50 protein-coding genes (2 of these 50 running past the window's edge) are annotated in these 57,671 nt (G+C 35.7%); 20 read left to right on the top strand and 30 right to left on the bottom strand.

Annotated elements, in window-relative coordinates; all coding sequences use genetic code 11:
* Both hemC and hemA read right to left on the bottom strand, forming a co-directional pair.
* Positions 1-341 carry the 5' portion of a hydroxymethylbilane synthase gene (gene hemC / locus FNJ88_RS06670; RefSeq protein ID WP_143852439.1) on the bottom strand. It extends 583 nt beyond the left edge of the window, so only the first 341 of its 924 coding nucleotides appear in the window; its start codon is at positions 339-341; the stop codon falls past the left edge of the window.
* Positions 319-1,593, bottom strand: coding sequence for a glutamyl-tRNA reductase (gene hemA / locus FNJ88_RS06675; protein ID WP_143852440.1), 1,275 nt, complete (start codon positions 1,591-1,593; stop codon positions 319-321). The genes hemC and hemA overlap by 23 nt, the downstream gene beginning before the upstream one ends.
* Positions 1,594-1,843: 250 nt before the next feature.
* Here hemA and FNJ88_RS06680 point away from each other — a divergent pair, with 250 nt between their 5' ends.
* From FNJ88_RS06680 to rodA, 5 genes are read left to right on the top strand one after another with little or no spacing between them, the layout of a single operon-like run.
* Entirely contained in the window at positions 1,844-2,869 is a 1,026-nt protein-coding gene (locus tag FNJ88_RS06680) for a rod shape-determining protein (RefSeq protein WP_143852441.1), read from the top strand.
* Between the two features lie 24 nt (positions 2,870-2,893).
* Positions 2,894-3,745 carry a rod shape-determining protein MreC gene (mreC, locus tag FNJ88_RS06685; RefSeq protein WP_143852442.1) on the top strand — a complete coding sequence of 284 codons (852 nt, stop codon included), beginning with the start codon at positions 2,894-2,896 and terminating at the stop codon, positions 3,743-3,745.
* Complete coding sequence (locus tag FNJ88_RS06690; protein WP_143852443.1) at positions 3,742-4,248, top strand: rod shape-determining protein MreD; 507 nt, start codon at positions 3,742-3,744, stop codon at positions 4,246-4,248. Before mreC ends, FNJ88_RS06690 begins: the two co-directional genes overlap by 4 nt.
* Positions 4,245-6,260 (top strand): penicillin-binding transpeptidase domain-containing protein, encoded by a 2,016-nt coding sequence (locus FNJ88_RS06695; protein WP_143852444.1) that lies wholly within the window; start codon positions 4,245-4,247, stop codon positions 6,258-6,260. Before FNJ88_RS06690 ends, FNJ88_RS06695 begins: the two co-directional genes overlap by 4 nt.
* A complete protein-coding gene (rodA, locus tag FNJ88_RS06700) occupies positions 6,257-7,486 on the top strand; it encodes a rod shape-determining protein RodA (RefSeq protein WP_143852445.1) in 1,230 nt (409 codons plus the stop codon). Before FNJ88_RS06695 ends, rodA begins: the two co-directional genes overlap by 4 nt.
* Before the next feature lie 610 nt (positions 7,487-8,096).
* Here rodA and FNJ88_RS06705 read toward each other — a convergent pair.
* The 3 genes from FNJ88_RS06705 to FNJ88_RS06715 all read right to left on the bottom strand — a co-directional run bounded on the left by FNJ88_RS06705 (position 8,097) and on the right by FNJ88_RS06715 (position 13,028).
* Complete coding sequence (locus tag FNJ88_RS06705; RefSeq protein ID WP_143852446.1) at positions 8,097-8,783, bottom strand: C40 family peptidase; 687 nt, start codon at positions 8,781-8,783, stop codon at positions 8,097-8,099.
* 386 nt (positions 8,784-9,169) lie between these two features.
* Positions 9,170-10,708, bottom strand: a complete 1,539-nt coding sequence (locus FNJ88_RS06710; RefSeq protein WP_143852447.1) for an IS1182 family transposase — start codon at positions 10,706-10,708, stop codon at positions 9,170-9,172.
* Between the two features lie 121 nt (positions 10,709-10,829).
* The gene (locus FNJ88_RS06715) at positions 10,830-13,028 is read right to left on the bottom strand and encodes a glutamine synthetase III (protein WP_143852448.1); all 2,199 of its coding nucleotides are present in this window, start codon (positions 13,026-13,028) and stop codon (positions 10,830-10,832) included.
* A gap of 304 nt (positions 13,029-13,332) precedes the next feature.
* Between FNJ88_RS06715 and FNJ88_RS14440 the strand changes: the two genes are divergently transcribed.
* The 3 genes from FNJ88_RS14440 to FNJ88_RS06730 all read left to right on the top strand — a co-directional run bounded on the left by FNJ88_RS14440 (position 13,333) and on the right by FNJ88_RS06730 (position 17,795).
* The gene (locus FNJ88_RS14440) at positions 13,333-15,015 is read left to right on the top strand and encodes a DUF6909 family protein (RefSeq protein WP_228414580.1); all 1,683 of its coding nucleotides are present in this window, start codon (positions 13,333-13,335) and stop codon (positions 15,013-15,015) included.
* A gap of 125 nt (positions 15,016-15,140) precedes the next feature.
* Positions 15,141-16,985: a M1 family metallopeptidase gene (locus FNJ88_RS06725; protein ID WP_143852449.1), complete on the top strand. Its 1,845-nt coding sequence runs from the start codon at positions 15,141-15,143 to the stop codon at positions 16,983-16,985.
* Between the two features lie 48 nt (positions 16,986-17,033).
* Complete coding sequence (locus FNJ88_RS06730) at positions 17,034-17,795, top strand: type III pantothenate kinase (protein WP_143852450.1); 762 nt, start codon at positions 17,034-17,036, stop codon at positions 17,793-17,795.
* An 80-nt stretch (positions 17,796-17,875) separates the two neighbouring features.
* Here FNJ88_RS06730 and FNJ88_RS06735 read toward each other — a convergent pair whose 3' ends face one another.
* The 6 genes from FNJ88_RS06735 to FNJ88_RS06760 form a co-directional block, all read right to left on the bottom strand.
* A complete protein-coding gene (locus tag FNJ88_RS06735) occupies positions 17,876-18,307 on the bottom strand; it encodes a nucleoside deaminase (protein WP_143852451.1) in 432 nt (143 codons plus the stop codon).
* A 63-nt stretch (positions 18,308-18,370) separates the two neighbouring features.
* Positions 18,371-19,000: a hypothetical protein gene (locus FNJ88_RS06740; RefSeq protein WP_228414581.1), complete on the bottom strand. Its 630-nt coding sequence runs from the start codon at positions 18,998-19,000 to the stop codon at positions 18,371-18,373.
* A gap of 98 nt (positions 19,001-19,098) precedes the next feature.
* Positions 19,099-19,743 (bottom strand): 50S ribosomal protein L25/general stress protein Ctc, encoded by a 645-nt coding sequence (locus FNJ88_RS06745; protein ID WP_143852452.1) that lies wholly within the window; start codon positions 19,741-19,743, stop codon positions 19,099-19,101.
* 47 nt (positions 19,744-19,790) lie between these two features.
* The gene (locus FNJ88_RS06750; RefSeq protein WP_143852453.1) at positions 19,791-20,729 is read right to left on the bottom strand and encodes a ribose-phosphate pyrophosphokinase; all 939 of its coding nucleotides are present in this window, start codon (positions 20,727-20,729) and stop codon (positions 19,791-19,793) included.
* An 89-nt stretch (positions 20,730-20,818) separates the two neighbouring features.
* Positions 20,819-22,291, bottom strand: a complete 1,473-nt coding sequence (locus tag FNJ88_RS06755) for a G-D-S-L family lipolytic protein (RefSeq protein ID WP_143852454.1) — start codon at positions 22,289-22,291, stop codon at positions 20,819-20,821.
* Between the two features lie 13 nt (positions 22,292-22,304).
* A complete protein-coding gene (locus FNJ88_RS06760; RefSeq protein WP_143852455.1) occupies positions 22,305-23,543 on the bottom strand; it encodes an OmpP1/FadL family transporter in 1,239 nt (412 codons plus the stop codon).
* A 389-nt stretch (positions 23,544-23,932) separates the two neighbouring features.
* Between FNJ88_RS06760 and FNJ88_RS06765 the strand changes: the two genes are divergently transcribed.
* The 5 genes from FNJ88_RS06765 (at position 23,933) to FNJ88_RS06785 (ending at position 30,984) form a co-directional block, all read left to right on the top strand.
* Positions 23,933-25,216 carry a stage 0 sporulation family protein gene (locus tag FNJ88_RS06765; RefSeq protein ID WP_143852456.1) on the top strand — a complete coding sequence of 428 codons (1,284 nt, stop codon included), beginning with the start codon at positions 23,933-23,935 and terminating at the stop codon, positions 25,214-25,216.
* Positions 25,209-25,673 (top strand): gliding motility lipoprotein GldH, encoded by a 465-nt coding sequence (locus FNJ88_RS06770; RefSeq protein WP_143852457.1) that lies wholly within the window; start codon positions 25,209-25,211, stop codon positions 25,671-25,673. The genes FNJ88_RS06765 and FNJ88_RS06770 overlap by 8 nt, the downstream gene beginning before the upstream one ends.
* Positions 25,674-25,681: 8 nt before the next feature.
* Positions 25,682-28,063, top strand: a complete 2,382-nt coding sequence (locus FNJ88_RS06775) for a penicillin-binding protein 1A (RefSeq protein WP_143852458.1) — start codon at positions 25,682-25,684, stop codon at positions 28,061-28,063.
* 71 nt (positions 28,064-28,134) lie between these two features.
* Complete coding sequence (locus tag FNJ88_RS06780) at positions 28,135-29,679, top strand: protein adenylyltransferase SelO (protein WP_143852459.1); 1,545 nt, start codon at positions 28,135-28,137, stop codon at positions 29,677-29,679.
* Between the two features lie 12 nt (positions 29,680-29,691).
* Complete coding sequence (locus tag FNJ88_RS06785) at positions 29,692-30,984, top strand: DUF6080 domain-containing protein (protein WP_228414582.1); 1,293 nt, start codon at positions 29,692-29,694, stop codon at positions 30,982-30,984.
* A 164-nt stretch (positions 30,985-31,148) separates the two neighbouring features.
* On the opposite strand, the gene FNJ88_RS06790 is transcribed toward FNJ88_RS06785, so the two are convergent.
* The 7 genes from FNJ88_RS06790 to FNJ88_RS06820 form a co-directional block, all read right to left on the bottom strand.
* A complete protein-coding gene (locus FNJ88_RS06790) occupies positions 31,149-32,519 on the bottom strand; it encodes a tetratricopeptide repeat protein (RefSeq protein ID WP_143852460.1) in 1,371 nt (456 codons plus the stop codon).
* A 98-nt stretch (positions 32,520-32,617) separates the two neighbouring features.
* Positions 32,618-34,000 (bottom strand): phosphoglucosamine mutase, encoded by a 1,383-nt coding sequence (gene glmM / locus FNJ88_RS06795; RefSeq protein WP_143852461.1) that lies wholly within the window; start codon positions 33,998-34,000, stop codon positions 32,618-32,620.
* A 125-nt stretch (positions 34,001-34,125) separates the two neighbouring features.
* Positions 34,126-35,199: a DUF6688 family protein gene (locus FNJ88_RS06800; RefSeq protein WP_143852462.1), complete on the bottom strand. Its 1,074-nt coding sequence runs from the start codon at positions 35,197-35,199 to the stop codon at positions 34,126-34,128.
* Between the two features lie 55 nt (positions 35,200-35,254).
* Complete coding sequence (locus FNJ88_RS06805) at positions 35,255-35,686, bottom strand: hypothetical protein (RefSeq protein WP_143852463.1); 432 nt, start codon at positions 35,684-35,686, stop codon at positions 35,255-35,257.
* Positions 35,687-35,952: 266 nt separating this feature from the next.
* Positions 35,953-37,986: a ferrous iron transport protein B gene (feoB, locus tag FNJ88_RS06810; RefSeq protein WP_143852464.1), complete on the bottom strand. Its 2,034-nt coding sequence runs from the start codon at positions 37,984-37,986 to the stop codon at positions 35,953-35,955.
* 46 nt (positions 37,987-38,032) lie between these two features.
* Complete coding sequence (locus FNJ88_RS06815; RefSeq protein ID WP_185145870.1) at positions 38,033-38,287, bottom strand: ferrous iron transport protein A; 255 nt, start codon at positions 38,285-38,287, stop codon at positions 38,033-38,035.
* A gap of 140 nt (positions 38,288-38,427) precedes the next feature.
* Positions 38,428-39,324: a GLPGLI family protein gene (locus tag FNJ88_RS06820; protein ID WP_228414583.1), complete on the bottom strand. Its 897-nt coding sequence runs from the start codon at positions 39,322-39,324 to the stop codon at positions 38,428-38,430.
* Positions 39,325-39,439: 115 nt separating this feature from the next.
* Between FNJ88_RS06820 and FNJ88_RS06825 the strand changes: the two genes are divergently transcribed.
* Positions 39,440-39,937, top strand: a complete 498-nt coding sequence (locus tag FNJ88_RS06825; RefSeq protein ID WP_143852466.1) for a DinB family protein — start codon at positions 39,440-39,442, stop codon at positions 39,935-39,937.
* Positions 39,938-40,009: 72 nt separating this feature from the next.
* Here the strand turns inward: FNJ88_RS06825 and FNJ88_RS06830 are convergent, their stop codons facing one another.
* Positions 40,010-42,709, bottom strand: a complete 2,700-nt coding sequence (locus FNJ88_RS06830) for a TonB-dependent receptor (protein WP_143852467.1) — start codon at positions 42,707-42,709, stop codon at positions 40,010-40,012.
* A 167-nt stretch (positions 42,710-42,876) separates the two neighbouring features.
* Between FNJ88_RS06830 and FNJ88_RS06835 the strand changes: the two genes are divergently transcribed.
* Positions 42,877-43,758 (top strand): cupin-like domain-containing protein, encoded by an 882-nt coding sequence (locus FNJ88_RS06835; RefSeq protein ID WP_143852468.1) that lies wholly within the window; start codon positions 42,877-42,879, stop codon positions 43,756-43,758.
* Positions 43,759-43,801: 43 nt separating this feature from the next.
* Here FNJ88_RS06835 and FNJ88_RS06840 read toward each other — a convergent pair whose 3' ends face one another.
* Positions 43,802-44,194: a DoxX family membrane protein gene (locus FNJ88_RS06840; RefSeq protein ID WP_143852469.1), complete on the bottom strand. Its 393-nt coding sequence runs from the start codon at positions 44,192-44,194 to the stop codon at positions 43,802-43,804.
* A 138-nt stretch (positions 44,195-44,332) separates the two neighbouring features.
* On the opposite strand from FNJ88_RS06840, the gene FNJ88_RS06845 reads away from it, so the two are divergent.
* On the top strand, positions 44,333-44,761 hold the full coding sequence (locus FNJ88_RS06845) for a DUF3060 domain-containing protein (RefSeq protein ID WP_143852470.1): 429 nt from the start codon (positions 44,333-44,335) through the stop codon (positions 44,759-44,761).
* Between the two features lie 79 nt (positions 44,762-44,840).
* Here FNJ88_RS06845 and FNJ88_RS06850 read toward each other — a convergent pair whose 3' ends face one another.
* The 5 genes from FNJ88_RS06850 to FNJ88_RS06870 form a co-directional block, all read right to left on the bottom strand.
* The gene (locus FNJ88_RS06850) at positions 44,841-46,538 is read right to left on the bottom strand and encodes a M14 family zinc carboxypeptidase (RefSeq protein ID WP_143852471.1); all 1,698 of its coding nucleotides are present in this window, start codon (positions 46,536-46,538) and stop codon (positions 44,841-44,843) included.
* A gap of 202 nt (positions 46,539-46,740) precedes the next feature.
* Positions 46,741-48,537 (bottom strand): translation elongation factor 4, encoded by a 1,797-nt coding sequence (gene lepA, locus FNJ88_RS06855; protein ID WP_143852472.1) that lies wholly within the window; start codon positions 48,535-48,537, stop codon positions 46,741-46,743.
* A gap of 290 nt (positions 48,538-48,827) precedes the next feature.
* Positions 48,828-49,340 (bottom strand): hypothetical protein, encoded by a 513-nt coding sequence (locus FNJ88_RS06860; protein ID WP_143852473.1) that lies wholly within the window; start codon positions 49,338-49,340, stop codon positions 48,828-48,830.
* 10 nt (positions 49,341-49,350) lie between these two features.
* Positions 49,351-49,896, bottom strand: a complete 546-nt coding sequence (locus FNJ88_RS06865; protein ID WP_143852474.1) for a hypothetical protein — start codon at positions 49,894-49,896, stop codon at positions 49,351-49,353.
* A gap of 11 nt (positions 49,897-49,907) precedes the next feature.
* Entirely contained in the window at positions 49,908-50,459 is a 552-nt protein-coding gene (locus FNJ88_RS06870) for an RNA polymerase sigma factor (protein ID WP_143852475.1), read from the bottom strand.
* Between the two features lie 103 nt (positions 50,460-50,562).
* On the opposite strand from FNJ88_RS06870, the gene FNJ88_RS06875 reads away from it, so the two are divergent.
* From FNJ88_RS06875 to FNJ88_RS06890, 4 genes are all read left to right on the top strand, one after another.
* A complete protein-coding gene (locus FNJ88_RS06875; protein WP_143852476.1) occupies positions 50,563-51,315 on the top strand; it encodes a Rossmann-like and DUF2520 domain-containing protein in 753 nt (250 codons plus the stop codon).
* A complete protein-coding gene (locus FNJ88_RS06880) occupies positions 51,305-51,823 on the top strand; it encodes a KdsC family phosphatase (protein WP_143852477.1) in 519 nt (172 codons plus the stop codon). Before FNJ88_RS06875 ends, FNJ88_RS06880 begins: the two co-directional genes overlap by 11 nt.
* Before the next feature lie 15 nt (positions 51,824-51,838).
* Positions 51,839-52,420 carry a Maf family nucleotide pyrophosphatase gene (locus FNJ88_RS06885; protein WP_143852478.1) on the top strand — a complete coding sequence of 194 codons (582 nt, stop codon included), beginning with the start codon at positions 51,839-51,841 and terminating at the stop codon, positions 52,418-52,420.
* A gap of 66 nt (positions 52,421-52,486) precedes the next feature.
* Complete coding sequence (locus FNJ88_RS06890) at positions 52,487-55,006, top strand: tetratricopeptide repeat protein (protein ID WP_143852479.1); 2,520 nt, start codon at positions 52,487-52,489, stop codon at positions 55,004-55,006.
* Between the two features lie 26 nt (positions 55,007-55,032).
* Here the strand turns inward: FNJ88_RS06890 and tsaB are convergent, their stop codons facing one another.
* The 5 genes in view from tsaB to FNJ88_RS06915 are tightly spaced (at most 40 nt apart) and all read right to left on the bottom strand, a layout consistent with a single transcriptional unit that may run on beyond the window.
* Positions 55,033-55,701 carry a tRNA (adenosine(37)-N6)-threonylcarbamoyltransferase complex dimerization subunit type 1 TsaB gene (gene tsaB, locus FNJ88_RS06895; RefSeq protein WP_143852480.1) on the bottom strand — a complete coding sequence of 223 codons (669 nt, stop codon included), beginning with the start codon at positions 55,699-55,701 and terminating at the stop codon, positions 55,033-55,035.
* Positions 55,702-55,741: 40 nt separating this feature from the next.
* Positions 55,742-56,491 (bottom strand): SDR family NAD(P)-dependent oxidoreductase, encoded by a 750-nt coding sequence (locus FNJ88_RS06900; protein ID WP_143852481.1) that lies wholly within the window; start codon positions 56,489-56,491, stop codon positions 55,742-55,744.
* Between the two features lie 19 nt (positions 56,492-56,510).
* Entirely contained in the window at positions 56,511-56,882 is a 372-nt protein-coding gene (locus FNJ88_RS06905) for a YraN family protein (protein WP_143852482.1), read from the bottom strand.
* Positions 56,882-57,259 (bottom strand): MauE/DoxX family redox-associated membrane protein, encoded by a 378-nt coding sequence (locus FNJ88_RS06910; RefSeq protein ID WP_143852483.1) that lies wholly within the window; start codon positions 57,257-57,259, stop codon positions 56,882-56,884. Before FNJ88_RS06910 ends, FNJ88_RS06905 begins: the two co-directional genes overlap by 1 nt.
* Positions 57,241-57,671, bottom strand: partial view of an LD-carboxypeptidase gene (locus FNJ88_RS06915; protein WP_143852484.1) — the end only. The gene runs 499 nt beyond the window's last position; the window shows 431 of its 930 coding nt (coding positions 500-930); its start codon lies beyond the right edge, outside the window; it ends in the stop codon at positions 57,241-57,243. Before FNJ88_RS06915 ends, FNJ88_RS06910 begins: the two co-directional genes overlap by 19 nt.

A 57,671-nucleotide genomic window follows, 5' to 3' on the forward strand; every position in this document is an offset into this window, starting at 1 on the left:
CGAGATTTGCTATTTCTAACCAAGACATCCTGCGGATAATCTCTTTTTAAAACGGCAATTATTTCTATATTGGCAGGAAGCTGCGTGGGAATATCTTTCAGCGAATGAACCGCAATATCTACTTGGTTATTAAGTAATGCAATATCTAAATCTTTGGTGAAAATCCCAGTAACCCCCATCGCGTATAGTGGTTCTGTAAGATTTTTGTCTCCAGAAGAAACAATTGGGGTAATATCTGTCTTATGATTATTATTTTGCAGATTCCTCGCAACCTCTCTTGCTTGCCACAATGCGAGCGGCGAGTTTCGGGTTCCTATTTTAATGCTTCTCATTAAACTCATTATTTGGTTGTTCTACTAAAATCTCGTGCATCAACTTACTGATCTCATCTGCCTTCCAGGGGTTATCAATAATAAATTTTGCAAACCTATTGGTAAGCTTCTGAATCATTTTATCAGAAAGCTTCATGTCGTTCACATCTACATATTTATGTTTTTTGTGAATATTATGCATTTCATTTCGCTCCATATTTTTCAGCACTGCTTTGAAGTGATGAATATTTGGGGCTAGTTTTCTTTTCTTTTCCCATTCCAAGAAGTCCTTTGTCATCTCTTTGATGATTTCCTCGGCTTTTGGAATTTCTTTTTGGCGCTGCACCATGGTTTCACTAATGTGACGAGACAACTGGTCAACATCTACCAAACTTACATTTGTATTTTCAGTAATGTTTTTCTCTACATTGTTTGGAATAGAAAGGTCTATAACCAATGTTTCTTTTCCATTAGGGAAATGCGTTTTGTTAATGATAGGGTGTTGCGCACCAGTGGCCACGATTAAAATATCTGTTTTCCCCAACTCATTTTGAAAATCATCAAACTCTATATATGGAATTTGGTATTTCTCCGCTATTTTCTCCGCTTTGTCTGCAGATCGATTCGCTATTTTTACTCTCGGCTTATAAACATGTTTAACGAGATTTTCAACTGTATTTTGACCGATTTCACCAACACCTAAAAGTAAAATATTCTTATCAGAAACTGGTATTTGATTTTTTAAAATATAGTGAACCGCTGCGTAAGAAACCGAAGCTGCTCCATTAGAAATACCTGTCTCGTTTTTAATTCTTTTAGAAATCTGTATCGCAGAATTGATCGCACGCTCTAAAAAGGGATTAGAAGTTCTCTTTTCTTTTCTGAACCGATGATAAGCATTTTTAATTTGCCCTATAATTTCAAAATCGCCTAGAATTTGGCTCTCTAAGCCGGCAGCAACTCTAAAAAGATGATTTAACGCTTCCTCGTGTTTGCGAATATGAACATATTGCATAAAGTCAGTAAGGCTTACGCCAACTATTTTACAATAAAGTTCTGCAACAAGAAGATAATTATGCGTAGTGGTGTAAATCTCGGTTCTATTGCAAGTTGAGACCACAAAAGCATCACCTAAATTCAGCTCATGAATTTGGTTTACAAAATTTTTGACATTGTCATCAAAGAAGGCAAATTTGCCCCGTATTGCAGCATCGGCTTTTTCAAAACTGACACTGAGCACGGCAAAATTTGATGTTTTGTGAATGTTAGTATCCTTAATCATAGACCAGTCGCAAATTTAAGGTTTTAAATTCAATTGATGCCATTTAAACAATATGAAGATTATCACCAACGCCATTTTTATTTTGTTAAATTTAGATATATTAAAAATTAAATGAAATATTTTGGCAATTAAAAAGTTAAGACTAAATATTGATGAAATTTAATAAAATTTTAACCAAAAATAGTGGCAATCTAATTTTTAGAACGGTTCTAAATTTATATCTTTGTACACTTAAAAAAATTAGCATAAAATGGGGTTATTTGATATGTTCACGCAGGATATTGCGATCGATTTAGGAACAGCGAACACACTTATCATACACAATAATAAAATCGTCATTGATCAACCATCAATAGTTGCGATAGAGCGGTCTTCTGGAAAACCGATTGCTGTAGGTGAAAAAGCGAAACACATGCAGGGGAAAACCCATGAAGATATCAAAACAATTAGACCTTTGAAAGACGGAGTAATTGCTGATTTTCACGCTTCCGAACACATGATCAAAGAGTTTATCAAACAAATTCCAGGCATCAAAGGGAAACTTTTCCAACCAACTTTAAAGATAGTAATTTGTATCCCATCTGGTATTACCGAGGTGGAAAAAAGAGCCGTACGAGATTCTGCGCAAAAAGTAAATGCAAAAGAAGTTCGTTTAATTTATGAACCAATGGCTGCAGCAATCGGAGTAGGTATTGATGTTCAAAAGCCGGAAGGGAACATGATTATCGACATAGGTGGTGGTACAACGGAAATTGCAGTTGTTGCTTTAGGTGGAATTGTTTGTGATAAGTCTGTAAAAATCGCAGGTGATGTTTTTACAAATGATATCGCTTACTACCTCAGAACGCATCATAACTTATATATCGGTGAAAGAACTGCGGAGAGAGTAAAAATCGAAGTTGGTTCTGCTGTTGAAGATCTTGATGTTGATATTGAAGATATTCCAGTTCAAGGACGTGATTTAATTACAGGGAAACCAAAAGAAATTATGGTGAACTATAAAGAAATTGCACGCGCTTTGGATAAATCAATTGTCCGTATTGAGGATGCTGTTATGGAGACCCTTTCTTTAACTCCACCAGAATTAGCGGCTGATATCTACAAAACAGGAATTTATCTTGCAGGAGGTGGAGCATTGTTAAGAGGATTAGCAGATCGTCTTCACAAGAAGACTGGACTTCCGGTTTTTGTCGCTGAAGACCCGTTAAGAGCTGTCGTTCGTGGAACAGGTATCGCTTTAAAAAACATGGATAAATTTAATTTCCTGATTAAATAATTATAACTTTTACGAAATTAACGGATGGGATTTTTGCTGAGATTATTTTCGAAGAACGGTTTATTCGTCTTCTTTATTTTCCTGCAACTCATAGCTTTAGTATTGATTTTCAGTAGAAACTCAATGCAACAGTCGTGGGTTGCTGGACAATCTGCAGCATTTAACTCATGGGTTTCGGGATATATTGATGAAGGTACTTCTTACCTAAAACTTAAACAAACCAACGAACAACTTGTTGCTCAAAACAAAAGTTTGATGGCAGAGCTTTATGGTAAAGACGATATTAAAAGTCCCGTTTTCCGAAAAGTACACGATACCATTGGAGGCGGACAGATCTATACTTTTGTAGATGGTGATATCGTATATAACAGCATTAATAGAAAAGACAACTATTTTACCATTAATCGCGGAAAACGAGATGGCGTACTTCCTAAAATGGGAGTAATGGCACCGGCGGGAATTGCGGGAATTGTTATCAATACAACCGATTCTTATTCACTGGTGCAATCCGTGTTAAGTGTAAATAAAATTAAAATTAATGCTGCCCTAAAGAAATCCGGTTATTTTGGAACTTTAACTTGGCGAGGTGATGATTCAAGATTGATGCATCTAGCTGACGTTCCAAAATATGTTTCGATCAAAGTGGGAGACACCGTTATTACCGATGGGAAATCTGCAATTTTTCCTCAGGGAGTGATGATCGGAAGAGTAGCTGGTTATGAAGTTGATCTTAAGACCGGTTTTTGGGATATTGCTGTGGAACTAAGTGAGAAAATGGGGAATCTTAGCAAGATATATGTGGTGAAAAATCTTAAAAAAGCTGAGGTAGCAAAAATATCTGATACGTTGCAAACGACCATAAAAAGAGAAAAATGATAAGCCGAACACTTTTTACAGATATCGTGATGATTGTTTTGCTAATTGCATTACAAATCTTTGTACTGAATAGGATCACTCTCTTTGGTAAATACACTCCGGTAATTTACCCTGTTTTTGTGATGTTCTATCCTTTCTTTAGAAATAAATACCAATTTCTTGCCTTAAGTTTTCTCCTGGGTTTGAGCATCGATGCATTCCTATATACATGGGGGATAAATGCGTTCGCAACCACGGTGACTGCGTATTTTAGAACTTTAATATTCAGAACTTCTACAGATACTTCTACAGACTTTTTCTCCTTCCATACCTTACAGTGGACGCAGTTTTTGCTTTTTATTATTTTAAGTATTTTTATTCATCAACTGCTCGTTCAATATATTGAAATCTTTAAATTCACTCGCTTTTTCGATATCTTCCTTAATGTCTTGGCGACCAGTGCAATTTCTTTTATCTTTATCATTATCTACGCATTAGCGTTTAAAATCAAACAAAAAGTCTGAAACCACAATTTTTAAAAATCTCCATTTTCTTAATTCTAATTGCTTTAATTTTTATTGCAAGGCTTTCCTATTTGCAGTTATTCACAGATCGATATGCTTTAAATGCCGCAAATACTTCCATTAAAACCGAATATATCATTCCTCAAAGAGGTGTTATTTTTGATCGTAATGGAAAAATTATGGTAGGTAATCAGCCATCCTATGAGATTTCTTTTACTGAAGCATTAATGAAATCTGATTTTGACACCCTGGACTTTTGCAACTTGGTTAAAATTAGCAAAACCGATTTTATAAAAACAATCAAATCCATTAAAAAGGAAAAGTATTTCTCCAAACTAACTCCAATGACTTTTATGAAAAACCTTAGTCGGGAGGACATTGCGAGAATACAGGAAATCATTTTTAAATATCCGGCATTTAGTATTGTGTCAAGACCTCAACGCCAATATGAAGTTTCTACTTCTGGAAATCTTTTAGGATACACGAATGAAGTCAACGAAAGAGAAATTAAGAAAGATTCTCTTTACTACCTACCAGGCGATTTTATTGGTAAAACAGGTATCGAAAAATCATATGAAAAGGATCTTCGAGGAGAGAAAGGCATACAGTACGTACAAAAAGATATTAGATTAAGAAACATTGGCTCCTATAAAAATGGTGCACTAGATAAAGATGTCATTACCGGTAAAGATGTAACTCTTACAATTGATTATGATCTACAGCGCATGGCGGAAGAAATGATGGTTGGAAAACAGGGAGCAATTGTTGCCATTGACCCCAGCAATGGAGAAATTCTTGTTTTAGCCACTGGACCAGATATTGATCCAAATCTATTCGCCGGTCCTGAAAAAACCCGAAATCTATATAAATTACAGATGGATACGATTTATAATAATCGTCCTACTTTTGACCGCTCACTTCAAGCGGCTTATCCTCCTGGTTCTACATTTAAATTGTTAACAGCAGCTGCTGCGATGCAAATGGGCGTAATGGATGAAAAAACAATATTCCCGTGTGGTGGTGGATTTAATTACAGAGGATTACGTATTAAAGGCCATGGAGGAGCAGATCCCTTGGTTCCCGCCATTCAGGTCTCAAGTAACTGCTATTTTTCCTATGCATATATCGCAATCATGAACAAATATCCTGGCGACCCAACCAGAGGCGTGAACGAGTGGAAAAAAATAATGAGCAGTTTTGGTGTTGGCGAATTTCTAAATAATGATTTAGCAGTGGGTTCAAAAGGTAGGATTCCAACAGGCGAATTCTACGAAAAAAGAAGCGGTGGCAAAAAAGACTGGACTTCTGCCTATACCATGAATGGTTCAATTTTTAATGGAATGGGCCAAGGAGATGTTTTATTAACTCCTCTGCAAATGGCAAATTCCATAGCAGCAATTGTAAACAAGGGATGGTATTACACCCCACATATTGTAAAAGCGATTGATGGCAAACCCAATCCTGACCCCAGATTTAAAGTTAAACATAAAACCTTAGTTGCGGCAAAGCATTTCGATCCAATTATTAAAGGAATGGAAGCGGTGGTTTTAAATGGAACTGCCAGGGGATTAAAATCTAATGATTTTACCATGCTCGCAAAAACAGGGACTGCGCAGGTTCCACAGGGAAAAGATAACTCTATTTTTGTTTTGGCCGCACCTGCCGATAATCCAAAAATTGTGATTGCCGCAGTTATGGAGCATGCAGGTTTTGGTGCCACTTGGGCTGGACCAGCCGCAACCGTTATCGCAGAAAAATATTTAACTGGTGATCTAAAAAGAGAACACCTTTATAAGAAGATGATCAATGCGAGCTTCATGCCTGAATACAAAAGGCAGTGGGACGTAGAATTAAAAAGAAAAGGACTGTATAAAGAGCCAAGCAAAGATTCTTTGTCTCTGGCTACTATAGAGCAGCGCTTGAGAACAGCAAAAGATGACAGTCAAAAAAAGGAATTGTTATTAAAAAAAGATTCTATCTTACTTAAAATAAAAAATGCAGCGAAGAAATGAAGTGGGCGGAAGGAATAGATAAGTTAGGACTATCACTTTATTTTTTATTGTGTGCATTTGCAGTTGCAAATATTTACAGCGTAGAGCCCGCGAGTGGAATGAGACAAGCGGTATGGCTCGGAGTTTCTGTTTTTATTGGAATGATTATTTTCATGACTAGAACAAAATTTTTCGAGAATATGGCCGGTATTATTTATATCGCAGGGTTACTTCTACTAATCGGACTTTTTCCATTTGGAACAGAGATTTTGGGACAGAAGAACTGGTATAAGTTTGGGCCCGTAAGTTTACAGCCTGTTGAATTCGCCAAAATTGGAACTGCTTTGATGTTGGCAAATTACGTTTCTGGACCAGATTTTAACCTAAAAAATAAAAAATCACTTTGGACTTCATTAGCAATAATATGTGTTCCCGGTTTCGTGGTGCTGCTTATTCCTGATGTGGGATCCTTGCTCGTATTTATTGCGTTTTTTATTGCATTATTCCGTGAGGGATTGTCGGGTTGGTTTTTTGGGGTTGGTTTTATTTTCGCCGGTGTATTTTTGGTCGCTCTTGCAGTTGATCCAATGTACGTTGTAATTGCTATTATTATAATAACAGTATTGCTATTATTTTTAAACTCTCACAAAATTCATTGGAACATCTTATCTACTTCTGCAATTATTGTAATTGTAGGTGTTCTTTGCGGCCTTGCCTATGGGGCGCCAAATATTTTAGAAAAATTACCCAAACACCAAAGAGAAAGAATTGAGGTCTTATATAAAGGAGAAAAAGCTTTTCGTGATACGTCCGGTTATAATTTACTATACTCAAAAACAGCAATTGGATCCGGTGGTTTTTTTGGAAAAGGTTATCGAGAAGGTTCTGTGACCCAAGGAAAATTTGTTCCAGAGCAAAGCACAGATTATATTTTCTGTACCGTAGGTGAGGAATGGGGATTTTTGGGGAGCAGTTTGTTAGTGATTTGCTATTCAATCTTTATAGGAAGGATATATTACCTTTCAGAAAAGCAGAAATCTGCTTTTAATAGGGTCTTTGGATATAGTTTTGCTTCGATCTTGCTAATTCATTTCGGAATCAATCTGGGCATGGTCATGGGGTTATTTCCTACCGTAGGAATTCCGCTCCCTTTCTTTAGTTACGGTGGAAGTTCATTATTGGCCTTTTCTACAATGACTTTTATTTTCTTTAAACTGAATTACGCAGACCGTAACAGTTTAGTGTAGTTTATAAGTAATTATTTAAATTAGTCTTCACGAAAAAGCTAACAAAATTTCAATTTACAAACGTAGTATTTCTCGCCTGTTTTAAAGTTCACAAGATCGTTCCAGTTAGGAAAGCCCGAAAAGGGTTTAGAATTAAATGCATGTCCTTTTTCAATTATTTTGCAAATTTAAACGCTAAGTCCACAAAGATTTAATTAAAAAATGCTGTTTTACACGCTATATTGAATTTCGCAAAGGCATTTCATTTAGCAAAGTTCGCAGAGAAAATATAATAATAACGATTAGCGGATATACATTTAGAATTATTAATAATTGCGGATCTACAAATAATTAATCATAACAATCTATCTCCCATACTTCGAATTAGTAGTTCAAATCATCCTATCTTTTTGGGTCCTTATTCAAGTAGAAATAAGTTATGGTGAACCTAAAGAAACATCATAAAATTTAGTAATTAAGAGTTAATTTCCTGCTGCAATCACTAAAAAAGCAACTGCAACCAGCTTACTATTTTTGTACTTACTCATCCTATCACAAACAGTCAAAAAGGATCCTACATACAAAAAAGCCATCTGTAAAAGATGGCTTTTTTAAAATCAATTATCTATTATTAATTATTAGCAAAGTTACTGTTAAATGCTTCTTGAGATAATACTCGCTTTGCGAATCTAAATTTAGGACCCCAATAAGAATCAGCCAGTGAAGAGATCATTACCCCTCTGGATGTTGCGGCGTGAATAAATTTAATATCTCCGTCTGCACTTATACTTTCCACAATCCCTACGTGAGAAATACGACCTCTACCATGTGAAAAGAAAACTAAATCACCTTTTTGTAATTCAGATTTTTCAATTTTTTCTCCTTCTTGTGCTTGAGAAGCTGCTACTCTTGGTAAATTAAGACCTGCACTTGCTCCAAAAACTGATAGTACAAAAGCAGAACAATCGATTCCTTTTCTAGTAGTCCCACCATATCTGTAAGGTGTTCCTAAATAAGATTCTGCTTCTGTTAAAATTTCATCTATTTTACTCGAAAATCTTACTGCTTTTGCAATTTCTTCATTTTTAACAATATTCTCTAAAGTTTTAGTAGCTACTGTTTGCTCATCTTTAAAACTGTTAATTAATTGCTTTTTAGCTACTTCTAATTTTTTATTATCAATTGATGCAAGTTTGGCATTCGAATTGTATTCATTGACATAAGTTGCTGGACTTGAAACTACGTAGTTACTAACGCAAGATTGTAGTGAAAATGAAGCAACTACCGCGGTGATATAAAACAGAGCTCTTATCTTCATATATATTGATTATCTGTGTTAAATGTAATATTTGTTTTAAAATGCAAGACAAAAATAGGTATAACAGGAAACGTAGGGGTTAAATGACCCTCATTCAATCGCTATTTTAACACATTTTAACGTTATTTTTTGTAATGTTAATGAAAGTCAGATCGCAATCCCTTTATATAGGTGGTTGCGATTTTCTTTTTGTTAAGATATATTAACATTTATAAGATTTGTCTATTGACCCTATTATCGTTTTCTATTATGTAATACCTATCAACCAAAAATAAACGAAGCCGTCTCAAAATAAAATTTGAGACGGCTTCGTTTATTTCTTTTGTAAAGCGTTAAATCTTGATTATTTGTGATTTTTGCACATTAGGATAAAAAGGTGCTCTTGCTTAAGCACTCTTTTTTCTTAGATTGTGTGCTAAAGCGTGTAATCCGAACTCTAATTCGGCTTTTTGTATTCCTTTGTGCGTAAATCGCTTGAAGTTGCGGTTGGATTTTATATGTGCGAAGACCGGTTCCACGTCCGCCGTGCGTTGTCTGCGTTTTATTTTACCGATTTCACTTAAAAGGTTTTCCCGAACTTTGTCCTTATGCCGTTCTAAATTTTGGTTGCGTTCTACTATTCTGTTTCCCTGAGCTTTGTGGCAAGTCCCTCGCAGCGGACAACCATTGCAATTTTGAGCCTGGTACAGTGAACTTGTCTGAGCATAACCGCTTTTTGTTTTTCGGTTTTTAGAAGATATTTTGTTCATTGGTTGTCCCATCGGACAGATGTATTGATCTTTCTCTTCATTATAGTAAAGTTTATCGCGGTGAAAGTCTTCGTTGATTTTCTTTCTTTTCGATTTTAAAATACCCTGTTCCTTATCGAAGGTGTTGTATTTTACGAAGGTTTCTATATTTTTCTCTTCCAGAAAATCATAATTTTCTTCACTGCCATAACCAGCATCAGCAGTAAGTTCTTCGGGTAAAAACTCATAAAGTTCTTCAAAAGTATTGAGGTGAGGTTTAAGCGTATTTAAATCATTGGTGGTTTGGTGTAAAGTATAATGAATAACGAACTGGGACTCGGAACTTACCTGCACGTTGTAGGCGGGTTTTAGTTGCCCATTCTGCATATGATCATCTTTCATGCGCATAAATGTGGCATCGGGATCGGTCTTACTATAACTGCCACGTCCTGCCAAAACCTTTTCCTGCTCCTGGTACTTATCCAGGTTCTGAGAAAAATTCTTTTGAATGTATCTTAATTTTGCCTTTGCTTTGGTGGATGCCTTCGGGTTTTTGCTGATGATCTCTTCTATTTTCTTGGCGGTCTTCTCTATTTTATCTTTATCGATGGTTTTAAACTCCGGTGGTGTAGGATCGCTGTCTTCTTCTTCAGCAATGCTTTGGGCATAGTTCCACATTTGCTCAAGTTGTTCTGCCATCTTCTCTTTTCTGGTTTTGATGGCATTGCTCCAAACGAAGGTATATCTCCCGGCAATAGACTCTATCTTAGTTCCATCGGTAAAAACTTCTTTCAAGCTAACGAGTCCTTCCTCTGATAATAACAGGACGACCTGTTTGAAAATATCTTTGAAAATAGTCTTGAGTTTCTTGCTCCGAAAACGTGCGATGGTGTTATGGTCTGCGACCTGTTGAGCGGACAACCACATAAAATTAATATTCTCACGCATCGCTTTTTCGATCTTCCTGCTGGAATACGTATTATCCATATAAGCGTAAACCATCACTTTAAGCATCATCTTGGGATGAAAACTGGGTTTGCCATCTTTGCTATACTCTTCAATGAGAAATCGTAAATCCAGTTGCTCAATAATTCCATTAACGATTCGAACCGGATGGCTTTCTGGAATCAATTCCTCGATTGATGGTGGGAATAACCAATTTTGTTGCTGGTTATAATCTTTAAATTTAATACTCATATCATTGACTATCAGTACTTAAAAATACAAAAACATCCCGATTCACACAATACTTCTTCAAAAATAATCACAAAAAAACCGCCTCAGTATTGAGACGGCTTCCCTTACTATTTAAGTGTTATTATCTTGTAAATAACAATTCTCTATATTTTGTTAATGGCCATAATTCATCATCCACCATCATCTCTAATTGATCGGAAGAGTTTCTGATGACTTCGAAGAACGGAATAACATCATTACAGAATGATACTGCCATTTCTCTAGACGCCCCTTTAGCTTTTGCATCTTCAATTGCTTGCAGTAAATTTTCAACTTCAATTTTTATGATACTTACATGCTTAGAAATTGAACGGATCAAACTCATCTGCTCTTTCCCTAAAACTTGATATTCTTCTTCACCGAAAATTTCTTTTAACCCTTTTACATTTTCAATCAGCCTGTTTTGATAGTTTAAAGCGCAAGGAATGATGTGGTTTCTTGCAATGTCTGCTAAAACTCTTGCTTCAATAGCAATGGTTGTTGAATACTTCTCTAGTTTGATTTCATTTCGGGCCTCCATTTCACGATGGGTGTAGATTCCCAACTCTTCATAGAGCTCAACGAATTTAGGATCCAATTCTCTCACTAATGCATCCGGGGTTGTTTTCAAATTGTTAAGACCACGCTTTTCAGCTTCTATGGCCCAATCTTCAGAATACCCATCCCCTTCGAACATGATGTTTTTACAAGCTTTAATATATTCTCTTAAAATATTGAATATTGCTTCATCTTTTTTTAATCCTTTGTCTACTAAGGCATCCACTTCTTTCTTGAAAGTTTTGAATTGTTTAGCAGCGATTGCATTCATCACCGTCATTACCTCTGCGCAATTTGCAGAAGAACCAACAGCACGAATTTCAAACTTATTACCGGTGAAGGCAAAAGGTGAAGTTCTATTTCTGTCCGTATTATCTAACAGAATATTTGGAATTTTCCCAACAACATTTAATTTCAGATCTGTTTTTTCTTCTGGAGACAACTTGCCATCTTTTACTTTCTCCAATTCTTCTAAAACCGAAAAAAGCTGAGACCCAATAAAAGCTGAAATAATAGCAGGCGGAGCTTCATTAGCTCCTAATCGATGGTCATTCCCTGCAGAAGCAATGCTTACTCTTAATAAGTCGGCATAATCATGAACTGCTTTTAAAGTATTTACAAAGAATGTTAAAAACTGCAGATTTTTCTTTGGGTTTTTCCCAGGACTCAATAAATTCTCACCTGTGTCGGTCGCTAAACTCCAGTTATTATGTTTACCACTTCCATTCACCCCAGCAAAAGGTTTTTCGTGGAATAAAATATGGAAGTGATGCTTATGTGCAACTCTCGCCATTAAATCCATTAATAATGAATTATGATCTACAGCAACATTTACTTCCTCAAACATTGGGGCTAACTCAAACTGATTGGGAGCAACTTCGTTATGACGGGTAGTAACCGGAATTCCTAACTGAATAGATTTAATTTCTAATTCCTTCATGAAATTCATTACCCGAGTAGGAATAGAGCCAAAATAATGATCATCCAACTGTTGGCCTTTCGCCGGAGAATGACCTAAAAGCGTTTTCCCGGTAATTACCAGATCAGGTCTGGATTGATATAGTGCTGAATCGACTAAAAAATATTCCTGTTCCCAGCCAAGAGTTGGCGTTACTTTTGTTACGTTTTTATCAAAATAAGACCGGCAAATATCTGTTGCTGCGTCATCCACAGCAAGTAACGCTCTAAGCAAAGGCGCTTTGTAATCCAGAGTCTCCCCAGTATAAGAAATGAAAATTGAAGGAATACATAAAGTAGTCCCCATGATAAATGCAGGCGAAGTTGGATCCCATGCAGTATAGCCACGTGCTTCAAATGTATTTCTAATCCCTCCATTTGGAAAAGATGAAGCATCTGGTTCTTGTTGAATCAACATACCTCCTGCAAATCTTTCAATCGCCCGGTCACTTTCAAACGGCGTAAAGAAGGAATCATGCTTCTCTGCAGTAGAGCCTGTTAGTGGTTGAAACCAGTGTGTATAATGGGTTACCCCCTTGCTTAAAGACCAGTCTTTCATCGCTACTGCAATTTGATCTGCAACATCACGCTGAATTTTAGTTCCCGACTTGATCGCATCTTGAATAGAAGTGAAAGCTTCTTTCGTTAAATACTCACGCATTGTTTCTTCTGAGAAAACATTTTCACAAAATAATGCGGATAATTTCGCAGGTACTTCCACTGCGTTATCTTTTCTGAAATCCTTTTGAGAAAGCAATTCAAGTGCTTTGAACCTTAAATTTGACATTTGATGTTGTTTTTTTGGTAGAGCAAAAATACAACAATTTTGAAAAATACAACGCTATACCCTATTTTTTATAGGGGTCATATTAAAAATAAATGATTTTCTAAACAAAACATCATTTAAATCACTAGTTTAATTGAGAAATATCTATAATTGAACATATAGATTATGGACACTCATACAAAACCAAAGGCTATAAAGGAAATTACGCTCTTCCCTCATTAAATAAATGTTAACTTTTCAATGTCGATAAAGCATTCAATAAATATAATTACAAAATTCTTATATTTGTATGAATTCTTATATTATGATAAATTCACGAGCTAGAGAAACCACTGAAGCAATCGAAAGACTTTATGTTTCTATGCGTCACTTATTCTATCGTGGCTTTTTCAAGCCAGCCGGAATCTCCGGAGAAAGCCTTCGGTCATTGCTGATGACCATCAACCCAGAAATTTATGGAACCATGGGTGTTCCTAACAAAATAGAACTCGACGGTCTTCTTTATGTTTTAGACCGCCTTCCAGAAGGAATCGAAGAATGTTCTTTTATTCATCTAACTTCTGATGAAGGATTTGAAAAGGGAAGTTTTGAAGTGATTGTTCCTAAAAAAAGACGACGTAACTGTTACCGAATTGATGAACACCAAATGAACATCGAAGTTTTGTTGGGTCGTTCTGAGATTTATGATATTCTGACTCACCTTACCTTCTTATATATAGAAGCAGATAAAATTCGAAATTTAGCCTTCATTAATGATGAAAATGACAAACCAACAAGAGCTTGGAAAATCATTGAAGAAGCAGCCATCGGCGAGAGAAAACTAAGTCGAAAAGAGAAAGAAGTAGCTTTGATCCATCTTTCATCTTTACTTGGAAGAACGTTTGATGAAACACTAAATGCCTACAATAATTTCGGTGATGACAAAAACCCCGACAGGCTTTTCAAAATCATTTATAATTTAGGAAACGAAAGTTTCAATGATTATAAAAAAATCCGGGAACGTGAAATTCACTTTTCAGCGATTTTGAGAGAACGAGTTGGTCATCATTTCTTTGGTGAGAAATGGGCAAATAATGTAAAGCAAGTTTTGGCAGAGAACAATCTACAGATGCGACCTCTACACATTATTTCCGCGAATATGCACTCCGTGAAAAACATGCTGTATGCAAATGATTCCATCGGAAAAAAATCTACCAAAAAAGTAGATTACAAAATGTATGAGGAGATATCCAACAAGAAATCTCTGCAAGAGAAAGTATTGGCACATTCGCAGGAAGCCGGATTGATCTACATCGACGATCAAAGTGGAAGTAACATTGATGTTCAAATTATTGATTTGTCGAAAACCGATTTAAAGAATACGCCTTTTGCAGATTTGAAATATTCGGGAGACGATGTTATCATGGTTTTTGATTATGCGTTCGGTGAACAGGCATATGAAATCATGGATGAACTATTACGGCCATACGAATACAACGAGGAAGTTTACACGATGAAGGTAAAATCCATTTCAATCATGGGGAAAGCTGGAATCCTTATGGGCGGAAAAGGAGATATTATGATCCCAACGTCTCACGTTTTTGAAGGAACAGCAGATAATTATCCTTTTGAAAACACGTTGAAGCTAGAAGATTTCCAAGACGATGAGTTACAAGCTTTCGAAGGCGGAATGGTTACCGTATTGGGAACATCTCTTCAAAACAAAGATATTCTTCGGTATTTCATGGATACATCCTGGAAAGCAATCGGTCTTGAAATGGAAGGTGCACATTATCAAAAAGCAATTCAGGTCGCCTCGAAAATACGCCATCATATATCAGAAGACCTTTTTGTAATGTACGCGTATTACGCTTCTGATAATCCTTTGGAAACAGGATCTACACTATCTTCTGGCGGATTAGGCTTAACAGGTGTGAAACCAACTTATTTAATTACTTTAAAAATATTAGAGAAAATTTTAAAAAGCGGTATGAAGTCTGGAAAATAAACTTTAATTCCAGTTGAGAAACAAAAACCCTTTTAGCACTTTGACCGCTAAAAGGGTTTTTTATGATCTAATATTTCCTCATAAAACTAAAATTCTTATCTTTCCATTCTAATAATTACATTGCTATGAAGAAAGAGTTCCTTGTTATTTTTACCTTATTTTTTGGCTTATTATCTGCTCAAAAAGATGCCTATTATCAACAAAGTGCGAAATACAAAATGGATATTGATGTTGATGCGAAAAATTTCACGTACAACGGAAACCAAAGTTTGACCTATACTAATAATTCGCCTGACGAGTTAGATGTTGTTTATTTCCATTTATATTGGAATGCTTTCAAAGCAGGCTCCATGATGGATCAAAGAGTCGCAAGCCAGGGAAAGAACGGAGATTCCAGATTGCAAATCAATGGTATTTCTAGATTATCTTCGATTCCAAAAGATGAAGAAGGAGCTCAAAACATTCACTGGATCAAACAAAATGGTAAAGATTTAAAATTTGAGATTCAGGAAACGGTGATGAAAGTCTATTTGGATAGTAAAATAAAACCGAACTCTTCCACCACATTTACAATGGAATGGGATGCTGTAATTCCAATGCAGATTCGACGTGCAGGACGAAATAATAGAGAAGGAATTGATATGACGGTTACACAATGGTATCCGAAAATTGCAGAATACGATTATGATGGCTGGGCAACTTTTGATTATATAGGAAGAGAATTTCATGCACCATTCTCTGATTTTGAAGTGAATATCAAAATCGACAAAGATTATGTTGTTGGTGCTGGTGGAGAACTACAGAATCCACTTGATGTGAAAGGATACGATGCGAAAGCAACCATCAAAACAGATAAAAACAACAAAGCAATATGGAAATGGAAAGCCAAAAACCTGCTTGATTTTGCCTGGGCTGCAGATCGCGATTATATCGTAGACTCCTTCGTAGTTTTAGATGGACCTAAAGTTTCCTTTGTTTATCAGAAATCAGAAAAGACTAAATACTGGGAAGAATCGAAACCTTATGTTACTAAATTCTTCCAAATCATGAATGCTAAATTTGGACGGTACGTTTATCCTACCTACTCCTTTATTCAAGGTGGAGATGGTGGAATGGAATATGGAATGTGTACCATGATCTTAGGTGAAGCAAAAAGTTTAGACGGATTAGTTGGCTTGATGGTGCATGAAGGTGGACACTCTTGGAACCAACAAATGATGGCTTATAATGAAAGCGTTAGACCTTGGATGGATGAAGGATTTACGAATTACTTTGACGATGTTATTATGCACCAATTATTCCCGCCAAAGACTCCACAAGCCAATCCTTTTACAGGAACTATTGAAAGCTATAGAAGATTCGTAAAAAGAGGAATTGAAGAGCCTGCTTCATGGCTTGGCGACCATCATGATAACGGAAGCGCTTACTCTGTGGCTTCTTATACAAAAGGAGATCTGTTTCTAGTTCAGTTGGGATATATTATGGGAGAGCAAAATCTTGCCTTAGTTTTAAAAGAGTTTTATACCCAATGGCATTTAAAACATCCAACAGACAGAGACTTCATGCATATCGCGCAAAAAATTTCCGGAATGGATCTGAAATGGTTTCAAAATTACTGGATCAATACCACCAAAACTATTGATTACGGAATCAAACAGGTAAAATACGAAGCTACTACAACAACCATTACTTTGGAAAATAACGGATCGGTCCCGATGCCGATTGATTTCTCTATTCTTACAACCGATAAAAAAGTAGTTAATTACCAGATCCCGTTGAATATGACACACACTTGGAAGAGTCAGGATATTTATGGTAATTTCCAAACAATGACATACTGGCCTTGGACCCAAAAAGAATACACCTTCACAATTCCTTATAATAAATCGCAAATTTCAGCTTTAGGTATTGACTTTTCTCAAAGATTGGCAGATGTTAATTTAGAGGATAACTTGGTTCAGGTAAAATAATTACCGCTGGATCCAACCCAAATACTATAACTGTAATAAAATGAGAACATGAATTGTATCGTAATCAATATAGGAAACACTAATATTAGATTCGGCTTATTTGACGATGATAACTGTGACATTTCCTGGATTCTGAACACGAAGCCATACAGAACCAGTGATGAATTGCAAATGCAGTTTATGATGATGTATCAAACACACAAAATCAAAGCTAAAAATATAGAAAAGGTAATTATCGGTTCTGTAGTTCCGCAATTAACCTATGATGTTTCGAGAGCCATTCAAAAGATTCATAATAAAAAACCCATTATCGTAGATCGAAATACACCATCAGCTGTCCAGCCTAAATCCAAACAAATGGGAACCGATATTTATGCAAATTTAGTTGCGGCACATCATTTATACCCCTCTGATAAAAAGAAGATTATTTTTGATTTCGGGACAGCACTCACTGCTAGTTGTATCAATGAAGAAGGAGAAACAATTGGAGTTATCATTGCGCCGGGCATTATTACCGCATTGAATTCATTGATTCATGATACCGCACAGTTACCAGAAATAGAACTTATAAAACCCAAATCGGTTTTAGGACTAGATACCGTTTCATGTATGCAAAGCGGGATGGTTTACGGCTACTTGGGAATGGTAGAAGGTTTTGTCGATCGTATAAATGACGAGGTGAATGCTGACTGCTTCGTAATTGCTACCGGTGGAGTTTCGCACGTATACAAACCATTAACGAATAAAATTCACATTGCTGACCGCCTCCATACCTTAAAAGGATTATTTTATCTGGGAAAGGATTTATAAAATTACATTCTCAGCTTTCGTATCAAAAAATTCTATATCCATTAAATAATAAAAGCTATTCATTTAAGGAGTTGAGTAATTTATCGTCTACTTTGAAAAAACTCTTTTACAATGACGGAGCATTCATGTTCCATCACTCCTAAAACTATTTCTGTTTTTGGATGCAGGGTTAGTTTTTTGTTAATAAAACCGCGTTGCTCATCTCTTGCACCAATCACTACTTTTGAAATTTGGGACCAGCTTAATGCTCCAGAGCACATCACACACGGCTCCATCGTTACATAAAGCGTACAATTTTGCAGATATTTACCACCCAGAAAATCTGCAGCAGCAGTAATGGCTTGCATTTCTGCATGGGCAGTCACGTCATTTAAAGTTTCTGTAAGGTTGTGCGCCTTCGCTATAATCTGATTATTAGCAACAATAATACAACCTATAGGAACCTCATCTTTTTCAAATGCGACCTTAGCTTCCTGAAGTGCCATTTTCATATAATATTCGTCTGTAAACATATTGTTAGTCGATTTTGCTAATTCGATTAAAAGTTGCCTTATCAAAAATGAGTCAATCTTACATTATTCAAAATTCATTGTTAAAGGTAATCGAAAATGATAGCGAACAGCTGTTCCTTTAACAACCGCAGGGGAAAACTTTTCCGGCAACATATACAAAGCGATTTCCGCTTGTCTGTTGAAAGTGAAATTATCTCCGTCTGCTTGTACGGAGCTGATTGATCCATCTTTTTCTACGATGAAAAATAAATTTGTTTTTATCAGATTACGATCTGGCAAAACCGCATTATTGTAAAAGAGATCTGCAATTTGTCTTCGCATCGAGTCAAAACCCCCAGGATAATTGGCATTATAAGACAAGTCCGTTTTTAAAATAAAGTCACTACCAGTTATGGAAGATTTATTAGTACGGATATTATTCAAATCTTCTCGAACCTTCACTTTTACTAAGGCATAAACCAATGCACTATTTTGAATACTGTCTAACTTGATCATAAATTCCTGAAAATCTTTCTTGGTATTTAATTTATCAGCTTCAGTTACTTCTTCATCAAATTTTTTCTTGAATTCTTTATTTAGGATAAATTTCTGATAATCAAAATATTTTTTAACTTCTCTGAATTCATCATTCTGTTGCCCAAAGCAATAAGTTAATATCCCCAAAAACAAAATAGTCGCTATTTTCTTGATCACTGTAAAACAATTTATAGTAAAAATAATTAAAATAAACGACAAAAAAAGTCCCAATCAATGAAGATTGGGACTTTACTATTTCTATTTCTAGCTTAGATTTACTCTGCGCTTGTTTCTTCTGCTGCTGGAGCTTCACCTTCTGCTGCTGGAGTTTCCTCCTCCTCATCATCATCTGCTGCTGCCGCACCACCTTTAGCTGCAGTTCTGGACATTTTAACAGCAACGACTACTGCATTGTCTGGGTGCATAAATGTGAATCCTTCTGTTTTCAGTGTACCAACATAAAGCTTACTACCAATTTTAAGTGGAGTAACATCTACCACGATTTCGTCCGGTAAGTTTGCTGGAATTGCTTTTACTTTCAGTTTTCTGAAAGACTGTCTCATTGCACCACCGGCAACAACACCTTTTGAGCGACCTGTAATTCTTACTGGAACTTCCATTACTACTGGTTTGTCATCTGACAACTGGTAGAAATCTGCATGTAAGATTTTGTCCGTCAATGGGTGAAATTGAATGTCCTGAAGTACGGCAGGAATAGTTTTTCCGTCAACCTCAATAGATACCGTGTGTGCTTCAGGAGTGTAAACTAACCCTTTGAATGATTTTTCTGTAGCAGAAAAATTAAGAGTTTCTTCACCTCCGTAAACAACACAAGGAACTAATTCAGCATCACGTAAGGCTTTAGTAGACTTTTTGCCCACGCTTTCTCTTTTTGTACCTTGAATTGTAATTGATTTCATTATCGTAAATTAATAAATTTTAAGGATGCAAAGATACCTATTTTATTTTAAATAATGAATTTATCACTAATCGATTTATGTTCGTGAACCATTTTCATTACATCTGCAAAAAGTTCGGCACAAGAAAGCACCTTGATTTTAGAAGATAATTCTGTTTTTACTGGAATGGTATCGGTTACAATAACTTCCAGTAATTTGGAGTTTTCGATATTTTCATATGCTTTACCAGAAAGAACACCGTGTGTTGCCATAGCCCGAACACTGGTAGCACCATTGGCCATCAATATCTCTGCTGCTTTGCATAATGTTCCTGCAGTATCGATCATGTCATCGATAAGAATTACGTTTCTACCTTCTACATCACCGATCAAAAACATTTCATCTACTACATTCGCCTTTTTTCTTTCTTTGTATGCAATAACTACATCCGCTCCTAGGTGGCCAGCATAATTCTTCGCTCTTTTCGCACCCCCCATGTCTGGAGAAGCGATCGTTAAATTATCTAATTTTAATTTCTGAATGTATTCTATGAAAATAGTAGATGCATATAAATGATCAACTGGTATTTCAAAAAATCCTTGAATTTGATCTGCATGTAGATCCATGGTCATAATTCTTGTAGCACCAGCCGCAGTTAAAAGATTAGCAACTAACTTGGCTCCAATTGGTGCTCTTGGTTGATCTTTTCGGTCTTGTCTTGCTAAACCATAATATGGAAGAACAACCGTGATGCTTTTAGCAGATGCTCTCTTTGACGCATCAATCATCAGCAAAAGTTCTAAAAGATTATCTGCTGGCGGAAAAGTAGATCCAATTAAAAAAACCCGCCCACCACGGACAGATTGATCTAAAACGGGCTCGAATTCGCCGTCACTAAATTCCTGAAAATTAATCTTTCCAATTTCTTGCCCATAAAATTGGGCGATTTTTTCTGCCAGAACTTTACTGGTTCTTGTAGAGAATAAATAACTTGCTTGCTCAGCCATTTTTACTTTTTTTTAGATGTGCAAATTTAAAAAAATAAAACCACCCAAAGAATTCAGGTGGTTTTATTTATTCATTTTGCGAATTTATATTAAGGAAACGTAACTCCTTGGTAATTATTCACATTTACCATTGGAAGCGTCGACTTATATTTTAAATTAATCTGTTTTAGAAATTCATTAGCAATTAATGCGTAACCTCTTCCAGTCAAGTGAACTCCATCCAAAGAGAAAGTTCCACCTGTAACAAATGCTGCAGTATATTTTACACCGTCAAATTGAATACCTGACGCTCCAGAAAGTTCCATCATTTTCGCATTTGCATCTACAAAAGCTAAGTCTTTACCATCAGCGATTGTTTTAATTTTAGCATTATATGCGGCTGTAGCTGTTAAAACTCTTGCTGTTTCTTTTTCGGTTAATACATACTTATCAGCTAAAGGAACAGAAGTTCCTCCTCCCACTGTAGGATTTAATTGACTTGACGCAGTCAATAAAATATAATCCTTACTAGTTGACATTCTCAGAGGCGGCACATTAGGACCCAAATTAGTAAGATCTTTATCTAAAATCACAGCTCCATTTGCAACACCTACGGTAAATTTAATCAATCTAGCATTGTATTCCGCTTGAGTAATTGCTCCTAAATCTTTTGCTTGAAGTATACCTGCATTATACGCTGCATAAGCATTATTAAGCGCAGTCACTGTAGCCGGAGCTCCAGGAATTGGCTTATTAGGAACTCTTGTAAAAAATGGAATTGAAGTTACATTGGGAATATTTGCAATCACTCCTTTTGCACCATTTGCTGTTAAAGCATTAACATACCCGCTAATTGCACCTGCTACAACGTTAGGATCGGTGATGTCGTTAGACCCGTAAGTAGCAGGATTTAGATTTCCTGTCCGGTCCACGCCTGCGCCACCGCTGGTTGCATATGAAAGAACATCATTATTTCCAATCCAAAGAGAGAAAAATGTAGGAGCCTGATTAACAGCATCATCGATCACTTTAGCACTTACACTTGTAGCAAATCTTGCAAAATACGGATTTGCTAAACCTAACGAGATACCCGCTGGATTCCCATAACCCGCTACCCCTAAATGATAAGACTTAGCACCTGGAACACCCATATTATTAAACATTTTTCCTGCACCACCAATAAAATCGATGTCTCCTGCAGGAGCACTTGGTGTTGGTGACAACGCACCTGCAACAACTTTCAAAGTTAGTTTTCCATAAAATTCTGTTTGACCAGAAGCAACAAATAAGCTCGAGAATCCACCAATATTATTTGGCATCATCGGTTGTTTAAATTCTCCACCACCTGCAAGCTTCATCTGCTGTGCCATGATTGCTGGAAACGATTGCAATTGTCCATCACTATATAAAGCTCCATCTCTAAAACCAGACGTTAGTGAATTTCCTACTGAGACAAATTTTGTAAAGTTTGCCTCACCATTGGTAACCACTACATTACTCACATCTGTATCGAAATCCGTGTTACAGCTTACTGTAAATAACAATGCTGAAACAGCAACTGTTGATATTAATATTTTTTTCATAATTAATTTAATCTTAAAATGCATTATATGATAAACCTAAACCGAAGTAATAAGCCTTCGCTTTCGCTTGTCCGTAGAAGCTGGTAAATGAGTTTTTCGCCTCTCTACTTTTTGGTAAAGCAATTCCACCTGCGATATCTACTCCAAATCCTTTCATAAGATTAATCCCTAGACCAGCCGTAATTACATTTGAGTCGAAAGATGGTGTTTCTGCCTGGAAATTTTCGTCAGCGTAAGGTGATTCATCATAATAATATCCCGCACGTGCTGCGAACATATCATTAATTTGGTACTGCGTTCCAACTCTCCATGTTTGCGTATTATGGAAATTCTTTGGACTCACTAATACGGTAGGATCATTAGGCTGATTGCCAACTGCAGCATTTTCAAAATCCAAGGTTAATTTGTTATATTGGCTCCACCCTGTATAGTTGAAATCACCAGAAACCAACCATTTTGGTGTAATCTTATAAGTAACACCCACTGTATATTCATCTACCAAAGGCAACACTGCTTTAAATTTATCCTGACCGTTTGCATCTAAACCAACTAATGGATATAAACTTGGAGAAACATTAAAAGAAGCAACTCCAGCATCAGCCTTCATATCAACTGGCGATCGGTATGCGATACTTACATCCAATTTCTCTGTTGGTTTAAGGTAAAATCCTAAACCGAATCCTGTTCCCGAAGCTTTCTCATCTTTAATATTTAAAGAACCACCCAATTGAGTCGCGGTTTTAGTCCAATCTACCGAACCTTTAGCATAAATGAAACTTCCTCCAACTGATGCCCAAGGTGATAGTTTGAATGAAACCATTGGTTGGAAATAAAATGCTTTCAATTCCAAACGCTGAACGATTTCACGACCTGACCAATCTGATGACCATTCGACTGTACTACCAAAAGGAGTAGAGAAATTAAACCCAACAGAAACATTGTCCAAAATTTTATAGGCGATCGCTGCATAAATTGGAGTTCCAAGTGGATTATTGGTATCAAAAGATTCCAGAGTTGATAAATTTTGGTACGTCACACTTGATTGTGCGCCGAATCCACCAGCTGCTACACTTAATTTAGCTGGAATAAAAGACATCCCTGCTGGATTAAAGAATGTAACACTCGCGTCCTCCGTATGAGCACTCGTATGCGCCATTGCCAATTGCTTAACACCTTGCAGAGAAACTCTAAAGCCTCCAGCTTGTGCAAGAACTCCAGCTAACAATACTGTTGTTAAAACTATTTTTTTCATAAAATCATTATTAATATGTCAAATATAAAATTATTTTCTTAACAATTGTTAAATAATCATAATTAATTTTAAACAAAAGCTATTTTGTACATTCCGTTTAATGTACTCAAAATATAAAACACTTGCAAATCTCTTTTATATAAAGCACCTCCGATCCTTGAATAAACTTTACTCAAACAAGTGTTTAAATTAAATAAATTAAGGCAAAACCCCCGATTTATTCCCATCGCGTATTGTATGATTTGCATAATAAAACTAAAATCGTTGAATAATTAATAAGAAAATAATAATTTGTTATAAAATTTAGAAATTCAAGATCGATTTACAAACTCTTTTATTTATACCAAAAAAATTATACTAAATTTGCAACAGATAACAAAAAGATTATTATGAGTTGTGGATGTAAAACATCCGGCGATTCGTCCCATTCGTGCGGTACAAAAACCGCCAATGGCTGTGAAAGTGTAGATACTTGCGGAAATAGTTATAAATTAAGCGTTTTCGATTGGCTCTCGAATATTAACAACCCTTCTCAATCACAAACTGATTTTGTAGAGGTAAGATTCAAGAACGATCGCAAATTTTTTTATAAGAACGTCAATAAATTACCGCTTCATATAGGAAGCGTTGTCACAGTAGAGTCCAGTCCGGGTCACGATATAGGGGTTGTAAGCCTCACAGGAGAGTTAGTAAAAATTCAGATGAAAAAGAAATACATCACTGAAGATAACCCCCTAAAAATATACAGATTAGCCAATCAGAAAGACATAGAAGTTTGGCAAGATGCGAGAGGAAAAGAAGAAAGTGTAAAAATTCAAGCGAGGAAAATTGCGTATGCTCTTGACCTTGAAATGAAAATTACGGATGTAGAATATCAAGGCGATGGTACGAAAGTAACCTTCTACTATACTGCAGAAAACAGAGTAGATTTTCGACAGCTAATTAAAGAATTTGCATCTCTTTTCCGATCAAAAATAGACATGAAACAAATCGGATTTCGCCAGGAAGCGGCGAAAGTTGGTGGTATAGGATCGTGTGGTAGAGAGCTCTGTTGCTCTACGTGGTTAACTGACTTCCGGTCTGTAAATACAAATGCAGCAAGATATCAGCAATTAAGCATCAATCCTCAGAAATTAGCAGGACAATGTGGAAAGTTGAAATGTTGTCTGAATTATGAACTTGATAGTTACCTTGATGCATTAAGTCACTTCCCACCTTCTTCAACAAATATTGACACTGAGAAAGGAAAAGCATTTTGTATTAAAATCGATGTGTTCAAAAAAAGAATGTGGTTTGCTTACGTAGATTATTCTGTGTCTTGGTATGATCTTGATGTAAAACAGGTCAAAGAGCTTATCGCAAAGAATAAAAAAGGAGAAAAAGCACCTCCTTTAGAAGACTTGAAAACAAATGACATGCCTGTAAAATCAGTAGATTTAATACAGGAAAGCGATCTTAATCGTTTTGAAAGAAGACCAAAGAATTCTGGTAAAAGCCAGAATAAGCGGAAACCTTCTAATCAAAAGAAGACCGACAATCAATCAAATACTGGTCAAGCTCAATTAAGAAAGAAGGGTCCTGAACACCCCCAAAACACAAGAGCGCCGCAGAAGGGGCAAACAAATAAAAAATTTAAGAAAAAAAATCCTCCAAAAAGAGACGACAATGCATAAGGTTTTAGGATCATTTCTCGTTATTTTTTTGTTGATCGGTTGTAGTGAAAACTCTGAGCAGATCGGATTGAATAGTCTAAACGGCGTTTGGGATAAAAAAGCAGAACAAAAATTTGAGTTTAAAGTAAAAGATGCCCAAAATCCAAAAAATATTATATTTGTTGTAAGAAACAACAACAACTATCCTTATAGCAATTTACGGGTAATTGTCAATTTCTTAGACAAGAAAACAAAGAAGAAAGAAACCGATACCTTAAATTATATTTTAGCGAACCCTAATGGTGCCTGGATTGGAAAAGGCTTCGGCGATACGAAAGAGACTCTTTTTCAGTATAAATTGAATTATAAATTTCCACAGAATGGCGAGTATTCTATCGGGATTATTCAAGCCATGAGAAATGATAATCTTCCCGGGATCGAAGATATTGGTATAAAAATAGAAAAAGCAAAACCGTAAACTTATTTATGGAAAACAAACCGAATACAGGAAGTAAACCGCAACAGAAATTTCCACTTCCTCCTAAAAAAGTGAAAAATCGTGGTTGGCGCAAATGGGTAACTTTTATCTGGTTAGGACTTATCATTATCGTTTTGGGCATTGCAGGATTGTTTTTTGCAGTTTCGCAAGGCTTCTTAGGCGATATGCCAGATGTAAAAGAACTTGATAATCCAGATATCTACGTTTCTTCTGAAATTTACTCTTCTGAAGGAAAGCTATTGGGGAAATTTGAAAAGGAAAAAACGCAGCCCATTACTTATAAAGAATTACCACCTTACTTAATCTATGCTTTACAGGCAAAAGAAGATGAACGTTTTAAAGAACATTCTGGAATTGATTTGCAATCGATTGCCCGAGCTGTAGCATTTGGAGGTAAAAGAGGAGGTGGTTCTACTATCACGCAACAGTTGGCGAAACTATTATTCACGGGAACTGCGTCTCAGAATAAAGTGCAGCGATTATTCCAAAAGCTTAAAGAATGGGTAGTTGCCGTAAGTCTGGAAAAGAGATATACCAAAGAAGAGATTATTGAATTATATTTTAATAAATTCAGTTTCGGAAATAATGCCAACGGAATCGAGATGGCATCCAGAATCTATTTTAATAAAAGCACCAATCAATTAACCCTACCCGAAGCAGCAACATTTGTAGCAATGCTGGAAGCTCCAACAGCCAATAGCCCGTTAAGAAATCCAGAAAAAGCAGAGCGAAGGAGAAATGTTGTTTTAGATCAAATGGTAAAAACAGGGTATCTTGATCAGCCAACTTATGAGAAAGCAATTGCAACACCAATAAAAGTGGATTATCATCCAGTAAAATCTATTGACGAAGGTTATTCTGCATATTACAAATACTATTTAAGGAAAGAAATAGAAGGCTATATTAAAGATTATGAAAAGTCTACGGGTAAAACTTTAAACTTATTTAAAGATGGTTTGAAAATTTACACCACCCTGGATTCTAAGATGCAAGGGTACGCCGAAGAAGCAATCAAAGAGCACTTAACTGATCTTCAAAAAAGATTTGATGCGGAACAGCGCGGACGTAAAGCTCGACCTTTCTATTTCGTGAACGACAAACAGATCAATTCTATCATGCTGAGCGCCATGAAAAGAACCGGTCGTTACAAACTGCTTAAAGCGGCAGATGTTCCAGAAGATTCTATCATGATGGAATTTAAAAAACCGATTAAAACATCTCGATTTACCTGGAATGGTGAAGAAGAAGTAGAAATGTCTCCTTGGGATTCCATTCGATACCATAAACAAATTGCACAAGCTGGTTTAATGTCCATGATTCCAGGAACAGGAGAAATTAAAGCCTGGGTTGGTGGAATTAACTGGCAACATTTCCAATATGATCATATTAAACAAGGAAAACGGCAAGTAGGCTCTACCTTTAAACCATTCGTTTACGCAACAGCTATTATGAAATTAGGAATGACCCCATGTTCAACCGTTTCAAATGCTCCGTATGTAAAAGGATCATGGAGAGTTGGAGGATCAGGAGGAAACCTTACCCTTAAAAATGCGCTTGCAATGTCTCAAAATGCCGTTGCCGTACGTCTAATTGAAATGACGGGTGTAAAAAGTGTGATACAAACCGCACGAGATTTAGGAGTAACAGAGGAAATCCCGAACGATTATGCGGTTGCCCTAGGTGCTTCTGATATTACCATCTTTGAAATGTTAGGTGCTTACAGTACTTTTGCAAACTATGGAAATTATATCAAACCAGAAATGATCTGGAGAATTGAAGATGGAAACTCACGACTTATTAAAGAAGTGAAACCAGTAGATAAAGAGGTGATGAACGAATTATACGCTTACACCATGATCGACTTGATGAAAGGAGTTGCCGAATTTGGAACCGCATCAGGTGAACTGGGAAGAAGAGGCGTAGCCAAAGGAATTGAAATTGCCGGTAAAACGGGAACTACCCAAAATAACTCAGATGGTTGGTTTATGGGGATCACTCCGAATTTAGCAACTGGTGTTTGGGTTGGTTGGGAAGACCGTGCTACCCACTTCCGAGGAACTGGGGAAGGCCAAGGAGCTAAAATGGCATTGCCAATTTGGGCCATTTATATGAAGAAAGTGTGGGCAGATAAAACGCTGGGAGTTTCTCCAGAAGATAAATTCGTAAAACCATCCAACTGGACAGGAAACTGTGGTGACTTACAAGGTCTTGGTGGCTATGGGGATGATGGAGGATTACAAACGCTCGATGAAATTAAAAATCCGCGAAGTCAGGAACCTGCGAATGGTCCTAAAAAATCACCCGCAAGAAAAGAAGATAACGTCAATGAAAATATTAATACCGGCGACGATATCGATTTTAACAAGTAATATTCATTCAACCAATACAAAACATCCTTTCAAAAATTTGAAAGGATGTTTTTTTTAACGAACTTTGAATCATGAATTTAGACCAAATTACGCAACAATACTTACAGAAATTTCCAGGTGATTTCTCTGGGAGCACCATGCAAAGGCAAACTCCAAAATTAATTTTTTCGACGGTTGAAATCATGAAATTTGAGCATCCTGAACTCCTTATTTTTAATGAAAGACTTTCAGAAGATATAGGATTAGGGAAATTGGGTAAGCAAGAAGATACCGACTTTTTAAATGCTGCCGATGTTCCTTCAAATATAAAAACTTACGCCACTGCATACGCAGGACATCAGTTCGGAAACTGGGCAGGACAACTTGGCGATGGAAGAGCAATTTTCGCTGGTGAAATAAGGAACAAAGACGGAAAGCAGACTGAAATCCAGTGGAAAGGTGCTGGAGCAACACCTTATTCTCGTCATGCTGATGGCCGCGCTGTTCTTCGGTCCTCTTTAAGGGAATATTTGATGAGTGAAGCAATGTTCCATTTAGGAGTACCAACAACACGTGCTTTATCGCTTTCATTAAGTGGCGAGCAAGTTGTTCGGGATATGCTGTATGACGGAAATGCGGCTTACGAAAAAGGCGCAGTAATGACCAGAACATCGCCAAGCTTTTTGAGGTTTGGCCATTTTGAATTGCTTTCTGCACAAGGAGAAAAGCAAACTTTACAACAGTTAGCAGACTTTGTCATTGAAAATTATTTCCCAGAAATAGATGTTGACGATATTGATAAGTACGCGCTTTTCTTTCAGCAAGTTGCAGCAAAAACTGCAGATATGATTGTTGAATGGTACCGAGTAGGATTTGTACATGGCGTAATGAACACCGATAATATGTCCATTCTGGGCTTAACAATTGATTATGGCCCTTTTTCTTTCCTGGATGAATATCATTTGAATTTCACCCCAAATACCACTGATTTGCCAGGGCGAAGATATGCCTTCGGCAATCAAGCTAAGATCGCTCAATGGAATCTTTGGCAATTAGCCAACGCTCTATTTCCTTTAATTAAAGATGAAGCGAAATTAGAAACAATTTTGAATAATTTCAATACACTTTTTTGGAAAAAACACGATGAAATGATGGCTTGTAAATTCGGGTTTGATGGAGTACAAAAAGGCGATGATGAATTTTTTACCAATTCACAACAACTCATGCAGGATTTAGAAGTCGATTACACTTTATTTTTTAAACAATTAGAAACCTATTCACAAAGCCCGGACGTTAAAATTCATTTTGAGGAGGTGTTCTATTCCCGACCAACAGAGGAACAATTACAAAGGTTAAAAGAATTCCTCACCCTTTACCAAACCCGTCTAGAAAAAAATAAGCGTTCAGAAGCCGATTCCATAAAATTGATGAAAGAAACCAATCCTAAATTTATTCTAAGGAATTATCTGCTTTTTGAATGTATCAATGAGTTAAACGAAGGAAAAAAAGAACTCTTGAATAAACTTCTTGAAGCTCTGGAGCATCCTTATGAGGAAATATATCCAGAATTCTCTGTAAAGAGACCCAGTAAATTTGATGGAGAAACAGGTTGCTCCACCTTATCATGTAGTTCGTAAAATTCATTAATTTTGCCAAAATTTTCTACCTTGGTTTTTAAACAAAAATTTACCGATTTTCTGAAAACGATGTTTCCAGAAACCAGATTCGAATTGCTACTATTTTTAATTTTCCTTACTGCATATGGCATTTTGGGAACGGTAATAGCGCTTAATTACCGAATTATTTTTGATGACCGAATTCCATGGGATGCCTACTTCAGTTTTGATAATCGCGCTATTGTAATGACCGGTGGTGGCTTTGAAAGACATCCTTTAGCAAATTATTTTTTCGATTGGCTTCGAGACTTTACTTATCTGTTTTCTGGTAGTAAAAAGAACGAAATCTTCAGGCTAGCATTAGCTTGTTGCAGCAACATTGTAATAAGTTTGAGCTTAATTCAAATCTATAAATACCTGAAGAATATTATCACGCTACCGAAAAAGATCTCTCTACTAATTCTGTTCTTTTTTTCTTTTTTCACAACTCCCATTTTACTTTCCTTCACGCCGGAAACTTATACTTACACTTTGTTTTTTCTGGTTTTATTTAATTATTATGCAGCTTTGAAGATCAGAAAAGAGGAAAAAATCCCCGCAACGGCTTTGGCTTTGGCAGCTGTTTCCATTGGTGGATTAACGGTCACTAATATTGTTAAAGTTTACATTCCACTTCTTTTCGAGAAAAATATTTTTCAAAACTGGAGAAAATTTGGAAATTTAGTTTTGAGGGTTGTAATCTCTGTAACAGTTTTTGTGTTGTTGTTTCTTTATCGCTTAAACTTTAAATTTTTGAATTTCTTTGATAAGTCAGCTGCACAATATGAAAAGTTCTCTAATCCGAAAGTAACTCCGGTTTGGGATATGATTGTTTCCTGGTTTTTTGGTGGAAATATTCTTTTCAGCAGCTTTATCTTGCGTGATTATCACAATAAAAAAGGATTTGATTACAAGGCAGTCTTTATGGACGTTTATTCTTCTGTGATCCCTTATATTTTTGTACTGATCGTACTGGTATTAACTGTATGGAGTTGCGTTAAGAACTACAAAAATAAATTTGCTCAAATTCTAATTATCTCATTTCTGATAGACATTGTAATTCACTGTGTATTAAAATTCGGACTTCACACTTCCTATATTTATGGTGGCCATTTTATATTTGCAGTTCCTCTCTTATTGGGTTGGCTGTTTTACGCCTATCAAAATTCTCCTAAAACATTATCGTTCTTATATGTGACTGTTTCAATATTGTTCGTTTATCTGGCATTCAATAATGTGTTTAGAATGATAGAGTTTTTTGACTTTCTAGAAATGTATTATCGATAAAGTTAATTTATTTGATGAAATTTTTTCGATAAGCTATATATGAACTTTCAGATTTGCGGTCTTATTTTTATGGGTTTCTAAATAACTAGAATATTCTTTGAAATTAATTTACAAACAAAAAAACGCACTTTTCGGTGCGTTTTTTTTGTTCTATTTAGAGAAAATTACTTCTTTTTGGTTTTTACTTTTTCAGCTTCATCTTTAATGAAAGGATATTTCTGCTTCATATCTTCCAAAAGATGAGGATCCAGTTCTAAAGCTGTTGTAAGGGTCGCTCTTCCTTTTTTCTGATTATTTAAATGAAAATAACAGTTGCTTAGCTGATAAAACAATTCTGCTCTGTTATGCATTTTCGTTGCATCTACTAACACAGAAATTGCATCTTCGTATTCGCCAATCAACATCAGAACTTCTGAATACGCATACCAGTTGTAGAAACGCGTAGGTTCGAAATCCACCAGCTTTTTCAAACAAGCCAAACTTTCCTCAAATTTTCCACCTTCAATATACAGAAAGGCTAATCTTTTTTGATAATCAAGATTAGTCTCATTGAGAGAAACAGCTTCTTTTGCAAAATGTAGAGCCTCTTTCATTCCACCAATCTCCTCATATAGGTAAGACTGCTCCATCATAGAAAGGTAAAATTGCGGATCGTCTCTCAATGATTTCTGAAAAGCATTCAGGGCTAAAACCGGTTGTTTATTCTCTTTATAACACAATCCAATTTTATAAAATGTAAACGATTTGGTGTATTCTAAAGCCAACATTTCTTTATAAACTTCGATGGCTTTTAAATATTCACCCATTGCTTCAAAGCAAGAGGCTTTATTCGCGTAAACTCCAACAGACTGAGAGTTGATGGCCAACAAATAATCAAACCCTTTTATAGCTTCTTCGTAATTCTTTTTGTTGAAGTAGAATTGTCCATATTCATACCAAGCTGTTTCCGAGAAAGCATACTTGTTAAGATATCCGTTCAAAAATTCGATCGCTTCGTCACTCCGTTTCAATTGGTTGTAACAGTACATCACATTCTCAAGAGAATATTCATCTTGCGGATCAAATTTCAAGGCTAATTTATAGTGTTTAAGTGCACTAAAAGGATCTTCCAGATTCACATACTCATCTGCAATGAAGTTATGTAAAAAATTCTCTTCGTCTTCCAATTCTAAAGCCTGTTCACAAAATTCGATAGAACGCCGTGGGTTTCCAAGATTAGAATAATATTTCGCACAACAAACCATGAAATCGGTATTTTCCATACAGGTTTCCTTCAGTTCGTCCATCAATTCTTTGGCTTCTGGATATTTTTCTAACTCCAGAAACACCTCAAATTGCTTCACTTTTAATTCGATTGAATTCGGGTGAATTTTTAACCCATATTTAGTTGCCATATCGGCAAATGAGATATCACCCATTTCCAGATAATAAATGATAATTTCTTCATACTCTTCAGTTTCGAAGTAGAATTCATCATTATTCTCAACCATTGCTTCGAACTTTTCTACCAGTTCGTTTTCAAAAAATTCTTCCAATATTATATTTTGTGGTTATTTCCGAAGAATGAAATTATCTTACAACCTTCGGAATAATCCTTTTATTTAAACATTACTAAAATTAATAAATTATCTGATTAAATCAAACTTTTTATCTTTTCGATCATCTGATCTCCCAAACGATCTGCTTCTTCTTGTGAAAACGCCTCGGTATAAATTCTGATAATCGGTTCTGTATTCGATTTTCTTAAATGTACCCAGTTGTTTTCAAAATCTATCTTTACCCCATCAATTGTGGAAATATCTTCAGTTTGATACTCGTTTTCCATTTTAGTTAAAAGAGAATCTACATCGATATCCGGAGTGAGTTCAATTTTCTTTTTACCCATGAAATAACTTGGATAAGTTGCTCTTAGTTCAGAAACGATTTTGTTTTCTTTTGCCAAATGAGTTAAAAATAAAGCAACACCAACCAAAGAATCGCGACCATAATGAAGTTCAGGATAGATGATTCCACCATTCCCTTCGCCACCAATAACGGCATTCTTTTCTTTCATTAAAGTAACTACGTTTACTTCTCCGACGGCACTGGCGAAATATTCTGACCCTAGATTACGGGCAACATCTCTTAAAGCACGACTCGAAGAAAGGTTAGAAATAGCAGCGCCTTTTTGATGTCTCAAAAGATAATCTGCTACCGCAACTAAGGTATATTCTTCGCCAAAAAGCTCCCCATTTTCATCGACCAAAGCCAAACGGTCCACATCTGGATCAACAACAATCCCAACATCTGCTTTCTCTGTTTTCATGAGTTCACAGATATCACCTAAATGTTCTTTTATTGGTTCTGGATTATGTGGGAAATCTCCGTTGGGTTCGCAATAAAGTTTTACCACTTCACAACCCAGTTCTTCCAAAAGTTGCGGAATGGCAATTCCTCCTGTTGAATTTACCGCGTCAACTACAACTTTAAACTTCTTTGCTTTAATTGCTTCCGCATCAACCATCGGTAAATCCAAAATCTTTTGGATATGAATGTCGAAACCATCATTTCGGGTTTCGTACTGTCCTAAATCATCAACTTCAGCGTAATTGAAATCCTGACTTTCTGCTAAAGCCAAAACATCAGTTCCATTTTCACCATTAATAAATTCGCCTTTTTCATTTAAAAGTTTCAGCGCATTCCACTGTTTTGGATTGTGCGAAGCGGTTAAGATAATTCCGCCATCTGCATTGAGCTCTGGTACCATTACTTCAACGGTTGGAGTTGTAGAAAGGCCTAGATCTACCACGTTAATTCCCAGTCCCTGTAAAGTTGCAGTTACCAATGAATTGACCATTAAGCCGGAAATCCGCGCATCACGGCCAACAACTAAGGTTAAATCTTTTTTATTTTTATTATTCTGAAGCCAGGTTCCAAAAGCCGAAGTAAATTTTACCACATCTAGTGGTGTTAGATTTTCATCAACTTTACCGCCTATAGTACCGCGGATTCCTGAAATAGATTTTATTAATGGCATAAACTGAAATTTTTAAGAGTATTTTGAATCCAAATTTATTTATAAATGAGCTGGTTTTTCAATGTGCAAAAATACGAATAATATATTGGGAAGCTTAACTGCTTTTTGATCATAAAAATCTATAACTACGAGAGATATTGCCTTCTGATTTTCTTTTCCGGTTCTTCGCAGCACAGATAAAGAACTAAAATAAAAAGATACTCTATTGGTTTCATAATCTTATAAGTTCTGTTGGAAGCTTTCTCAGTGTTAATTTTTAGAGAAATATTATAGCCATATTTGTCATAATTATATCTAATAAATTTGTGCAGCCTAGGAGAAAGATCAGTGATAAGCTCTTCAAAAGCATTCGCAATCTGCAGCTGTCTATTTACAATAATTATTTGCCCGTGTCGGGTTCCCAAATATAGAGGTTTTACCAACTTTGGGTTTCCTCTGGCCGAAACGGTGCACAAATAATGACCCCGATGGTTAAGAGCTGGCGGATGTGTTTTCTGAGACATGGTCCAGGTTGCAGTATCTGTAAAAACTTTGACCATGGAATTATAATCTTGCCCGAAAAGTATAAGTATAATTGTTATAATTAAAAAAATAGGGAATAAAAAAATAATCGCCCAAATAGGAGCATTATATTTCTGTAAAAGAAAATGGTTGCAATGGTTTAAAAATTCATTCTTAAAGGAACGTATTTCTGCCTTATTCTTTTCTTCCAGAATTATTTTTCTGGTGAGTGAAATCCCAATTAAACAACTTATGAACAAGGCAGGGATAAAATAAAAACTTCCGTCATTCCCTTTGTATATATCTAGATCTTCAGTATGGTGAGAACTCACCTGAACTAACATAATTATATTGATAATTAGACCGATGAAAATAAAAGCCATACACAAAACCAAAAATAAAGGCGGTAGCTTCCGTCCCTTCATCCAAAGAAAATAGGCGGAAATATGATAAAACAGACCGTAAACTATTAATGATATGGTATGCTTTCCTCCAAATGGGGAATAGCATCGGTCAATCGGATCGATTGCATCTTGGTAATTACTATCATGTAATAAAAATCCGAATAAGAAAATGAATATCGCAACGAGGTAAAAAAAAAGCAATAGCATTTCACCTGTAGATTTTTTATTCTTTAATATTTTCACACCCAAAAACAGGAGTATAAAAATGACGAGTAATAAACCGATTAATGACATGCTTTTAATTTATCTTCTTTATTAACAAAGTCTTAAAAAAATATTGAGCTTCAGATTAGCAATCGTTCATTTCATAGTTTACCTCATCATATCTGTCATCGTAAGATTTCATCACCCTGTTTGTCGTGGGCACTTCTTTTAAATTGACATTAAGTTTTCTGCTTCCATCTGGAGAGATCCAGAACCCTTTGAGTGTTTCACCGATTTTCTTTACGCTGATGATTCCTGTAATACCACCTTCTATCATTACCAACCGGCTTTCTTCATCATCAGAAATCTCCAGATAAAGCCATTTACTTAAATTATCATACTTATACATTCCGTGGTAAAATTTCGGCCCACATCCTGAGGTATCTTCCTGTAGATATAGAGTTACCGGGAATTTATCAATTGTTCCTTTGTAAAGGAACTTTTTTAAACCTTCCTGTGCGGACAACATTACGAACGAACTCATCAGAATGATACTGAAAAGGATCAATTTTTTCATAAAAGTATTTGTGGTGTAAAATTAGGTATTTTCTATAATATCAAGAATTATATTACGCGTTAAAGAATGATTAAAGAAAAATTCAATAATAACGCAAAGAATTGATTATTCTAGTTATCCACAGCAATCTGAATCGCATCCTGGCTTTCCTTTCTTTTTAAATTTTTTGGAACTAAAATTCTTAGCGATCAATTTAAATAAAGAATACCCTGCAACTAACACAATTACAGCGATGATAATGTACTGAAAAATAAGAGAATTATCCATTATTTCAAAATTTGATAAACGATTAAAGAAGCAATATAAGCTAATCCAGACATGCCGACGAGTTGCGCCATAGTCCATTTCCAGGATTTAGTCTCTCTATATACAACGGCCAAAGTAGAAACACATTGCATCGCAAAGGCATAAAAGAAGAGGATGGAAATTCCGGTTGCAAAACTATAAACAGGTTCTCCGTTTGGTTTTTTATCTGCCCGCATTTTATCAATAATCTTACCTTCCGGCGCTTCGTCGTCTAGGCTGTATAACGTGGACATGGTTCCTACAAATACTTCTCTCGCAACAAAACTGGTTAAAATTCCCACGCCCATTTTCCAGTCATAACCTAGCGGTGCAATTGCCGGCTCAATTGATTTACCCATTTTGGCGAGATAAGAATGATCTAATTTCACATCGGTAGCGATAAATTCCTTCTTATTTTGAGTTGGTCCAATATAAGAGAAAAACCAGATCACGATACTGAATAAGAAAATAATTTTTCCGGCACCAGTGATAAACTCCCAGACTTTTCCCAACATGATTTTGAAATCATAAGCAAAAAGCGGCATTTTATAAGAAGGCAAATCCATGACCAGAAAAGATTTCCCTTTGCTTTTAATTATTTTTTTAAGAATTAAAGATGCCATTAACGAAGTAAAAAATCCAAGGAAATACATCGCCATTAATGCAATAGCTTTATAACTGATTCCAATAAAAAATTTATTAGGAATAATTAATCCAATGATGATACTGTAAACAGGAAGTCTCGCCGAACACGTCATAAACGGCGTTACCAAAATGGTAATTAAACGCTCTTTAACATTCTCAATGTTTCTGGTAGACATAATCGCAGGAATAGCGCATGCTGTCCCCGAAACGAGTGGCACAATACTTTTCCCATTTAAACCAAACGGTCTTAGAAACCGGTCCATTAAGAATATAACTCTTGCCATGTAGCCAGAATCCTCTAATAAATAAAGAAAATAGAGCAAAATACCAATTTGTGGCGCAAAAACCATAATCCCACCAACTCCTGGGATAATCCCATTTGCCAAAAGGGAATTTATTGGGCCTGCAGGAAGCTGCGCACTCACAAAATTAGATAGCCAAAGGAAAAAATCTGAAATCCAGTTCATAGGATATTCAGCTAAGAAGAAAACACTTTGAAATATGATTAATAAAATTACTCCGAAAATGATATAACCCCAAAAACGATGTACTAGGACCTTATCCAGTTTCTCTGTGAGTAACTCCTTAAATTGAGGCTTTTTGGACAAAACTTTAGAAATAATCTGATCGATTTTTTGATAACGCCTGATTGTTTCTTGGGTTTGTAATCTTTTGGGAACTAAACATTTAACCTCATCGTTATTGATTTGGTCATGTACTGTTTCTAATTTCCCAAGATAAGTGTCAGATGAAAGTAAAGTCCAGACTTTATACTGATTTTTTTCTTTTGTTTCCTGTAAAATTTTAAAAACCAACCCTTTATGTTCGGTAGGTATATCAAATGAAACGGTTTCTGACTTCATGAAATTACCACGGCAAATTTCTGTGCGTAACTCTTCAATACCCTGATTTTCTTTAGCATTTGCTTTTAAAACCTTAACATTTAATTCCTTTGAAAGATTGTCGATATCAATATTGACACCTCTTCTTTCGGCTTGGTCAATTTGGTTAACGACTAATAAAATAGGAATTCCCAAATCCTGAATTTGCTGGAAAAGAAGCAAACCTCTTTTAATGCTCAATGCTTCAAGAATATAAACAACACCCGAATAGGTTTGTTGCTCATCGATGAGAAATTTCGAAAAGATCGCTTCATCTTCAGAGCTCGGGTATATACTGTAAGAACCTGGTAGATCGATTACCTCAACCTGCTCGCCTTCATACTCATAAGTACCAGAATAGCTGGCAACAGTAACGCCGGCATAGTTACCGGTTTTCTGTTTTTTGTTACATAACAAATTAAAGACGGTAGATTTCCCAACATTGGGATTTCCTACTAAAAGAATTTGTTTGGGATTTGAAGTGCTCATTCTTCGCTCGATCTCGATTGGGTTAGAGAATTATTGAGAGATGTTTCTAGGACAAAGTTTCTACGATGATAAATCGAGCCTCTTCCTCGCGGAGAGCGATACGACTTTTCTCATCACCAAACTCGATGTAAAGCGGTCCTTTGAAGGGAGCCTGGTATAGAACTTTGAATACCGTTTCTGGCAAAAGACCCATTTCAATAATTTTATTGGGCATCTTAAGGTCATCATTTTCATAGCCTAAGATTTTCCCCGACTTATTTCGTGGGAAGCAGCATAATTTATTCGAAATATCTCCTTTCAATTCTAGTAATTTTGAGTTGCAAATATAGGTTATTTAAATTTAATCTAAATAAGGAATCTCTAAAAACTCTGTTATAAAAAAACCTTGAAACAAAATTAATGTTTCAAGGCTATCAAAAATTTAATTATTCTTATGAATTTCTATTTTTTGCCTTTCGCAGCCGGAATTTCAATAGGGTTATTATTTGCATTGAAAAAATCTTTTGCGATTTTTTCTTGATTTTTTAAATACTCTCCCATTGTCATGTCGCTTCCCGGCATTTTTCTACTCATATTTTCTGCAGTCATATACGGTCTTGCTTCTGCCAAAGGATCCGCTTTAAAATTATCCATCGCTTTTTGAAATTTATCTTTTGCAATGATATTTACAACAGAACTCATCCCATATTTTTCTACTAATTTTTCTCCTTCAGTAGTTTCAGAGTAATTTTCGACTTTTTTATTCCCTTTTAGTTCCCATGAATAATTTGCACCATCATCTTGAATTTTTACAATTAAACCAGGAAGTCCATAAAATCGGTAAGGTCCGTCTGCAAATGGTAGATCTGTAGAAAACCAAGCAGTCCATTTTCTACCTCCATATTCAGTAGTTGCTTTTTGGGTATTGTAGTCTCCAATTTTTTCTTTTATGGGAAGAATATTCCAGTTGAATTTCAAATCATCTTCATATCCGAAATATTTATTGCTAATTCGATCAATATAAGTTTCTTTCATTGTTGGATAAGCCTTCGTAACTTTATATGCGAATTTTGGCATCTTAAGACTTTTCATAATATCAACAAAAACACCTGATTTTTCCATCTTTTTTACGGCATCTACTACCATTGAATCTTGTGCGATACCCGTATAATCCTGATAAATAGATTTGTCTTTAGAAATATCTAAAACAGTCATCACTTTATCTAATTTCGCCGAATCTTTCTTCGGTTTAAATGTTAATTCATAAAAAAACCTGTTAGCAGTTTCTTGAGCACCTAGTGCCAAGAATGCTGTCAATAAAGTCAGTGTCAATAATTTTTTCATTTCGTATAATTTCATAATTAGTACCCTATTTAAGCGCTTTGTTACAGATTTTAACAAATATTTAAATTTTTTTAATATATAATTAAACGAAAAAATTGCGATGACACCCTATCTTTATAAAAATAAAAATATGGAAACCCTACCTAACTTAAGAAAAGAATTGAAACAGGAGTACGAAACCACAAAGAAATTCTTTGAGGTTTATCCAGAGGGGGAAAATGATTATCAGCCACATGAAAAAAGCATGAAATTAATGCCTTTAGCAACTCATATTGCAGAGATTTTCGGTTGGCCAGATTTCATGATGCAAACAGAAAAACTCGATTTTGCGGCCGGCGATTATCAACCAACCATTCTCCATACTAAAGCACAACTTATCGAAAAATTCGAAGAAGACTATGAGAAAAGCAGAAAAACCTTAGAAAACATCGCCGAAGAGGATCTTAATGGGAGATGGACCATGAATATGGGAGAAGTACTACTTGCAGATTTTAGCAAATATGAAGCTATGAGGCACGCTCTCAATCAAATTACCCATCACAGAGCGCAATTGGGTGTTTACTACCGCTTAAATGACATTCAATTGCCAGGAAGCTATGGACCAAGTGCAGATAACGAAAATTTCTAATCCCACGTTTAAATAAGATTAAAAATCCCATCCTGTTTTTACAAGATGGGATCGTTATAAATAAATTAGATACTATTTAAAATTAAACTTCACAGTAAACATCACTTGACTCGGTCGAATTTCAATACTGTTTCTAGTCGTAGAGAAATAGGTTGTATTATAACCGATTGTTTCGTACAATCTTTTGTTAGCAATATTTAACCATTTGATTTCAAAATCAATTTTCTTTTTAGCCCAAGTATATTGGTAGGAAAGATCGTAGAATGAATTCCTTAAATTAGTTGCTCCTTGCGAAGTGGTCACGTCATCCCAAACCAAGCCAATAGTGTGATTTTCTACTGGATAAAGGAATACATTCAGATTGTGATTCCAGCCTGAATTCTTATTCACATTATTTCTGTAATCATCACTGTTTTTATTCCAGTTGAATGAAATATTGTAATCCAAACTCATCCACGAGAAATAGGTATTATTAAGTTTTAAAGCTAAACTCCGACTATTGTTTTTATTTTCAATATAATTATCCACATTATTTTGATCTACCAAAATACTAAACGAGTTAGAGTCTCTATTGGTAAAACTGGCAGACGCATTTGTTTTGAATTTTGGGAAATATTTTCCAATCTCAGCACTCTCATTTTGAGAGTAAGAATTATTATCTATATACTCTAAAGTTATGGCAGATGCACCAGAGGCAAAAGGGCGTGATTTAGTAATAATGTTCTTCTTCATATCATTATATCCATATCTTACATTAAAGAATAAATTATTCAATGGATTTCTATATTCTAATCTTGCCGAAGAATTGATATTTCTATTTTCCGGTAAAAGCTGGCTATCTCTTGCGTTTAAAGATTTAGGACTTGTTAAAACAAGGCCGTCATATACAGAACCAAAACTTCCAAAATTATAATTTAAACCCGCAAACCCAGAAACTTTCCAAAAAGAGGCAAAATCATAACTTCCATAAAAGGTTGGTTCAAAAACAGTTTTATTAACTTCTGAATCTTTTTTACGCAGCAGATCTTTATAATCAATACCGTACATATTTAGAGGTAAATTAATACTGGCATTGAAAGCATTTCCTTTATAATTCAGACCGACCTGAGTATAAGGATTAATTTCATTCCATTTCAGGCTATTTTGATAGGCGAGACCCAATATATTACGATCAGCATATAATTGCGAATTCATCTCGTTAAAAGAGAGATTCAAACCAACTTCTGGAGTTATCGTTAATCTTTTATACGAAAATCCAACGGAAGCAGAGTGATTTGCCATTAAGGTTGAAGAAGAAATCTTTTGATCGAACCTATCGAAACCGGCACCAAGATCTGTAAAATTTTCATATTCAGCTGATAAGGTTTGTCTGTCCTTTTGATAAGAAAGATAACTCATGAAGTTAACTAATTTTTCTTTCCAAGGGATAATTGTACTTAAGGAGTTTTTAATAATTCCTGTAGGTGCGGTCAGCGATTCATCTATGAAAATATCCTTTAAAGTTGGATCTGGAACTTGGAGGTTATATCTAGTAGAGGTACTCCCTTGATCCTCATTCCAGAAGCCGTTCCAGGTAGTCGTGTTTTTGAAGAACCCTTTTTTCGCATTTTTGGTGATAATGACTTCACCTTTTGCAGCATTACTATATAAATTATTAGATTCCGCTGTGGTAATCTTACCCGCTTTAAAAAAGTTGGTGTCTTGCTCATAACTAGTCTCAAGGTAGGAATCTCTTTTAATTGCATTATTAGTATAACTCATATTGGCTTTAAGTTCCCATTCTTTGCTTTTAAAAGGAGTCATCAATACATTCGCTGAGAAAAAATGAACGTTGTTCATCAAATATCTTTTTTCTGGTAAATTAGGAACACTCGCTTTATCAACACTTAACCAATAATTACCTGCAGAATTCCCTCTTCTTCCTTCATAGCGATTTCCAAAAGATAAAAGGTTTCCTTCACGCTCCACACTTTCTCCGGTGTTATTCGTTTTATAATTAAGTACCCACTGATTTTTCTGTCCAAAAAACATAGGCGTAAGTTTTACATTCCATAAAAGAGGTTCCATTCCAACTCCTACTTCTCCTCTACCTGTCATTGTAACCGCATTTTTTAAAACTACGTTTAGCGCTGCGTTTTCAGATGGAACTTTGTCTTGTAAAATTTTAACAGGTTGATGATTTTCCAACACCTCAATTTTTTTTACAGCACCTGTAGGTAGTGAATTGTTAATGGTTCCATAACCTCCCTCCATTAGATCTTTACCATTAACATAGAACTTGACCAGCGGTTCACCTTGGTATAAAATCGTTCCGTCTTTATTAACTTCGATACCAGGCATTTTCTTCAAAACATCGGAAAGAGTACGATCAGCTTTACTTTCGAAGGCTTTAATATCATAAGAAATGGTATCGCCTCGTTTATTAATCATTCTCGCTTTAATCTTCACTTCTTTAATCTCAGTCGCGTCTGATTGCAAGGAAAAATTTTGTGTCTGACTTTCATTTTTTACCGTTTTCTGAGAAGGTTTTTGATTAAAAGCTTTAATTTTTAAATCAACATTCGCTTCAGAGCTGGTAAAGGTCACTTTATACTCTCCTTTAGAATTGGTAATTGAGTAAGCAATAATTGCATCTTTTCCTGGCTCTTCCACTGTCACACTCGCACTGGCAACAGGTTTTCCGTCAATATCACTGATTTTTCCAGTGATTGAAGATTGTGCCCAAGAATAAATGGTTAGAAATAAAACGAAAAGCGTCGAGATTTTCCTCATGATCAATTTTATTAATTAGTACCAAAATCCTTTATATTGTTACATTTCATATAAATACTACTTTTAAACTGCGCTAAAAAAAAGAAATAGTTTTAAATAATGACTGATGCAAGTTAACCTACGAAACTGTTTTTTTATTACTTTTGTTAGCTAAATAGATGAATCTTATGGGACTTCACTTACAACCAATCGACGTAGTAGAAACAATTACTAAGGAAGAATTCCGAGAGAAATATCTACTCACAAGAAAGCCAGTTGTCATCAAAAATATGGCAAAAAATTGGCCTGCGTATCAGAAATGGACGATGGACTATATGAAAGAAGTGGTTGGTGATGTCGAGGTTCCGTTGTACGATTCCTCCAAAGCAGATCCGGCGGCACCCATCAATTCATCAGCGACGAAAATGAAATTCTCCGATTATATCGATTTAATTAAAGATAAACCAACGGATTTACGGATTTTTCTTTTTGATCCCATTAAATTTGCACCTAAACTCTTGGACGATTATATTTCACCCAAAGATTTAATGGGCGGCTTTTTGGATAAATATCCGAACATGTTTTTTGGCGGCCAAGGCTCGCAAACCTTTCTGCATTTCGATATTGATATGCCTCATATTTTTCATACTCACTTTAATGGCAGAAAACATGTTTTGCTTTTCGATTACAAGTGGAAAGAGCGGCTTTATAAATTGCCACTCGCAACTTATGCCTTAGAAGATTATGATATTGCAAATCCCGATTATGAACAATTCCCTGCTTTAAATGGTGTTGAAGGAATTGAATGTTACCTGGAACATGGAGATACTTTGTTTATGCCGACTGGTTGGTGGCATTACATGAAATATTTAGACGGAAGCTTTTCAATTTCACAAAGAGCCTGGGACAAATCGTGGGCGGTAAAAGCACATTCTCTCTGGAATCTATTGGTTCAAAGAAATATCGATAATGTCTTAAAAAAGAAATACAAACAAAAATATATGGACTGGAAAGAGCGAAAAGCCGTCGAGCGTGCCAATCGAGCTTTGAAGAAAGGTCTGCCTAATTAATAGAAACGCTTTTAGAATTTAATCTAAAAGCGTTTTATATTTTTCAATGTTTCTTAAATAGTTTCGAAGCATCTGTAGAGTACAATGCTAAAAAGATTAAAACAGGCTGAAATAATAACCTTACGAGTCTCCTAGTATCAGTATCCAAACCAAATCCGTCACGATGCTCGAGATATTGCGAAATGTTTCCAGGAAAAACCAAGACAAAAAATATTGCGAGAGCTAAACCTGCGTATTTTTTTTGCTTTACTAAAAAAATCATCGATAATCCCAGCAATATTTCTACGACGCCAGAAGCAAGCACCACGAAATCTTTCGAAAGTGGAATCCAGTCTGGAACTTGTGCCTGAAAAGTTTCCCGAGCATAAGTGAGATGACCAATCCCTGCCAAAAGCATGAAAGCTCCTAATGCTATTCTTATTAAATTTTTAATCATCGTTTATCTATTTATTTAAAGTAACTCTTTCAAAATTACAAAATTCTGTACATGTTGCAACCAATATTAAAAACTGTTTACAATACCAACAAAAGCAGGACTTGGTCTCTGATTTGATAAGAATTATAAAATATTATTATGAAAAAAATAACGATTCTTGCATTTGTCATCACAATTTGTGGCAGTTATAACCATTGCAACGCTCAAATTGGGGACATTATTAATGCAGTGAAAAAGTCGACAGAAGTGAGAAAAGGTGGTGCAACAGGGACTGTTAACCAAAATAATGGAAACATCGAAGTTCAAGGAAACAACCAGGTGAAAACATTTACCATGGATGGTCAAAAATTAGAAATCGTTGGTAATGATCACCTCATTACGGTTAACGGATATGCTTCCACCATTTCTCTTCAAGGTACAGGAAACAAGATTACCGTAAACTCTGTAAAAAGTATCGACATCACTGGCGTGAATAATAAATTGTATTACAAAAGCTCTCCTAATAAAAACGGAAAAGCTTCAAGTTCGGTTTCTGGCGTCGATAATTCGGTGATAAAGCTTAAATAATAGAATTGATATCAGCCAATAATTTCACCTCCTTGAAAAATACAAGATAAAATTATTGTTTAATTATCACTGTTTTATTTTACAAAACTCTAAAGATCGGATATAAACCAACGCTTCCTTCATTGTAATCAGAATGTTTATAAACCCACTCTAACTGAGCTTTACCATCTTTTGCAAAATCGGGGTTTGCTATTTTTTCAAATTCAAAAGCGGTTTTTAAAACTTGATTGTTTTTCAATAAATCAGCGGCGGTATCTTCGAAAACGTAATCGGAGAAATATTCTTTTTGGCCAAGAATACCATCAAAGAAATTCCAGTTGAAGAAAGAATCTGTTGTTTCTGGTTCCAGGGTTTCCAATAAATATTTCACACCGTATTGCTTGGTTGAAACCAGAACATCACCTTTTCTAAATTTAAAATTTTTATTCTCTGACTTCACTTGAGTATCATAATGAAGGTAATGTCCTTCGTACGGGCTTTTCACTGTTTTGTAATCTGACACTTTATATTGTTGCGCAAATATCGTTGAATCTTGCTTGATCACTTTCATCGCTATATTATTGCGTTTCAGATGTTCCAATACTTTTTCTTCCGATTGTGGAATCACATAAAAAGAAGGAATCGCAATTTCTTTGGTTGGAATATACTGATCGTAGAATTTCACTTTTCGATTAAAAGGTTTTGTTTTGTCATAGAAAAGTCGTGGTTTGCCCGAAACTTCACTTGGTTTTTTACCAGCTTCATATCCTTTGAAATCAATCATTTTAAACTTCGTACTGTCTAATTTCCATTGAACTGGATATTTCATTTTCGGTTGGTAATCAGCTAAACTTTCAGCCATTAATTTTTGAATTTCCTTTGAATGAGTTGCAGTATAATTAATGGAACTCAGCATGTTTTCGTAAGTTGCACGAACACGGTCTTTATATGGTTTCAACATATGCGTTTCGGCAACCGTTCCCATCGTATTGAAAAGTGTAGTGTAGCCTGTCGCATATCTTGGCGAGTCCATGAATGCCGGAAAACCGTCATCAGGAGAATCGCCGTGAATATTAACGTAAGGAGTCGTCAAAATTCCTTGCTTTTCTAAAGTTTGCAAAATTTCAGGCTGCATTTTCTGGTTCAGATAAGTGCCCAAATTTTTACCCAATCGCTCTTTATTGGTCGAGATATAAGTGAATAAATATTGATAATCTGCACCATTTGAAACATGATTATCAATAAAATAAATCGGTTTAAAATGCTGAAAGATCTGCTGAAAAGCTTTCCCATTTTCTGTATCGTTTTTAATGAAATCCCGATTCAGATCGTAGTTTCTAGCATTGCCTCGGAAACCATATTCTTCAGGACCGTTTTGGTTGGCTCGGCTGTGTTTTCCTCTTCTTAACATTCCGGAGATATTATAAGCTTCAACTGCAACGATTCGCAAATTCTTCACCGCAATTTTTCCAGTGACTAAATCGCGCATCATCATCATGGTCGCATCAATTCCATCGGGTTCGCCGGGATGAATTCCGTTGTTGATTAGGATTGTTGGATTGCTTTTATCGACTGAAGCATTGTATATCACGACTCTAATTGGCTCACCATTATCGTCAGTGCCAAAATCTTTTACAGTAACCGTCGGAAAGTTTTTCGCCAAATCATCGTAGAAATTAACCATTTCTGCATATGTGGTGGTTTGGTTTCCGTTGCCTTTTTCGAAAGGTGTTTGGGATTTGGTTTGAGAGAAAATTAAAGTTGAACTTAAAAGAAAAAGAGAGGTAAGTAATTTCATTAAAATAGATTTAAAATAATTGAAACGAATTTAAACAAAAAATTCTTGAACGAATTCAAGAATTATATATATTGATCAAAACTTTGAAGAAGCGAAAATCTGCAACCCGACTTGAGCGGAAATCCTTTTTTTAGCTAAGGCATTTAGCGTTGGCAAAAAAGATTGGGAGCGGAAGGCGGATTAAGTTGCCCAAATAAACCAGTTAATCGTTCAGTTTCAACACCGCCATAAATGCCGACTGTGGAACCTCTACCCTACCAATTTGTTTCATTTTCTTCTTACCTTCTTTCTGTTTCTCCAACAATTTACGTTTACGTGAAATATCTCCACCGTAACATTTTGCGGTAACGTCTTTTCTTAAGGCTTTGATGGTTTCTCTGGCAATCACTTTTGCTCCTAAAGCTGCCTGAACGGCAATATCAAACTGCTGACGCGGAATCAGTTCGCGTAATTTCTCACACATTCTTTTTCCGATATAATAAGCGTTGCTGTCGTGAATTAGGGAAGAAAGTGCATCAACCATATCGCCATTGATCAGGATATCCATCTTCACTAATTTGGAAGCACGGAAACCGATCGGATGATAATCGAACGACGCATATCCTTTGGAAACCGATTTTAAACGGTCATAAAAATCAAACACCACTTCTGCCAAAGGCATATTGAAAACAAGTTCTACTCTATCGGAAGTCAAATAACTTTGGTTAACAATCTCCCCTCTTTTCTCAATACACAAAGTCATCACCGGCCCAACATAATCGGATTTGGTAATGATTGAAGCTTTGATAAACGGCTCTTCTACCCGATCCATAATCATAGGATCCGTCATTTCTGATGGGTTGTTGATTAAGATCATGGTGTCAGGATCTTTTTTGGTATAACCGTGGTAAGAAACGTTGGGCACGGTCGTGATCACATCCATGTTGAATTCACGGTCTAATCTTTCCTGTACGATTTCCATGTGAAGCATTCCAAGGAAGCCACAACGGAAACCGAAACCTAAAGCTGCTGAACTTTCTGGTTCGAAAACCAAAGATGCATCATTCAAACGAAGTTTTTCTAAAGAGAAACGCAGTTCTTCAAAATCCTCTGATTCAATAGGATAAATCCCGGCGAAAACCATTGGTTTTACTTCTTCGAAACCGTCAATTGGTTCTAATGCTCCGTGTTCAAAAGTAGTAATGGTATCACCTACTTTTACTTCTCGGGCATCTTTGATCCCGGAAATAATATAACCTACGTCACCTGTTTTAATTTCTTTCTTCGGGGTTTGTTTTAATTTTAAAGTTCCAACTTCGTCGGCTTCATACATTTTGTTGGTCGCCATGAATTTAATTCGTTGCCCTTTCTTGATGCTTCCGTTTACTACTTTGAAGTAAGCTTCAATTCCACGGAAAGGATTATAAACAGAGTCAAAGATCAAGGCCTGTAATGGTCCGTCTTCATTCCCAACTGGTGCAGGAATTCTGTTAACGATATGTTCCAACAATTCATGAACGCCTTCACCGGTTTTCCCGGAAACGCGTAAAACATCTTCATATTCGCAACCAATTAAGCCCATGATTTCATCGGTTACTTCTTCTGGATTTGCAGAAGGTAAATCGATTTTATTCAAAATTGGAATGATCGTTAAATCATTTTCTAAAGCTAAATATAAGTTGCTTATTGTTTGTGCCTGAATACTTTGCGCAGCATCAACGATCAAAAGCGCTCCTTCACAAGCAGCAATCGAACGGGAAACTTCGTAAGAGAAATCTACGTGTCCGGGCGTATCGATTAGGTTAAGAATATATTTTTCCCCATTCAATTCATAATCCATTTGAATGGCGTGTGACTTAATGGTAATTCCGCGTTCTTTTTCAATATCCATGTCATCCAGCGTTTGGGACTGGAGTTCTCTTTGAGTTACCGTATTGGTGTACTCTAAAAGTCGGTCAGCCAAAGTGGATTTACCGTGGTCAATATGTGCAATAATGCAAAAGTTCCGTATGTTTTTCATCTATAAATTATCGTAATCTGCAAATTTAATCTTTTTTGGTGGATATTATGAATCATGTAGGAATGTTGAGAAAGAAATTTATAAACCGATTTTTAGCCGTCAATAAATCTTTTATTGATGAAACTGCGGAAGATTTTAAAGACTTGAAGCAGACAAAGAAAGTATAGACAATGACCACTTATTTCAACCCGAAACTTATGCAAAAGAATATGGATAGGTTTTCTAAAATTAAAAAGAGCGACCTCTACACACAATTGTAGAGGTCGCTCAAACATTAAAAAAATAAACTATTAAGGTCTAGTACTTTTCGTCCTGGAATTTGAGGTTCCGTCTTGTTTTCTGTCTAATATTTTACTACGCATTTTCCCTTCGGTCTGATACATTTTCAAAACCTGTTGAGGAGAAATTACTTTCATAAACTTAGGTACAAAGTTTTTTCTATTATCTAAAAGTTCTTGGCCAACATCAAAACTATGATTAAGTTGCTGCGTTGCCTGATCATCACTCATATTGTCATAATCTTCGTTGGATTTAAACTTAGATTTTATGTCATTTTGAGTATTTTGATATTCAGAATAAACATTCTTAAATGCTGCTTCTGCATCTGGTGAAACTTTGAGTTCAGAAATAATCATTTTCTCACGAAATTCTTTCAAAAGTGATAATCTTTCCTGAGGTTTCATCTTCTGAATAACTTCTTTCCGTTTCTCTGGTTTCATACTGTTCCAGTCTAAGCTATGTTGTTGCGCAAAACCTAATTGTGCGATCAATATAAAACTGATGGATAGGGCTATCTTTTTCATGTAATTCGTCTTAATAATATAAATCGAGATAAATGTCCTGTTCTGTGTTCTTACCCACATTGGTTAATTCTGCGGAGGTAAAGCTTGCTAAAATCTGATCAACCTGAACCTCAGGATTTGACTTGTTTACTTTTTTATTATCTGCATAATTAACTTTCTGTTCAGTCGGCTGCACACTAGATATTTTATTTTCTTTTGGATGACTTATTTGTGGAGATGTTAAAGCCATACCGGTGGTATTATCCTGATTTACCTCATTTTCTGATTTTTCAACCGCTTGTGATGAACTGACAATCGGCTTAGGAACAACGGACTCAATGTTTGAAGCAACCATTTCCTGCTCACTATTTGCATTATCAGTAAAAATAGTTAATCCGAAAATCAAGGCCACAGCTGCTGCTGCACCATAAGCCCAATTCAAATTAAATATTTTTCCCTCATTGTGTTTTGGAACGGTCGTTTGTTCTAAAACACGTGCTTGCATCGATTCGAAAAAATCATCTTTTGCAGTGAATACATTTTCACGCTTTAGTTTCTCTATATCAAAATCTTTCATCACCCTAAATATTATTCTGTATAATTCTGTTTAACGTAGTCCTCTACTTTTTGTTTCGCATAATGGTAATTCGTTTTAAGAGTTCCCACGGACATCTCTAAAATTTGCGAAATTTCTTCATAAGGCAGATCTTCATAATATCTCATATTAAAGACCAACTTTTGCTTCTCTGGTAAGGTCTGAATAGCCTTTTGCAACAGAATTTGAATTTCATCTGCACCTGGCTGTACATTTTCTGCAACTAAATTTTGCAAATAAATAGTTGGATCTCCCTCCCCCTTCTGCATCTTCTTTAATTTATTAATCTGCTGAAGCGATTCATTGGTTGCTATTCTATACAACCAAGTGTACAACTGACTCTCCTGTTTGAACTGATGGAAATTTTGATAGGCTTTGATAAACGTATCCTGCAAAATATCCTGCGCCAGATCATGATCTACTACAAATCTTCGAATATGCCAGTATAACCTACTCTGATAAGCATCCATCATCAGGCGAACTCCCTTTTCACGGGATTTCTCGCTAGACATCAACTCGATAATTTCTGCTTCCTGAATCTTCATTGAGATGCTTTCGGTGTTTGGATTACAAATATATTTAAAAGTTAAATAAGACTTCAATATTTAGTCCAAACCAAAATAGGTATCTTTGTTTATAAATGTTTTTATGAAAATTGTCATCATCGGATCGGGAAATGTAGCGTATCATTTGGCAAAAGCTTTCCACGAGCAAAAGGTTGCTGTTGAGCAGATTTTCGGCAGAAATGATATAGACTTAAAATCAATTTCTGATGAACTGAATATTCCCTATTCCACCTGCAATTTATCAGATGCAGATCTGTATATTATCGCAGTGAGTGATGGTTCTATCTCAGAAATTTCTAAAATTATTACCAAAGAAAATTGTCTTGTCGCTCATACTTCGGGATCGTTGTCAAAAGAACACTTATTAGGAGATTACCGGAAAGCCTCCTTTTACCCGTTACAGACTTTCTCCAAATCGAAAAAATTAGATTATGCTGAAATACCATTTTTTGTTGAAGCAGAAAATGATGAAGATCTGAAAAGCTTGCAAAAGCTTGCACAAAGTATTTCTGAGAAAGTGATGACCTCCACCTACGAAAAAAGAAAATATATTCACCTAACCGCTGTATTTGCCTGCAACTTTGTGAATCATCTTTTTGCAAGAGCAAAAGAAATTTCGGATTCTCAGGAAATTCCGTTCGGTTATTTCTTGCCGTTAATTCAGGAGACTACGGAAAAGATTTCTCAACTAGAACCTAAGCTGGCTCAAACGGGACCTGCAGTTCGCAATGATGCTCGGGTCTTGAAGCTTCACGAGGAATTAATTACCAATGATGAACAATTAAAAATTTACAAAGTAATGAACGAATCAATAAAGAAAATGTATGAATTATAAAACTAAATTAAAAGATATAAAAGGATTTGTGTTTGATGTTGATGGTGTCTTTACAGATGGCAGTGTTTATTTGATGCCCGATAAAAGCATGTGTAGAGTGATGAATGTACTCGATGGTTATGCGGTGGTAAAAGCCAGAAGTCACCAATATCCCATTTGCGTGATTACAGGCGGTGATGATCCTGCGGTGCGCCACAGAATCAATTACTTAGGAATTATAGACTATTATGCGAAAGTAGGTAACAAACTTGAAAAATTTGAAGAATTTAAACAAAAATATCACCTTAAAAACGAGGAAATTCTTACCATGGGCGATGATGTTCCAGATTTTGAAATGATGAAAATATCTGGAATTTCGGCATGTCCTGAGAACTCTGTTGCAGAAATTAAATTGATAGCAGATTATATCTCCCCGATTCAGGGAGGAAAGGGCGCGGTGCGGGATGTCATTGAGCAAGTCATGAAAGTACAAGGAAAATGGATGCTAGATGAAACAAAAAGCACATAACATTAGAAAAAAATTATGAAAATTTTACTCGCCTCAAACTCGCCGCGAAGAAAAGAACTGCTACAAAGCTTAGGATTTGATTTCACAGTAGTATCTGTCGATTGTGATGAAGTCTTTCCACCTAATTTAGAGATAAAAGAAGTTGCAGGTTATCTATCCGAACTAAAGTCAAACGCATTTCGACCATTAGAAATTGATGAACTGTTAATTACAGCAGATACAATAGTTGCCATTGACAACGAAATTCTGGGCAAACCAAAAGATATCATGGATGCGAAAGAAATGTTGCTAAAACTTTCCTTAAAAACACATCAAGTTTATACTGGCGTAACTATAAAAAGCACAAATAAAACCGTTACCATTACGGATTGTGCCGATGTGGAGTTCGACCTGATTTCTTCAGAAGAAGCCTGCTTCTATGTCGAAAATTACAAACCTTTTGACAAAGCAGGCAGTTACGGAATCCAGGAATGGTTGGGAATGACGAAAATTAAGAATATTCGTGGTAGCTTCTACACCATTATGGGCTTTCCTACCCATTTGGTGTATAAGATTGTAAACGATTTTACACAGGGCTCATATCAACACAAAAAATAGTATTTTTACAAAAATTAATTCTTTTTATTAATAATAAAATATTGATTTCAAAGTTATTATCAGATAATGAAAAAAACGCTACTATTCCTTTTATCAATCATCGTTCTCAATTCGTGTTCTTCACGAAAAAAAACAAATGATTCTGCCTTTATGAAGGGATTCTTCTCCTATTACAACACACTTTTTAATAGTAAAGATGCTTTAGAAACTGAACTTAAAAATAGAGATAAATCCCACAAAGACGATTTCTACGCACCTTATATTCAGCTGCTTACTTACGAAGAGGAAGTTGCGCAGACCAGCTTTGAAAATCCCGTTCAGTTCAGCAATCAGCCAACAAGACCTGGAAATCCTAACTCCAATTTAGATGGGCCACCAGGTATGCCAGGAGGGCCACCTTCAGATTTTAACAATAACGTCAAAAAGGGGTCTTCAATTTTAGAAATTGCAGAAGCAAAAGCATTAAAAGCAATTGCTAATTATTCTGTATTGAAAAATGGCGAAGAAAAAAATAAGAAGATTTTTGATGCTCATGTTTTATTAGCACAGTCTCGTATTTATCAAGATAAACCATTGGAAGCGCTTGATGCTTTGAATTATATCTTTGCGAATATGAGAAAAGATAAAAGAATTCCATTAGCTAGAATTTATCAAGGTTGGGCTTACTCAAAAATGGGTGATTTCCCTCGTGCTGAAGAAGTATTTGCAGATTTGAAAAAAAAGAAGATTAAGAAAGATTATAAAAAACTTTTGAGCATTTACTACTCAGAAACACTATTAAAAGCAGGGAAGAAGCAAGATGCTGTTAATGAATTAGAAGATGCCTTTGTCATTAATAAAAACCGTAAGCTGAGAAGTAGGATTGCTTTTTTAAGAGGTCAAGTTCTAGCGAAACTGGGTAGAAATGAAGAAGCAAGAGAAAGTTTTGCGGCGGCATATAAAAATGCCAATAACTTTGAATTTGAAGTGAAATCGCAAATTGAAATTGCAAAAACCTTTAACGGAAAAGAGAACGATTACCAAGGAGCTAAAGTCTATTTAGAAAAAATCAGTAAAAAAGGAACGTATAGTTCCCGAAAAAACGAATTTTTCTATGCGTTAGGTCTAATGGCTAATAATGCAGGGGAAAAAGAGGACGCTAACGAGTTTTTTCAACAAGCGCTGAAAGAAAAAATGTCTGATCCGCAAGTTCGGGGATTGACTTATTATGAAATTGGAAAAGCTTATTTCGAAAAAAGCGACTACCTTTCTGCTGGTGCATTCTACGATTCGTCACTTGCTGCAATGTCTTATGAACCTTCAAAAATATTACTACAAGAACAGTCTAAAAATATCAAACAAGTTTCTGCGAATTATTACTTAATCAAAAAGAATGACAGTATTCTGGCATTAACTAAAATGCCTGAAAATGAAAGAGTTGCCTATTTCAATAAATACATTGAGAATATAAAAGCAAAAGAGGACCGGGAACAGTTAGCAAAAAGAAGAGAGGAAAGAGGAAAAGGTTTTGATACCGGAGAATATTCTGCTAACTCTGTTTTTGCTGGAACTACTGGTGGTTTTCAAGATTTCGGAAATTCAAAAGGAAGTTTTTATTTTGCTAATTCAGGAACTATTGCAAAGGGCCAATCGAGTTTTAAACAAATTTGGGGAAATCGCTCCTTAAGTGATAACTGGCGGACTTCTTCTAAAACAAATTCCATAGAAGATCTTAAAAATGAAGTGATGGGAATTGCGACCGCACCCGATCCAAGAAGATTAGAACCCAGCTTTTATATAGAAAAAATCCCAACAAGTACCGAAGAAATTACTGGTTTGAAAAAGGCGCGCGATACAGCTTCTTTAGGCTTAGGCCGCATGTATGAAACTTTTTTTTCAGACACTCCGCTGGCTACAAAAACACTATACGACCTGGCAGATTCACAACCGGAAAAGGATTTAAAACTCCAGGCTCTATATCAGATATTTGCCTTTAATTATGAGAAGAACCCCGCTGCAGCTGATCGCGCAAAACAAATGATTTTAGAGGAATTTCCGTATACTTCGTACGCAGAATTTGTTAAAAATCCACGGAATAAATCATTTTCACAATCGACGGACGACGTAATGAAATTATATGCGGCAGCTTTTACTTTGTACCAACAGGAAAAATATGAAGAGAGTAAATTGGTCATTGCAAATGCATTACAAAAATTTCCAAAAGATGCATTAATTCCGAAGTTTACGCTTTTAAATGCTTTTAATACTGGAAAAACTGCTGGTAAAGAAATTATGATCCTACAATTGGAACAAATTGCATTAAATTACGCTCGTACAGCTGAAGGCGAAAAAGCAAAGGAAATGTTGAAATATCTAAAAAGTGACCTCTCCATTCAGAATGTAGATCATAATGGAGCTCCAGTTATTGATACACCTTCGCAGCCGACGATGCAAACTGTTGATCCTTTACCAGAAAAAACTGATCATAAAGTCCCAATTTCCACGGAAACACGTAATGTTCCAATGCTACCAAAATCTCCAGCTTCTAATAACTCGTTGCCAGAGATCCAAAGTAAAAAAGCGAAAGAAGAATTTAAATTTAAATAATTGAAAAGCGAAGATTACTCTTTGCTTTATTTTTTTTTGACTCCTTGAAACTCTTTCAGATAAAAAGGTTCGAAATAAGCAATGTCTTCAAAATCTTCATGCTTATATTTTTTGACCGCATCTTTAATAAGGAACTTAGCAGAAGGATAAACTGTATGATTAAAATCTGCTGAAGAAAGTTGAAGCAGTTCCTTGGCCTTTAGCGCACCATCACCTACTAAAAGAACTTTTTTATCCTGATATTCTATAAAGGATTGCTCATCTAATATTTTAGCTTCTGTTTCACTAATTAAATGACCTGAATTTCCGTCATAAACAGCAGCATAAACTTCCATTCTTCTCGCATCGATCATTGGGATTATAAGATCATAGTTTTGACCTAAAAAAGGCTCTATCATCGTATATAATGAATTAATTGCAATCAATGGTATCTTCAAACCGTAGCAAAAGCCTTTAGCCGACGATGATCCTATTCGCAGGCCTGTATACGATCCAGGCCCTTTACCTAAAGAAATAGCATCAATTTCCTGTAAAGACAGCTCTGCACCTTCCAAAGCCCACTGTACAAAGGTGTGCAAACTTTCAGATTGCTTATAGTTTTCTGAAACTTCTTCGCAAAGACATAATAATTCCTCACCATCAGAAATAGCTACAGAACAGTTTTTGGAAGAGGTTTCAAGATGTAGAATTTTCATGATACAAAGATAAGAAAGGAATGGTTAAAAGTAAATAAATCTACTTACGGTGAATGGTTCTGGGTTCACTTTGGGCACTTGGATAAATCGTAAGATCAGAAATCATTACGTGTTTCGGCGCATTTATACAATATGCAATTGAATCCGCAACATCTTCGGCTTTTAATGCTTCGTAACCCTGGTACACCGTTTCAGCTCTTTCCTCATCACCTTTAAATCGTACTTTTGAAAAATCAGTTTCCACGGCACCTGGCTGAACATTGGTGACTTTGATCCCAAACTCTGTTAATTCCAAACGCATTCCTTCAGAAATTACATCTACGGCTCTTTTTGAAGCACAATAAACGACCCCGTTCGCATAGGTTTGCCTCGCGGCTACAGACGAAATGTTTACAATATGTCCGGAGTTGGCCTTCTTCATATTTGGAATAACCATTTTTGAAACATAGAGTACTCCTTTAACGTTTCCATCCATCATATTGTCCCAATCTTCAACTGAACCTTCTGCAAGAGATTCCAATCCATGAGCATTCCCCGCATTATTTATTAAAATGTCGATATTTTTCCAGTCTACGGGTAGCGAATCAAATGCATTAGCAACTTCTTCGTAATACCTTTGATCAAAGTTTAAACTAAAAATTTCGGTATGGGCTGAAAGTTCGGATTTCAACTGTTCTAAAACTTCTGTTCTTCGTCCGCAGAGAATCAGTCGGTAATTTTGTTTAGCTAATAATTCTGCGGTGGCTTTTCCTATTCCGGAAGTCGCACCAGTGATGAGTACTGTTTTCATTTTCTTTAAATTTTAAAATTTAATTTGCATCAAAACTTTGAAATGCATCTTCGAGATGCGTGATTTGTAATTTCCCTGTATGATCGGGTAAAACGGCGATAATATCAAAACGAACTTCTTGATCTAAATTATTATTCTCCATGAAATAATCTGCTGCCTTGACCAAAGATTTAATTTTTGTTTTGGTAACTGCTTCTTGAGGTTCCATAAACAAATCAGTACCGCGTGCTTTTACTTCTACAATGATAATTTGGTTATTAAAAGATGCGATGATATCTATTTCCGCTTTCTGATAACGGAAATTCTTAACCAAGATCTTATACTTTTTTCCTTCTAGAAAAGAAGTTGCAAGCTCTTCTGCTACCTTTCCAAAATCATTGTGTTCCGCCATTATTTAATATATTGAAAAGCCCACCATAGGAGTAAAATCTGCAATGGTAACCTCAAAATTGTTACCCAAAATCCTTTCTTTTTGCGAACATAATACTTTCTGGACATTTCTATATTCGCAGGGAAGACAGCCACTAATAAGGCAATCGTCAGATAAGCACCCATGCTTTGGGTTGTTTTAAATAACAAAAGCAAACCACCTATTATTTCTACGATACCACTCAAAATAACCAACGTATGATGAGCCGGTAAATAAGAAGGCATTATTTTTAAATAAAATTGCGGTTTTACAAAATGTAAAATCCCAGCGACAATCAGGAGAATGGCTAATAGATATTTAGAAAGTAGTAAAAGATCCATTAAAATTGTAAAGTACATTTTTCACCGATCGTAAGGTGAGCATTCGCACCTATTATTAAGGGTTTGTTATCAAATATATGTCCGTTTGGAAATCCAAATAGAGTAGGGAAGTTATACTTGTGCAACCGTTCTGAAATCAGTTGATATGCAAACTTATCGTAGCTTTCCTCGTAGTCTCTATTCTCTTTTTCGTCTCCCATATTGGTCATTCCCCCAATAATCAATCCTTTTATCTTTCGGAATACTCCTGCTAACTCCAAACTCATTATCATGCGGTCCAGAGCGTAATATTTTTCCCCTACTTCTTCGATGAACAAAATCTTATCTTTAAAATCAAAATTATACGAAGTTCCTAAAAGCGCATAAATCAAAGCAAGATTACCGCCAATTACCTGCCCTTCTACCTGGCCATTTTTATTTAAAGGATTCA

This window comes from Chryseobacterium sp. SNU WT5, assembly GCF_007362475.1.
GTDB lineage: Bacteria > Bacteroidota > Bacteroidia > Flavobacteriales > Weeksellaceae > Kaistella.

Coding starts and splice junctions, on each gene's coding strand:
- FNJ88_RS06800 (WP_143852462.1), bottom strand. CDS start 35,199: ATGTCATTAATCGGTTTATTACTCGTCATTTTTATACTCCTGTTTTTG.
- FNJ88_RS06840 (WP_143852469.1), bottom strand. CDS start 44,194: ATGATTAAAAATTTAATAAGAATAGCATTAGGAGCTTTCATGCTTTTG.
- hemA (WP_143852440.1), bottom strand. CDS start 1,593: ATGATTAAGGATACTAACATTCACAAAACATCAAATTTTGCCGTGCTC.
- FNJ88_RS06765 (WP_143852456.1), top strand. CDS start 23,933: ATGAGTTGTGGATGTAAAACATCCGGCGATTCGTCCCATTCGTGCGGT.
- FNJ88_RS06860 (WP_143852473.1), bottom strand. CDS start 49,340: ATGAAAAAGATAGCCCTATCCATCAGTTTTATATTGATCGCACAATTA.
- FNJ88_RS06705 (WP_143852446.1), bottom strand. CDS start 8,783: ATGAAGATAAGAGCTCTGTTTTATATCACCGCGGTAGTTGCTTCATTT.
- FNJ88_RS06775 (WP_143852458.1), top strand. CDS start 25,682: ATGGAAAACAAACCGAATACAGGAAGTAAACCGCAACAGAAATTTCCA.
- FNJ88_RS06910 (WP_143852483.1), bottom strand. CDS start 57,259: ATGTACTTTACAATTTTAATGGATCTTTTACTACTTTCTAAATATCTA.
- FNJ88_RS06680 (WP_143852441.1), top strand. CDS start 1,844: ATGGGGTTATTTGATATGTTCACGCAGGATATTGCGATCGATTTAGGA.
- FNJ88_RS06710 (WP_143852447.1), bottom strand. CDS start 10,708: ATGAGTATTAAATTTAAAGATTATAACCAGCAACAAAATTGGTTATTC.
- FNJ88_RS06825 (WP_143852466.1), top strand. CDS start 39,440: ATGGAAACCCTACCTAACTTAAGAAAAGAATTGAAACAGGAGTACGAA.
- FNJ88_RS06750 (WP_143852453.1), bottom strand. CDS start 20,729: ATGGCTGAGCAAGCAAGTTATTTATTCTCTACAAGAACCAGTAAAGTT.
- FNJ88_RS06850 (WP_143852471.1), bottom strand. CDS start 46,538: ATGAAATTACTTACCTCTCTTTTTCTTTTAAGTTCAACTTTAATTTTC.
- FNJ88_RS06745 (WP_143852452.1), bottom strand. CDS start 19,743: ATGAAATCAATTACAATTCAAGGTACAAAAAGAGAAAGCGTGGGCAAA.
- FNJ88_RS06900 (WP_143852481.1), bottom strand. CDS start 56,491: ATGAAAACAGTACTCATCACTGGTGCGACTTCCGGAATAGGAAAAGCC.
- FNJ88_RS06690 (WP_143852443.1), top strand. CDS start 3,742: ATGATAAGCCGAACACTTTTTACAGATATCGTGATGATTGTTTTGCTA.
- FNJ88_RS06835 (WP_143852468.1), top strand. CDS start 42,877: ATGGGACTTCACTTACAACCAATCGACGTAGTAGAAACAATTACTAAG.
- mreC (WP_143852442.1), top strand. CDS start 2,894: ATGGGATTTTTGCTGAGATTATTTTCGAAGAACGGTTTATTCGTCTTC.
- FNJ88_RS06880 (WP_143852477.1), top strand. CDS start 51,305: ATGAATTATAAAACTAAATTAAAAGATATAAAAGGATTTGTGTTTGAT.
- FNJ88_RS06755 (WP_143852454.1), bottom strand. CDS start 22,291: ATGAAAAAAATATTAATATCAACAGTTGCTGTTTCAGCATTGTTATTT.
- feoB (WP_143852464.1), bottom strand. CDS start 37,986: ATGAGCACTTCAAATCCCAAACAAATTCTTTTAGTAGGAAATCCCAAT.
- FNJ88_RS06885 (WP_143852478.1), top strand. CDS start 51,839: ATGAAAATTTTACTCGCCTCAAACTCGCCGCGAAGAAAAGAACTGCTA.
- glmM (WP_143852461.1), bottom strand. CDS start 34,000: ATGCCATTAATAAAATCTATTTCAGGAATCCGCGGTACTATAGGCGGT.
- FNJ88_RS06890 (WP_143852479.1), top strand. CDS start 52,487: ATGAAAAAAACGCTACTATTCCTTTTATCAATCATCGTTCTCAATTCG.
- FNJ88_RS06820 (WP_228414583.1), bottom strand. CDS start 39,324: ATGAAATTATACGAAATGAAAAAATTATTGACACTGACTTTATTGACA.
- FNJ88_RS06760 (WP_143852455.1), bottom strand. CDS start 23,543: ATGAAAAAAATAGTTTTAACAACAGTATTGTTAGCTGGAGTTCTTGCA.
- FNJ88_RS14440 (WP_228414580.1), top strand. CDS start 13,333: ATGATAAATTCACGAGCTAGAGAAACCACTGAAGCAATCGAAAGACTT.
- FNJ88_RS06875 (WP_143852476.1), top strand. CDS start 50,563: ATGAAAATTGTCATCATCGGATCGGGAAATGTAGCGTATCATTTGGCA.
- FNJ88_RS06735 (WP_143852451.1), bottom strand. CDS start 18,307: ATGTTTACAGACGAATATTATATGAAAATGGCACTTCAGGAAGCTAAG.
- FNJ88_RS06780 (WP_143852459.1), top strand. CDS start 28,135: ATGAATTTAGACCAAATTACGCAACAATACTTACAGAAATTTCCAGGT.
- FNJ88_RS06830 (WP_143852467.1), bottom strand. CDS start 42,709: ATGAGGAAAATCTCGACGCTTTTCGTTTTATTTCTAACCATTTATTCT.
- FNJ88_RS06770 (WP_143852457.1), top strand. CDS start 25,209: ATGCATAAGGTTTTAGGATCATTTCTCGTTATTTTTTTGTTGATCGGT.
- FNJ88_RS06715 (WP_143852448.1), bottom strand. CDS start 13,028: ATGTCAAATTTAAGGTTCAAAGCACTTGAATTGCTTTCTCAAAAGGAT.
- FNJ88_RS06730 (WP_143852450.1), top strand. CDS start 17,034: ATGAATTGTATCGTAATCAATATAGGAAACACTAATATTAGATTCGGC.
- FNJ88_RS06725 (WP_143852449.1), top strand. CDS start 15,141: ATGAAGAAAGAGTTCCTTGTTATTTTTACCTTATTTTTTGGCTTATTA.
- FNJ88_RS06905 (WP_143852482.1), bottom strand. CDS start 56,882: ATGGCGGAACACAATGATTTTGGAAAGGTAGCAGAAGAGCTTGCAACT.
- rodA (WP_143852445.1), top strand. CDS start 6,257: ATGAAGTGGGCGGAAGGAATAGATAAGTTAGGACTATCACTTTATTTT.
- lepA (WP_143852472.1), bottom strand. CDS start 48,537: ATGAAAAACATACGGAACTTTTGCATTATTGCACATATTGACCACGGT.
- FNJ88_RS06845 (WP_143852470.1), top strand. CDS start 44,333: ATGAAAAAAATAACGATTCTTGCATTTGTCATCACAATTTGTGGCAGT.
- FNJ88_RS06870 (WP_143852475.1), bottom strand. CDS start 50,459: ATGAAGATTCAGGAAGCAGAAATTATCGAGTTGATGTCTAGCGAGAAA.
- FNJ88_RS06805 (WP_143852463.1), bottom strand. CDS start 35,686: ATGAAAAAATTGATCCTTTTCAGTATCATTCTGATGAGTTCGTTCGTA.
- tsaB (WP_143852480.1), bottom strand. CDS start 55,701: ATGAAAATTCTACATCTTGAAACCTCTTCCAAAAACTGTTCTGTAGCT.
- FNJ88_RS06865 (WP_143852474.1), bottom strand. CDS start 49,896: ATGAAAGATTTTGATATAGAGAAACTAAAGCGTGAAAATGTATTCACT.